The sequence below is a fragment of the Paenibacillus sp. HW567 genome, assembly GCF_000374185.1.
Classification (GTDB): domain Bacteria; phylum Bacillota; class Bacilli; order Paenibacillales; family Paenibacillaceae; genus Paenibacillus_AQ.
Genome location: NZ_KB910518.1, coordinates 4,506,716 through 4,564,386, shown reverse-complemented (window position 1 = coordinate 4,564,386; position 57,671 = coordinate 4,506,716). Strand labels below are relative to the sequence as shown.

The following is a 57,671-nucleotide window of genomic DNA, read 5'->3' as shown; positions in this document are numbered from 1 at the left end:
ACAAAGAGTCACCTTCTTGAGTTTCTCTTTATTGTATCATGACGCGAAATGGAGTGAAAATGTTGCTGTCTGCCGCTGCCCCGCGCACTTATTCGTGCGCAAAAAAAGGTACCTATCCAGTTGGCTGAAAGGTACCCCTAGTTGTGTCGCACCAGGTGCTGTTGCCTGCTGCAACAGGAGGTCTATAACTGCACTTTGTACACTTATTTCGGCCTTCCTGCCACCTAGCTGACCTTTAGTTGTGCTTCATGCAGTTATATTTGTGTGAAACGGCGTATGCGGCGAAAAACCCAAATGATAGCTGCAGGAATGCAATTATCTTATCTGTACGGCGGAAAAAAGCGATTTTAACTGTACGAAATACATTTATCCTCTTGTCCCAGCTTATTCCATCACCTTGAACATGCCGGTCATGCCCGGGGCATCATTCTGGAAGCCGTAGCGCTCATAGAAGGTATCGTTGCCATGAGAGGCGAACAGACCAACGAATGCGCCCGGATAGCAATGGTTCCGGATATCTTCGAGCAATTGCCCGATGATACGATTGCGTAGCCCCTGGCCCTGATATTCCGGCAGAACCGCGACATCCTGAACGTAGAAATCCATGCTCCCGTCTCCGACGTGAATCGGCCTCCTTTTCGCGGGATGGTCTATAATCAATAGTGTCAGTTGGTCGGCGCAGGTGCGGTGTATTTCAGAAAGGTCTTAGGAATGGCACTCTCGAAGCTCAGCAGTTCCCCGGTGGTCGGATGAATGAAAGAGAGCACACGGGCATGCAGGCCCAGCCGGCCTACTGCTTTTGTCTCTGCGCCATACTTCTTGTCGCCGGCAATCGGATGTCCGATGTCTGCCATGTGCACACGGATTTGATTTTTGCGGCCGGTTTCCAGTTGTACCTCAAGCAAAGAGAAATGGCGGTTAGCCTGAATCAGCTTATAATGGGTTACGGCGTGCAGTCCGTCCCCTTCATGGGGGCTGGAATACATCTTGAGTGTCGAGGTTTCCTTCAGCCAGGAGCTGATTGTGCCTTCGGATTTGCGGACTGCGCCTTCCACGAGAGCCACGTAGGTGCGTTCCTTAACAGTGTCTTTCCATGAATTTTGCAGCTTCTGCTGAATCTGTTCGCTCTTGGCGAACATCATCAGGCCGGATGTGTCACGGTCCAAACGATGCACTACAAAAACGCGGCTCTTCGGATTGCTCAGGCGGACATGCTCCATAAGCTGGCGGTAGGCTGTCAGCTCATTGTCTTCCCCTGTGGCGATGGATAATAATCCGGCATCCTTCTGAATAACGATCAGGTCATCATCCTCATGTACGATGGTCAGTCCAATCATTTCTTTGGCAAGGACCGGCTTCTCTTGGTCAATGGTTACGGTCTGCCCGGGCTGGAGCGGGAAATCATGCCGGGTCACCACTTTGCCGTTCACGGATACCTGTCCCCGGGAGAGGATGGATTTGACCGCATTGCGGCCCCGGCTTGTGAGCGTCTTCAGCAAAAAAGCCAGCAGCTCGGCGGGTTCAGCCACCGTATAGGTTTTGACAGGTGCCGGTGTCTTGGCGGATGTTCCTGGTTTGCCGGGTCTATGATTAGGTTTTCTTGTTCCTGATTTAGGCTGCGCTGCGGAGGCTATTCCGGGCTTTGCGCCCCGTTTGGTGCCCTCTTTGGGATTTCGTCTTGTGTTCATGGAAGCATTCTCCGTCCTTTAATAATGTACTCCTCAATATACCATGAGTGGTGAAGAAATACTACGGAGGCTAACGCGGGGAAAGCCGGGAGAGGACTATACATAAAAAGCATTAGCCGGGGCCGTTTCATCAGGGAGATCACCATAAAGTGTTGCTTCGGGCGGCGGTTTTTATGTAAGCTAAAGATAGAAAGTTTTTAAGGAGTTTTGATAGAGATGAAGATGCAAGTACCTACTATGGAACAGGCGCAGGCTGAACTGCAAAAATATTATGGTTATCCCGACTTCCGGGAGGGCCAGAAGAAAATAGTGATGAATTTGCTGGAGGGCCGCGATACGCTGGGCATTATGCCGACCGGAGGCGGGAAGTCCATCTGCTATCAGGTTCCGGCCCTGCTGCTGCCGGGGCTTACGCTGGTCATTTCACCGTTGATTTCCCTGATGAAGGACCAGGTGGATGCGCTGACTACGGCCGGAATTCCCGCTGCCTATATCAACAGCACATTAAGCGGAAAAGAAGTCAATGAGCGGATTCGGGCGGCGCGTCGGGGCGAGCTGAAGCTGCTGTATGTAGCGCCGGAGCGGCTGGAGCTGGACTGGTTCCGCCTGGAAATGGCAGGTCTGTCCATCTCCTGCGTCGCTGTGGATGAAGCGCACTGCGTCTCCCAGTGGGGACATGATTTCCGCACCAGCTATCTGGCGGTGTCGCCCTTTGTGGAGGAGCTGCCGGAGCGGCCGATACTCGCCGCCTTTACCGCAACGGCTACGCCGGAGGTTATGGAGGATATGGTCCGGCTGCTGCGGCTCCGCCAGCCCGGCGTCTTCGTGACCGGCCTGGGCCGGGATAATCTGGCCATGTCGGTGCTGCGCGGCGAGAACAAACGCGAGTTCGTTATGGACTACACGGCGCAGCATTCCCATGAGCCGGGGATTGTCTATGCCGCCACCCGCAAGGATGTCGATGATCTGTTCAGCCGTCTGCAGGCTGCGGGAATTGCCGCCGGCCGCTATCATGCGGGGATGAATGACCAGGAGCGGGCAGAGAGCCAGGAGGGCTTCCTCTACGACGATATCCGTGTAATGGTAGCGACGAACGCCTTCGGGATGGGGATCGACAAGTCGAACGTGCGGTATGTGATCCATTACAATATGCCGAAAAATATGGAGGCTTACGTTCAGGAGGCGGGCCGTGCCGGACGGGACGGCGAGCCAAGCCAGTGTATCCTGCTCTTCAGCGCGCAGGATATTATGACGCAGAAGTTCCTGATCGAGCAGAATCCGCAGGATACGGACCGCAAAGCCAATGATTACCGCAAGCTTCAGCAAATGATAGATTACTGCTATACCACCCGTTGTCTGCGCAGCGCACAGCTTGATTATTTCGGCGAGGAGCATGGAGACAAGCCATGCGGCATTTGCAGCTCCTGTACGGATGAACGCGAGCTGGTGGATATGACGGTGGATGCCCAGAAGATCTTCTCCTGCATACACCGCATGCGTGAACGCTATGGAGTGGCGCTGGTATCTTCAGTGCTGAAAGGCTCACGCAACCAGAAGGTGCTTCAGTACGGCTTCGAGAAGCTGCCCACGCATGGGGCGATGTCCAGCCGCACCGAGAAGGAGATCACCGAGAGCATCAATGTGCTGATCTCGGAGGGGTATCTGGCCTTGTCGGAAGGCCAGTATCCCGTGGTGCGGCTCCAGCCGCTGGCGGCCGAGGTGCTGCGCGGCCAGCGCCAGGTGCAGCAGCGCGTGTCGCGCCAGCGCAGCACCGGAGGCGGCTACAGCGGCCGGGACCGCAGCCGCGCGCGCGACCTATCGCCGTCGGCGGTCAACGAGACGGTGTTCGAGCAGCTTCGCCTGATCCGCCGCGAGCTGGCGGGGCGCGAGCATGTGCCGTCCTATATTATTTTCAATGATGCCACGCTGCGCGAGATGAGTGTGGTTTGCCCGCAGACTGAAGCGGAAATGCTGAGAGTCAAAGGGGTTGGCGAATTGAAGTACAAGAAATACGGCAAGGAATTTTTGGAGTTTTTTCAAAATGAAATGTAAAGAAGGTTAGTAGGCATGAAGATCATCCTCGCCACCTTAAATGCCAAATATATTCACACCTCGCTGGCGATCCGTCTCTTGAAGGCGTACAGTGAACACGAGTTTCAGGACATTCATTTGGCAGAATACACCATCAAAGATCCTGTGATGAATATCGTGTCCGACCTGTTCCAGAAGAAACCGGATGTGATCGGCTTCTCCTGCTACATATGGAACATTGAAGAGACTGTCAAGCTGGTCGGGATTCTCAAGCAGGTGATGCCTGAGGTTACGATTGTGCTCGGCGGGCCGGAGGTATCTTATGAGCCGCTGTATTGGATGAGACGGGAGGCGGGCATTGATTTTGTAGTGAATGGCGACGGGGAAGAGACCTTTCACCATTTGCTGCAGGAGCTGCGGGATGAGCGCAAGTTCCATTTCGTCTACGGGGCCGCTTACCGCAAGGGCGAGGAATTGATTGTCAATCCTCCGCGCCCCAAAAGCGATCTGAACACCCTGCCCACGCCGCACCGTTTCCCGGACGACCTGCCGGATCTCGGCAAGCGGATCGTGTATTTCGAGACCAGCCGGGGCTGTCCGTTCAACTGCCAGTTCTGCCTGTCCAGCATCGAGGTGGGCGTACGTTATTACGATATTGAGCGCGTGAAATCCGATTTGCTCTATCTCATTGAAAATGGTGCCAAGGTCATCAAATTTCTTGACCGTACCTTCAACATCAACCGTAATTATGCGATGGAGATGTTCCAGTTCCTGATCGACAACCATCAGGGCTGTGTCTTCCAGTTCGAGATCACGGCGGATATTATGCGTCCCGAGGTGCTTGATTTTCTGGCTGAGAACGCGCCGCCGGGCATCTTCCGCTTTGAAATAGGCGTGCAATCGACCAATGATGAGACGAACGAGCTGGTCAAACGCCGCCAGAACTTCACCAAGCTGTCCCGCACCGTTATGAAAATCAAGGCCAGCGGCAACATCGACCAGCATCTCGATCTGATTGCCGGGCTGCCGCAGGAGGATTACACGACCTTCCGCAAAACCTTCAACGATGTGTTTGCGATGGAGCCGGAAGAGCTGCAGCTCGGCTTTCTCAAAATGCTGCGCGGCACCGGCCTGCGTGCCCAGGCGGCCAAATATGACTACACATATATGGAGCACGCTCCCTACGAGATTTTGAGCAGCCACGTCATGCCATTCTCCGACATTATCCGCCTCAAGCGACTGGAGGATGTACTGGAGAAATACTGGAACAGCCACCGGCTGGATCATTCGGTGAAATACCTCATCCGCCATGTGTTCAAATCGCCGTTCGATTTCTTTCAGGAATTCGGCGATTACTGGGAAGAGCAGGGCTGGCAGAAGATTGGCCATCAGCTCGAGGATTTATTCACCCGGCTGCATGTTTTCCTTACGGACCGCGGAACGGGTTCCATGGATATCGTCACCGGACTGATGAAGCTGGACTACTTCCTGGGCCACAAGTACAAGCCGCGCAAGATCTGGTGGGATATTACGCTGGATAAGTCTGACTGGGCAAAATATATGAAGGAAATCACCGGTCATCCCGAGCGCCTCTCAACCAAGCTGGCGGAGGCTGGACTCAGCGAGCGGGAGCTGCAAAAGTTCACCGTGCTTGAGGTGCTGCCGTTCCAACTGGAGCCGGTGCTGGAGTCCATCAGCGGACTGCGTTTTGATCCGGCGGCAGTGGAGGCTGAAGCGGCCTTAAGCGCCGCGACGGCTGCTTCGGAACGCACGGGTCACACTGCTGAAGCTGCAATCGTAAAAGCCGGCGGCAGTGGAGCGGGCCTTAGTGTACCGGCCAGCCGGGAATCACATCCGGCACGGCCGGCGGACAGTGCTTCCACTGCGGTGGCTGAAGCTCTGCCGAATGCAGGCGAAAGCACACTGCTGATCGTAATGTACCAGCAGGATGAGAGCCAGCGGGCGCAGTATTACACGCTGCCCTTATAGTCAGGCTGGTTGTATGCTGACAGAGAGGAGAGATACAGCATGAATACGGATGTGCGGATCTCATTGTATTTGTATGAGGAGAAGTACAAAGAAGACCTGCTTGCCTTTGAGCTTCCCCCGGAGCAGGAGCAATTTACCGGACTGCCGGGGGAGACTCTGGCTGAAGCATTAACCAATCCCGGCAAGGCTGCGGTTGTCATTGTACAGGGAGAACGGGCGGTAGGTTTTTTTATTCTGCACCGCGGCGAGGAGATTGCTGACTTCTATAGTAATTATTCCGGGGCAATCCTGCTGCGTGCGTTCCTGATCAACTACGCCAGCCAGGGTCAAGGGATTGCCAAGGCCGCGATAGCACTGCTGCCGGACTTCCTGCGGACTCATTTTCCTGCGATGCAGGAGATCGTTCTTGCAGTTAATGAAAGAAATGCCGCTGCCGGAAACCTCTATTCCCGGGCCGGGTTCCGCGATAAGGGGCTTCGCCGCAGCGGACACAAGGGCACGCAGAAGGTGCTGCAATATGCTTTAGACGAAGCCTTCATGGAGACTGGTCTGTGACCCGCAGTGACGAAGCCCTGCGGGATCGGCTAATCGGGATCTTCCACGGCAGCCCGCTGCTGATGGATGTAATCAGGCGGGCGCAGAGCTTAGGAAACTGCCCGTATTATGTTGGGGCGGGGTTTCTGGTGCAGACAGTATGGAACCAGCTTACGGGCCGTGCGCAGGATTATGGGATCAGTGACATAGACGTCGTCTATTATGACGCAGATGATTTGAGCTATGCTGCAGAGGATGCGATGATTGCTAAGGGCCGGGAGCTTTTTAGCGGGCTGACGATTCCGGTGGACCTGAAAAACCAGGCCCGGGTGCACCTGTGGTACGGGGATAAGTTCGGCATAGAGCTTCAGCCTTATGTATCGCTTGAGGCGGCAATTGACAGTTGGCCGACTACAGTGACTTCGCTTGGGGCCAGACTCACTGCTGACGGCGAATGGCAAATTTATACTCCCTTTGGCCTGCAGGATTTATTTGACCTGACCTTGAGGCCTAATAAGGCGCTGATCAGTGAGGAGATTTACATAGCCAAGACGCAGAAATGGCTGAGCAAATGGCCGGAGCTGACGGTTGTTCCTTGGTCGTGAATGTAATAAAATGGATTATGACTCAATAAAATAAAAAAGGAGCTGTGTCTGTAGCACCGCTCCTGCGTACAACCACTGCTGAAGAGCAGCGGGTCGTCCCATCCAGTGTAGTTGGAGTAGACCGTTACCTTGCCGGGGCGGTCTATTTCTTTTTAATATAGCCCAGCAGTGCGAGTATGAACATTCCAAATACGAACATCAGTGAAAGAGCATCTTTTACCTCCATGACCGTCACCTCCTCCAAGGGAGAGACCGGCAGCTCAAGAGCAGTGCTGTACAAGAAAATCATAACATATTAATTCTGTTAAAAAATGGAGCATTAGTAGATTTGTAGCGGAAAAAAACAAAGACAGGCATCCGTCATATTCCGGAGTGCCTGTCTTTGCGTTTGATCTAATGAACGGTGGGCTGCAGCAGCAGTGATTCGGCGGGAAGATGGCGGACAAGCCAATCCAGCACATCGGCTGTAACCTGAGCGCGGTTCACCTCGTTAAGCATTTCATGTCTACCCTCGGGGTACAGCCTGTATTCCATATCCGCGATTCCCCGCTCCCGGTAGATCCGGGCCAGGCGCAGAACGCCTTGGCCGTTCATTCCAACGGGGTCCTTTGCTCCCGCGAACAAATATACAGGCTTAGCCGTGCATACTGTAAGCAGCGTTTCGGCGGAATGGATATCCCGCAGCAGCCGGAAGAAATCACGGAAGAAGCGGGTGGTGCAGATCGCTCCGCAAAAAGGATCGGCAATGAAGCGGTCCACCTCCTCCGGGTCGCTGCTCAGCCAGTCAAAGGCTGTTCTTATTGGAGAGAAGGAACGGTTATTAGGGCCGAATACAATACCGTTCAGCAGGACACTGCGATGGCGTACGCCCTGCAGCTTGTATTGCATCCCTGCCAGCGTTTCTGCCAGTCTCAGCAAGCTGCGCGGTCCATTCGTGCCGCTGAGGATAAAGCCGGCGTACTCTTCATGGCCCTCCTCGCACATCAGCTTCTGAGCCAGAAAAGATCCCATGCTGTGGGCAAGAAGAAAAATCGGCAGACCCTCATGCCGGGAACGGGCAATACCGCCGAGCTGGAGCAGATTGCGCCTCATCCAGTAGAAGCCGTCCTCGCCGGTGTCCCCCAGCAAATCTACCCTGCCTGCCGTTTGGCCGTGGCCCCGGTGGTCATTGGCATACACGGCATAACCCGCGCCGGTAAGCGCCGCCGCAAAACGGGCATATCGGGCAGCCGTCTCACACATGCCATGGGCAATCTGGACAATTCCCCGTACCGTAGCCTCCGGCTCCGGCAGCCATTCATAGACATGAATCGGGACCCCGAGGGGATCGGTCATCTTGAAGCTGTTTTCCCTCATACCGTTCCTCCTAAAAGTTTTGTAAGGAATACTTCTTGGAGATACTGCGTACAAAACTTACTTCGAAAGCATCTGCTTAGTTTTGTAAGGAATACTTCTTGGAGATACTGCGCACAAAACTTGCTTCGAAAGCATACGCGTCACTACTCATTAATTCTATGCCTGCCCCGGCCTGGCTTATGGCAAATACGAGCGTAGTACTGTGGAATGCCCTTCGATTCCGTAGGCTCCCAGGGTGGACGGGAGCAGGTAGCATTCTCCGGCGGAATAAGGCTGGGAGCCGCCTGCCCAGGTCAGATGCCCGCTGCCTTCGCAGACCACGAGAATCGTGAAGCTGTCCGGAGTGGTGGACAAGCTCCATTCTCCGTTCACAACGCCTTTTTCGACAATAAAATAAGGCGAGGCGGCAATTTGCAGCCATTCCCCGGCCACCGCGCCATCGGTTTTCATGGAAGTGGCACCAGCGCCTTCATAGGCGGTTACGTTCAATGAATCTTCGATATGAAGCTCACGCGGCTTGCCGTCCAGACCCGGGCGGTCGTAGTCGTAAATGCGGTATGTAGTGTCGGAGTTCTGCTGAATTTCCGCTACAACCACTCCGGCGCAGAGTGCGTGCACAGTTCCGGCAGGGATATAGAAGGCGTCGCCTGCGGAGACCGTAATTTCCTGCATGCTGTCCATGACCTTTCCGCTGTCCAGCGCTTCGCGCAGGCTTTCGCGGGTCACACCGTCTTTCAGACCGTAGATGATTTTGGCGCCCGGTTTGGCGTCCAGCACATACCACATCTCTGTTTTGCCCAGTTCGCCCTTTGGCAATCCTTCGTAGTCATCTGTAGGGTGCACCTGAACGGACAGATTGTCATTGCAATCGAGCAGCTTGATCAGCAGCGGGAATCTTCCGCCGTCCTTGGGACTGCCCTTGGTGCCGAACCATTCATGCCCGAATTGCTCGCGGATCTGATCCAGTCCTTGTCCGGCCAGCTCGCCGTTCAGCACCGAAGACGTGCCGTTCGGATGATCGGCAATCATCCAGCCTTCCCCGATATGGCCTTCAGGCAGCTCCAGACCGAATTTCTCCAACGCCCGGCCTCCCCAGACACGCTCTTTGAACTCCGGTTGAAATTTTAGAGGATATGGCTTAGTCATCATTGCATCTTCCTTCCCAAATATAAATAATTTGTCGTTCAGTTTACTTGCTGCGTGTCGATTCGAAGAATTCCAGCTTTTCTCCGTCCGGCCCGTCAAAAAAGAAAAAGCGGCTGCCGTTCCCCAGCGTGGAGATTGCAGTCAGGCCGGGGAGGGCCAGCCCGGCAATCCGTCTGTGCTCGTCCTCGATGTCTTTTACCGTGAAGGCCACATGACTGACTCTTCCCTCCTGGGGCAGCCCCTCGAACACCTTTTCAATCAGCTCAATTTCAACACTGGTCTGACCGGGGAAGCTGAGAAAAGCAAGCCGCAGTCCGTCTCCGGGCTGGCCCACAATATCCTGCAGCGTGAGACCGATGACCTCCTGGTAAAAGCTCAGTGAACGCTCCAGCTTGTCCACCTTAATGCCAATGTGCTCCACTTTGCTTACTGTCATTAAAGGTCAGCTCCTTTTTTCTTCTCCACCGCGATTACATAGGGAGCTGTGCTCCGCTGAAGCTGGCGGTACACAATGCTCTGGGCCTTCCCGGACGGCAGCTCCGCGGCCCAGGCCATGACGGCGGCGGCTTCGCGGTCTCCGCCGTCATGGCCGGGATAGAGCACCGCCGTGATGATCCCGCCGGGGCGCAGCAGCGCAAGCGCCGCCTCCAGCGCGGCCAGCGTGCCCTCCGGCTCGGTGATGATGGTCTTGTCGGCATCGCCCGCGGGCAGATAGCCGAGATTGAACATCACCGCCGAGACCGTTCCGCACCAGTCCTGCGGAACGGTTTCCGCCATTGCTGCATGGCTGTGCAGCAGCAGCGTCACGGGAGACAGCGCCGCAGGCGCCTCCTCCCGGGCCAGCCGCAGGCGCTCTTCGGCAAGACTCAGCGCCGCAGGCTGAATGTCAAAGCCGTACACCCCGCCGCGCGGCCCGGCCGCCTTGGCGAGGAACAGGGTGTCCGCACCGGTGCCCACGGTGGCGTCAATGGCGCGGCCGCCTTGCTGCAGGCGCTCGGCGGTCAATTTATGGGCAAAGCTAAGGACCGACATGAAGCCCATTAGCGCTTCCTCCAGTATTTACCCTGCCAGGTGTCCCGGTTAACCAGCTCATCGTCAATAGCGTTCAGCACTTCCCATTTCTTGAGGCTCCACATCGGCCCGACCAGCAGGTCGCGCGGCGCATCGCCGGTCAGCCGGTGCACAATCATCTCCGGCGGCAAAATTTCCAGCGAATCGGCAATCAGCTTCACATACTCGTCCTGCTCCAAAAAACGCAGCAGTCCGGCATCGTACTGCTTGACCATCGGCGTTTTGCGCATCAGGTGCAGCAGGTGGATCTTAATGCCCTGCACATCCATATTGGCAACGGCGGACACTGTCTCCAGCATCATTTCATGGGTTTCCTGCGGAAGCCCGTGAATAATGTGGGTGCAGACCCGGATGCCGTGGCGCCGCAGCTTCTGGACAGCGTCGATATAACACGCCGTATCATGAGCCCGGTTGATCAGCTCCGAAGTGGATTCGTGTACGGTCTGCAGGCCCATCTCCACCCAGAGATACGTACGCTGGTTCAGCTCTGCGAGATATTCGACCACATCATCCGGCAGGCAGTCGGGGCGGGTAGCGATGGACAGGCCGACGACACCCGGCTGCTCCAGAATTACCTCATAATATTCTCTCAGCTCCTGGACCGGAGCGTACGTATTGGTGTAGGCCTGGAAGTAACCGATGTACTTCGCGTTCGGCCATTTCAAATGCTGTCTGTCGCGCACGTTGCCAAACTGAGTGACCAGATCGTCGCGGCGGCTGCCCGCGAAATCACCGGAGCCTCTCGCGCTGCAGAAGGTGCAGCCTCCTTTAGCGATGGACCCGTCCCGGTTCGGGCAGGTAAAACCCGCATCCAGCATTACCTTGAACACCTTGGTGTCCATCTGCTCACGCATTTCGTAGTTCCAGGTATGAAAACGCTTATCCCCCCACAGCAGCGGGGAGGAGTTCTGTAGAAGGTTAGACATGGACTGCTCCTTTCTATTCAACCTTTCCATTGTATCAAAGATCGGCGGCGAACGTAACATTTCCACCCGGATTTCCCACCTGAAAATAGGCCTGAAATAGAACGGTTTCACCTTGCTAATGCTTACACATTATGTTATATTTGAAATGTAAAAAAGCCGCAGCAGCAACTATAATCTCTATTTCTTGAATTCATAATCTCATGTCGCAAGGTCAATAATTTAACCCAAGAGGTGATCATGATGAATTCTCAAACGGCTTATGCCGAAGGAAAAGGCTCCATTGATGTCCAGTTGACTCCCGACGAAGCACTGGCGCTGACAGGCGTGGAATTTAACGGCAACCCTAAGATCAAGACAGAAGCGCAGCGCAAGATCAGAAACGCATTCGAGAAGAAATTTGATTTTGACACTCCTGCACGGTAAGTTACGAACAGCCCTGACAAGTGGACCCCAATTCCAAATACAACAAAGAAGGAATTTTTCGCCGGCTGTTCTTCAGCCAGACGGAGAATTCCTTTTTCCATGAATATAGAGGTTGAATTCGTATTGAAAATCCTTTACTTTTGCGGACAAGTTCGGCACAATATTGCAAGTGACAGTTTGTATCAGAGAAAAGCGGAGGAGTACCTATGCGTTTACGCGGAAGAAAAGGAATACGTGAAAGTCTGGAGGAGCAGACCGACCTGGTCATTCTTGACCCTCGCAGCCTCAAGGGGCGGTGGTCTGAGCTTTTTGGCAACAATCATCCGATTCATGTTGAATTTGGAATGGGCAAGGGACAGTTTATCAGCCAAATGAGCTTTAAATATCCCGATATCAATTTTATCGGCGTTGATATGTATGATGAGCTGATCCGCCGTGCAGCGGAGAAGGCGAGAGCGGTCTGGGAGCCGGCGGGGCAGGATACGCCGCCCAATCTGAAGGTTGCGCTGGCCAATATTGACTACGCTGAGGAAGTTTTTGCACCTGGCGAGCTGGAGCGGATCTATCTGAATTTCAGCGATCCGTGGCCCAAGGCCAAGCATGCGCGAAGAAGACTGACTCACCCGCGGTTTCTCGACAAATACCGCGGGCTGCTCAGCCCGCTTGGCGAAATTCATCTGAAGACGGATTCCCGCAGTCTGTTTGAATTCTCGCTGAATGCTTTTGCCGACTACGGCCTGCAAATGAAGAACATCTCCCTGGATTTGCACCTGGACGGGATCATGAATGAAGAGCATGTCATGACAGAATACGAGACCAAATTTTTTGGCCGCGGCGTCAACATTCACCGCTGCGAGGCCATTGTTGGTGCACAGGCACTGGAGCGGTATCAGGCCTCACGCCTGGATAAATACCGCCTGTAGGCCAAATACATCAAAAGGCATTCCAAGGGCGGACAACCTGGATGCCTTTTGATGTTCTTACCAGCTTTGTTCAAGCATATCAATAATGCTCTGGGCGCTTTGCAGCGGATGGAACCGGGCAATTTCCTTGAGATGGCTTTTTCTCCTGGCCTGTACATCGTCATAGCTGTACAGCAGCCGTTCCATCCATTTGTCGATCACATCCAGTGACGCGATGGGTTCACCGAGTCCGGCTGCCGTAAAGTACCTGCAGTTCTCTTCTTCCTGTCCGGGCAGAGGATGGTGAAAGAGCATGGGGATTCCTTTGGCCAGCCCTTCGCTGCAGGTCATCCCGCCCGGCTTCGTGACGAGGAGATCGGAGATTTCCATCAGCTTGTCGATTTCACGCGTGAAACCGATCAGGGAAATGTTGGGGTGGCTGTAGCGCGGGTCCTCCTGCATCTGCCGCAGCAGCTTCTCATTTGTGCCAAGGCAAAATACAATCTGAACCTTCTCCCGCCAGCCGGCAAGAGCTTCGTTGACGACCTCATCGTTCATCATGCCCCAGCCGCCGCCCATGACCATGACGGTCGGCATGTCCTGCAGGCTGAAATGCTGCAGAATGCCCTCCTTGCCGGGGTGCTCCCAGAAGCTTGGATGCACAGGCATGCCGGTGACCTGAATTCTGGCTGCGGCAACACTCCGGCGGCGCAGCTTGGCCTTGACCTCCGGAGCAGAGACCAGATAACGGTCTACCTCCGGGCTGATCCAGGTGGCGTGGGCATCATAGTCCGTTATGACTGTAATGAGCGGCACCTTGAACGCCGGGTCCAGCCGTTTGAGACGGGAGACTACGGCGCTGGGAATGAAATGGGTGCAGACAATAATGTCCGGCTTTAGCTGCTTCACAATATTTTGTGTATGTGTATAAAATATGCGGTGCAGGGCAAGTGTGGTAAGACGATTAAATGATTTCTGGTGACGGTACACGTAACCCATGAGCCGGGGCTGGGAGGTTACCGTCTTGCGGTAAGCCGATACAATAAGCGGCGCCATCTTGGGATTCAGGAAGCTTCCAAGCTCCAGCACCTTCGTTTGTATATGGGGCGACAATTTGCGCAGGCTGCTCGACAGCGCATAAGCTGCCTGCGTATGCCCAGCGCCAAAACCTTCCGACAGCAAGAGTATTCTTTTTTTGAGCAATGTATATTCCACCTGTTTTCGCAATGATTTCGCTGGTCTTAATTGCATGTGCAGCGGCAGGCATCAGAACCACAAAGCAATTGTGCCTGCAGCGGCGCCGGTGCCAATTACAGCCCCTGCAACAACATCGGACGGATAGTGCAGTCCAAGATAGATCCGGGAGAATCCGACGATGCAGGCGAGCGGCAGCAGGATAACGGTCAGGGCAGGGAAGGCTGCCATATAGGGAACCGTAGAGGCAAAGATAGCTGTAGTATGGCCTGAAGGAAAAGAATGATCCTTAAGCGGATTGCGAAATGTATTTGTTCCCGGAAGTGCCAGATACGGCCGCATGCGCGGGTAGAGCTTCTTGGCGATGGCAACGGGAATATGGCTGATCGTCAAGGACACAAGGGCCTGAAGCCCCGTCGTTCTCCACGGCTGCGGAGACAGCGCCCAGACCAGCATATTTATGCCGATGGCGCTTGTAGCTCCCCCCAGATGGGTAAGATAGAAGAGCCAGAAGTTCAGAAACGGGTTGTGCAGGCTTCCGTTAATCCACTTGAACAGGCGCCGCTCCAAGAGATGTAATCTCATAAATAAATGTCTCATATCTTGTTCCCTCCGATAGTACGGCTGAAGATAACAGGCGCGCAGGCTGCAGCAATTCTGTGTATGCCTTAAAGCTGTCTTTATCATACTTTTTTCAGGCAGTCCATTTCAAGGAAAAGCTCGGTTAAGCTCGGAAATTGCCAGTTTTGACTTGGGACCTCCTTACGCCTTACAATGATTCAAGCAGGCAGAACACGTTTAAAAGGTAACAGAGAAAAATGGAGTCCCTCAAGCGGAAATCCGTACACCCTCTTTTTAACGTGATAAACAAACAGCAAGCCTGCCTCGCCAATAAAAGGGAATGCTCTTGGTCTTACTGTAAGGGATGCAACAAAAGGGTCAGAAAGAACGTTTATCAAGTAAAAGAGAGAAAAAAAGAACACCAAGAGTGAAAAGGGGGCATCAAAAGGTCATGACAGACGCAGTGTTTGTTACGCTCCAAGTGATCTTGGCGGCAATCGCAGTCTATCAGTTTACTTTTTCATTGTTCGGACTGCACAAGCAAAAGAACAAGGCAAAGTTCGCTCCGCAAAAATCATTTGCTGTACTGGTTGCCGCACACAACGAGGAAGAAGTCGTCGGCGCGCTGATGGAGAATTTGAAGCAGCTTAATTATCCGAAGGAACTGTACGATGTATTCGTTATTTGCGACAACTGTACGGACGGTACGGCAAAAATTGTAAGAGAGCATGGCATGAATGCCTGCGTACGAACCAACACCAATCTGCGCGGCAAGGGCTACGCAATCGAATGGATGCTCAAGGAGCTGTGGGCAATGCCGCGGCAATATGACGCTGTGGTAATGTTCGATGCGGACAACCTGGCGCATACCGAATTCCTGACGGAGATGAACAATGATCTCTGCACAGGAGCACGGGTTATTCAAGGCTACATTGACACTAAGAATCCCGAGGATTCCTGGATTACCGCCGCTTACGGCGTATCTTACTGGTACATCAACCGGTTATGGCAGTTGTCGCGCCATAATCTGAATATGGCTAACTTCCTTGGCGGAACCGGCATGTGCTTCGAGACCAACCTGCTGAAGGAAATGGGCTGGGGAGCAACAAGCCTCGTTGAGGATTTGGAATTTACGATGCGCAGCGCATCGAAGGGCGTCTACCCAAGATTCAACTATGACGCCAAGGTTTTTGATGAGAAGCCGCTGACGTTCAAGGCTTCCTCAAGACAGCGGCTGCGCTGGATGCAGGGGCACTTTACAGTTGCCCGCCGTTATTTTTTTCCTTTGCTGTGGCAAAGTATTAAAGAACGCAGCCTGACGAAGTTTGACCTGGCGCTTTACGGGGCCAATGTTTACATCGTGCTGCTGACGTTCCTGATGACTGCCGTGATGTGGATCGACAACTCGCTGATGGGCGGTCCGCATATTGCCAACATCTACGGGCAACTGCCGCTTTGGCTTGGCTATTTCGCAGTTGGGGCCAACATTCTGACATTCCTGCTCGCAATGGCGCTGGAGAAGGTCAAATTCAAGAAGGTATACCTGTATTTGCTGGTCTTTCCAATCTACCTGATTTCTTGGTACCCCATCACGTTCTATGCGTTCTTCACGCAGAACAACAAGCAATGGAGCCATACCAAGCATACGCGTGTCGTAAGGCTTGAGGAAGTGCAGAGCAAACAGGTATCGTAGAACCGGGGCAGTGATATAGAACTGGCTCCAGAAGCCTTTTGAGAAAATATTTGTGGTACTATTGACACTCCTTACCCAAGTGGTGTATAGTATTCAAGTGTGCAAAACATAGGGATTGCAAGCAGAAGCACCGGCTTCTCACCTGACTGGCAAATACGCCGGCTGGTTTTGATCTCAATGCTTTATGGATGTTATAATTCATGAACGTTGATCAAACGGGGTGTCGGGAGTTACCGGCACCCCTTTTTTAATGGAGAACCGCAAGTAATTATTGCCCAAGTAGATCCGGAGGTGGAGAGTTATCAGTAAGGAACATATGATCAATGATGAAATTCGGGCCAAAGAGGTTCGGTTGGTTGGAGCGGAAGGCGAGCAAATTGGCATTAAGCCGATTCGCGAAGCGTTGCAGATGGCGATTGACCTTAATCTGGATTTAGTCAACGTAGCACCGCAGGCGAAGCCGCCAGTATGCCGCATCATGGATTACGGCAAGTTCCGTTATGAAACACAGAAGAAAGAGAAGGAAGCGCGCAAGAACCAGAAGATCGTAGACATCAAGGAAGTCTGGTTTCGGGCCAACATTGAGGAGCATGATTATCAGACCAAGTTCCGCAATGTAATCAAGTTCCTGGGTGAAGGCGATAAAGTGAAGTGCTCCGTGCGTTTCCGCGGACGTGAGATTACACACGCCAGCATCGGCCAAAAAATCCTGGAACGTGTTAAGAGTGAAGTGGAAGAGATTTCTGTTGTTGAGCGCCAGCCTAAGCTGGAAGGCCGCAGCATGATTATGATCTTGGCTCCCAAAGCCCAATAAATTTGGAGCCACTTGCACAGCAATTTGGCGCCGCATAATATTCAAGGAGGAAACACCATGCCTAAAATGAAAACCCACAGCAGTCTGAAAGGCCGTTTCAAGATTACCGGATCCGGCAAAGTACTGCGTTACAAAGCTCATAAGAACCACTTGCTGTCCCACAAATCGAAACGCGCAAAACGCGTATTGAACGGCAATCCAGTAATGGCCCCTGGGGATGTAAGACGTTTGAAACAAGGACTAGCTAACTTGAAATAGTTTTATCACACATTTTTGGGAGGTTTATTAATATGGCAAGAGTTAAAGGCGGATTTGTAGTTCGTCGTAGACATAAAAAAGTATTGAAGCTGGCAAAGGGTTATTTCGGTTCCAAGCACCGCATTTTCAAAACAGCTAACGAGCAAGTAATGAAGTCGATGGTATACGCATACCGTGACCGTCGTCAGACTAAACGTAACTTCCGCAGACTATGGATCGTTCGTATCAATGCTGCAGCCCGTTTGAACGGTCTTTCCTATAGCAAGCTTGTATTCGGTCTGAAGCTGGCTGGCGTAGAAGTGAACCGCAAAATGCTGGCTGACCTGGCAGTAAACGACATTAACGCATTCAACTCCCTGGCTGTAGTAGCCAAAGAGAAGATCAACGCGTAAAGCTTAGATGTAACCGAAAAGCACCGCCTGCGGGGTATCCCGTGTGACGGTGCTTTTTTGTGGCGTAAATCACTGCCTTGTTATTCCCAATATTTCGTGGTGCTAAGCTGGGAAGCGAGCGTTTTGCTGCTTGTCCTTCTGATCTTGCGCAGCTCAGAGCGCTGATCCGCAGATTCGCTGATAAGCTTCTCTTCATCAGTCTCGGCGACAATCGCCGGAACAGCGGCCGGAGTGCCGTCTTCATGAACGGCAACGAAGGTAAGGAAGGAAGTCGCGGCAACGGCGCGCTCGCCTGTATATAGGTTCTCGGAGATGATTTTAACAAATACCTCTATACTGGTCCGGCCTGTCCAGGAGACGAAGGATTCGAAGCAGACGGAATCTGAGGGTCTGATCGGCAGCAGAAAGTCCACAGAGTCCGCAGAGGCGGTCACCACGTTGGTGCGGCAGTGGCGCATGGCAGAGATGGAGGCGACCTCATCAATAGTGCTCATGAGCTTGCCGCCGAACAGTGTTTTGTGGTTGTTTACATCATTAGGGAACACACGTCCTGTTTTGAAAACACGGGATTCACGGCAGTATTTGGAGGCAGGCGCAGCTTGAGGGTTGTTGTGATTCTTGTCATCCATTAGTCAGTACTCCCTTTTCATACAATATGTAAGCATTCATGATAATAGAAAACCAATCTCCGTGCAATACTATTTATAATGTCCCAGAGCCGTATATGGAAATTCGAGGATTTCTAACATGATTTGAGCATTTTATTAACATGACGTGTCATAGTAAGCGATTTCTTGTGAAAAAATGCAAATAATTATTGACCTGGGGTCATTAATAGACTGGATTTTAGGTTTTTTAGCAGGTATAATTTGAGCTAATGGTATGTCCAAGCAGAACACAGAAGACATCCAATTTCTTAAGGGGGAACTCGATCAATGAAAAAGGTTTATCAGCTTTCTCTTGTTATGTTGCTCGCATTCACTGTCATTCTGGCAGGCTGCGGAAACAACAACAAAACAAACAATGCAGCAAGCACTAACGCTGGAGCAGCAACTAACGCACCGGCCGAAGCAACAGAAGCACCTACTGAAGCTCCTAAAACAGATGTTAAAGTCGGTCTCGTAACCGACGTAGGCGGCGTAAACGACAAATCGTTTAACCAATCCGCTTGGGAAGCTCTGCAGGCTCTTGAAAAAGAATCCGGCGTTGAAATTAAATATCTTCAAAGTAAATCCAATGCTGACTATGAGCCAAACCTTAACCAATTTGTTAAAGGCGGCTACAACCTGACTTGGGGTATCGGTTTTGACCTTGGCGACGCTGTTAAAAAGGTTGCTAGTGAGAACCCTAACGCTAATCTGGCGATCATCGACAGCGTAGTAGAAGCTCCTAACGTTGAATCGGTTACTTTCTCCGAAAATGAAGGCTCCTTCCTGGTTGGTGTGGTTGCCGGTCTGACAACTAAAACCAACAAAGTAGGTTTCATCGGCGGTATGGAAAGCCCGGTTATCAAACGTTTTGAAGTTGGCTTCAAAGCCGGCGTAGAAGCTGTGAACCCTAATGCAAAAGTTACTATTACTTATGCAGGCGCTTATGACAAGCCAGATACTGGTAAATCTTTGGCGGCTACTCTGTATGACGCAGGCAATGACATCATCTTCCCTGCTGCCGGCGCAACAGGCAACGGTGTATTCAACGAAGCTAAATCCCGCAACAAAGCAGGCGGCGCTAAAGTATGGGTAATTGGTGTAGACAAAGACCAATCCCTGGAATTCGGCGACGACGTAACTTTGACTTCCATGATCAAACGCGTTGACGAAGCGGTGAAGAAAGTTTCCCAACAGGTTGTTGACGGAACATTCAAAGGCGGCACTACAACTGTACTGGGTCTGAAAGACAACGGTGTAGGCCTTCCTGAAACATCCAAAGCCAACGTTTCTGCTGAAATTCTTGCCAAAGTTGACGAATACAGCAAAAAAATTGTTGACGGAACAATCAAAGTTCCTACTGAGTAATCCCGATTCACGTTTTCTAGCTGAATTAGTATAAACAAGGACAAGGCCGGTTATTGAGCTGGCCTTGTTCCCTGTTAAAACATCCGTAATAGGTGAACACAGCAGTGCCGTCCTTAAGGGGCGGTACAGCCGTGTCTAAGGCAATATATATTCTGTGATGAGGGTGATTCCATGAGTGCTGCGGCTCCTGTCGTAGAGTTGAAGCAAATCACAAAACGCTTTCCCGGTATCGTCGCGAACGACTCCATAAGTCTGACGCTGCAAAAAGGGGAGATTCATGCGCTGCTTGGTGAGAACGGGGCAGGCAAATCGACCTTGATGAATATCGTATTCGGACTGTACCAGCCCGATGAAGGCAGCATCGAAATCGACGGGAAACCGGTTATTATTGATAATCCCAATAAAGCAATTGAGCTTGGCATTGGGATGGTTCACCAGCATTTCAAGCTTGTAGAGCCTTTTACGGTAACCGAGAATATCGTTCTGGGGATGGAACCGAAAAAAGGTCTTAAAATCGACTATAAATCCGCCGCGGAGCAGGTCCGCAAGCTATCGGAGCAGTATGGCCTTCAAGTCAATCCGAATGCGAAGATTCATGACATTTCGGTCGGCATGCAGCAAAGGGTAGAAATTATGAAGACCTTATACCGCGGAGCGGATATTCTTATATTCGACGAGCCTACCGCTGTGCTTACGCCGCAGGAAATTACGGAACTTATGGCGATTATGAAGCGGCTCGTTGCAGAGGGCAAGTCCATTATTCTTATAACACATAAGCTTAAAGAAATTATGCAGATTTCTGACCGGGTTACGATTATCCGCCGGGGTAAAGTCATAGATACGGTGAAGACCTCAGATACCAATCCCAATGAGCTGGCTGAAAAAATGGTGGGACGCGGCGTAACCTTCAAGGTGGACAAGCAGGCCCCGCAGATCGGCTCCAGTGTCTTGAAGCTGTCTAATGTCAGCAGCAAGAGCAAGGATGGTGTCGCTATACTTAATGGACTCAGCTTTGAAGTGAAGGCTGGCGAAATTCTGGGCATCGCCGGTGTCGACGGGAATGGACAAAGCGAACTGATTCAGGCCATTACCGGCCTGTGCAAAATTGATTCCGGGTCCATCACAGTATCCGGCAAAGAAATTGCCAATCTGTCTCCTCGTAAAATTTCTGAGATGAACGTATCTCACATTCCAGAGGACCGTCACAAGCATGGTCTGGTACTCGACTTTACGGTAAGTGAAAACATGGTTCTTGAGACGTATTATAAGAGCCCTTATAACCAGAAAGGCTTCCTTAACAAAGAAGTTATTAATCAGCATGCCGAAGAATTAGTTAAACAGTTTGATGTGCGCACTCCTTCTATAGAGAACAAAGCACGTTCCTTATCGGGCGGTAACCAGCAGAAAGCGATTATTGCGCGGGAAATAGACAAAAATCCGACACTCTTGATTGCGGCTCAGCCCACGCGCGGTCTTGATGTGGGAGCGATTGAATTTGTACAGAAGCAACTGATTGAACAGCGTGACCAAGGCAAGGCTGTGCTGCTGATTTCTTTTGAGCTGGATGAAATTATGAATGTGTCCGATCGAATTGCCGTTATTTATGAAGGGCAGATTGTCGGCGAAGTATTTCCGCAGGATACGAATGATCAGGAGCTCGGTCTGATGATGGCGGGAAGCTTGAAGCGGGGAGGCCATGCGGATGAGTAGACTCAAAAAAATCTTTGCGACCGACAGCTATATTGTTCCATTGGTCGCAATTGTAATGGGCTTCCTGGTCGGAGCCATTGTTATGCTGATCGGCGGCTACGACCCTATTGCCGCATACTCCGCACTGTTCAAACGCGTTTTCGGTACCCCGTATGACTTCGGTGAAGCTATACGCGAAATGACGCCGCTGATGTTTACAGGGCTTGCGGTGGCTTTTGCCTTCCGTTCAGGGATGTTCAACATTGGGGCAGACGGACAAGTGCTTATCGGTATGACTGCAGCCTCTGTGGTAGGCATTAAGTTTGCCGGCAGCATCCCGACGTTTGTGCTTGTACCGCTTGCGGTGATCGTTGCCGGCCTCTGTGGCGGCCTCTGGGCAGGGATTGCCGGTTACCTGAAGGCGAAACGCGGAATCAATGAAGTTATTACTACAATTATGCTGAACTGGATTGCGCTTTTCTTGTCCAATTATATTGTACGAACGTTCCTGCTGCTTTCCGGACAGAACCGTTCGGAGGACATCCCGGCTTCGCTCTCGATGACGTTCCTGAACTCAATATTTGATAATGCCCGTCTGCACTGGGGAACAGTCCTGGCGCTTTGCGCAGCCGTGTTCTTCTATGTGTATTTGTGGAAAACCAAACAGGGCTATGAAATGCGTGCGGTTGGCCTGAACCCTCATGCTGCTGAGTATGCAGGGATGAACGTTGGCCGCAACGTTATGAAGGCGATGTTCATTAGTGGTGTTTTTGCCGGGCTTGCGGGAGCTGGAGAGGTGCTTGGCGTATTCCATTACCAATCCGTCTTTGCGGCATCGCCAGGCTACGGCTTTGACGGCATCGCTGTTGCCCTGCTGGGCTTAACGCATCCGCTGGGGGTCATCTTGGCCGCTATCCTGTACGGTACTTTGACTTATGGCTCTGCGGGAATGAGCTTTGGAGCGGATGTTCCTCCCGAACTGATCCGCATTGTCATTGGCTCAATTATTTTCTTCATTGCGGCTCAAGGAATAGTGCGTTGGGTGCTTAAACCGTTCTACCTCAAGCGCAAGAAAGAGAAGGTGTTATAGATGGACTTAGTAGTATTAGGCCAATTGCTCAATACAACACTTGTTTTTTCCACAGCGCTGATATTTGCTGCCCTCGGGGGCATCTTCTCTGAACGCTCCGGTGTTGTAAATATCGGACTTGAAGGCTTAATGATGTTCGGCGCTTTTGCCGCAGCGGTAGGCGGGTATTATGCTCAGGATGCCGGTATGGGAGCTTGGGCTCCCTGGATTGGCGTGCTGTGTGCGATGGCAGTCGGCATAATTGGCTCGCTGATTCATGCCGTCGCGTCGATTACGTTTAAGGCTGACCAGACGATCAGTGGTACGGTAATTAACTTCCTGGCAGCAGGCAGCACTCTTTATGTGGTAAAATTAATCTTCGACGGAGCCGGTGAAACACCGTTGCTGGATGGCTTCAGCAAGGTAGCGATTCCCGGGCTCTCCAAGATTCCGGTAATCGGCGAAGGGATATTTAATTCCTATCCGACAACCTACTTGGCGATTATACTGGTCATTGTCATTTATTTCGTGCTCTTCAAGACCCCGTTTGGGCTACGCCTGCGCGCTGTCGGCGAACATCCGAGTGCTGCGGATACTCTGGGTGTCAACGTAAAACGAATGAGATATATCGGCGTCATGCTGAGCGGTATGCTCGCTGGTATTGGCGGAGCCACGATTACACTTACAACAACGGGTACTTTTGCACATAATACGATTTCCGGTCAGGGCTTTATCGCCATTGCGGCGATGATCTTCGGGAAATGGAATCCGCTTGGCGCTTTCGGCGCGGCTGTTTTCTTCGGTTTTTCCCAAGCAATCCGCAACTATGTTCAATTGTTCGAATGGTCCAAGAACATTCCTCAAGAATTCATCTTTATGATTCCTTATGTATTGACTATTATCGTTCTGGTCAGTGCGGTTGGCCGTTCTTCGGCTCCTAAGGCATTGGGTGAACCTTACGATCCTAGTAAGCGCTAGTCCTTAGTCTAAAATTTGCAAAAACGCATTTCCGGTCTTTTCGGAAATGCGTTTTTTTGTTGCAGCATATAGTGAAATCAAAAGGGCAAGCGTACAAGCGAAGAGGCATGCCTGCGAATAGACTGTTCTGAGATGAAGTCATTTTAGGAGGGGTAATGATGGTACAGCCGGTAATGAAGAAGCAGGTGATGAAGCTGGTGGGTAAAAACATTGTTGCAGTCAAGAAGGATGGCTCCAAAGTGATGGGCAAGCTGCTCCGCGTTTCGGGGAATCGCCTTATTTTGAAACAGATGAATAGTAAAAAAGTACAAACAAAGGCATTGATTCCGCTGGTGCTGTTTGATTTGCTGGCTATTGGTACGGCTCCTTATGCTCAAGGAGGCTTTGGTTATCCGGGCGTCCCTTATGGTGGTTATGGACCTGGCCCTGTTCCTGGACCTTACGGACCTTACGGGCCTTACGGGCCTGGTCCTGGTGTTCCGCCGATTGGCTTCTTTTAGGCTCTGAATCTGCTGGCCAACTGTTTTTCAAATTCATAGCAATAGTTTTGCGGCTGATAACGGGCTACGCTGTAGCCCAATTTTTGATAAAAGGAAATGCCCGGGACATTCCCGGAATCCACCGATACTTTGGCTCTCAGGCATCCGCGTGATAGTGCAAACCGTTCCGCCCGGTCCATGAGTAAATTCCCCCAGCGTTTTCGCCTTGCAGATGGGGTAACAGCCAGCATATCTATATACAGCAAATCACCGTGCAGCATGAAGTGGACAAACCCGAGCGGATCGCTCTCATAATCGGGACAAGCTACAAGAGTAACCCCTTGCCCCAGCCGCCGGGGCAGATCTTTTCGGACCTGGTTGATCACGGTCTGCGGAAGATGCGACAATGGCACCAGTTGCTTTTCAATTAAATCAAGAATGACGGTGTCATCCTGCTTGGGTCTGCGGTAACGAATCATAAAAGCGCCCCCTCCACGCATTGTCGTACATCATATGCCCGCAGTGGTGTGGGCGTTCCGGTAAAAATAGAACATGTTTTTGTGACAGTCTCGGAAAAGAGGGTATTGACTAACCGTGTGAGGAATCATATAATGTGTCTAAACATTTTATCGAACATACATGCATCGGCAATGATGAGGACGAAGTTTTAAGGGCTCTTTTGCTCAGAGAGTGAGAGGAATTGCTGCAACCTCCACCAGAATCCCTTATATACGAGCTCACCTCGGAGCTGTTTTCCTGAAAGGTCCATCGGCAAGAGTGGTGGAATTATTAGGGGGAATCGTTTGGTCCGCGTTAGGGACTTCAGGTTACAAAGATTTGGGCCCTGCCTACATCGATGGATTTTTGTTACCTGATAAGGCATTGCATCGTGAGATGTAATGCAAACATGGGTGGTACCACGGAAGATCAACCTTTCGTCCCTCACGCGCTTGTCTTCTGCGCGTGGGAGGCGAAAGGTTTTTTTGTTGTAAGAACCTTAATTGTTGTATAAAAGACGGTCTGTCATTTGCATAATGAATGTTAACTATCGAAGGGAGGAATACTGATGAGCGCGCAAATACCTGAAGTGCGGTCTACAGAGCAGTTACGTGAGAAATGGAAGAAGCCGGAGGTGATTACCGGTTCCGAAGTCCTGCTGCGCAGTCTGGTGCTGGAAGGTGTAGATACGGTATTCGGATATCCCGGTGGAGCGGTATTGTACATCTATGACGCTCTTCATGGCTTCGACGATTTCAAGCATATTCTGACACGGCATGAGCAAGGCGCCATTCATGCGGCTGACGGCTACGCCAGAGCAAGCGGCAAAGCGGGCGTGTGCATCGCAACCTCGGGCCCGGGGGCAACAAACCTGGTAACGGGCATCGCCACCGCTTTCATGGATTCCGTTCCGCTGGTTGTAATCACCGGGAACGTGTTTTCCAGCCTGATCGGTACCGATGCGTTTCAGGAAGCGGATATTACAGGGATAACGATGCCGATTACGAAGCATAGCTATCTTGTACGCGATGTTGAAGACCTGCCGCGCATTATTCATGAAGCCTTCCATATCGCGAATACTGGACGCAAGGGTCCAGTGCTCATAGATATTCCAAAGGATGTATCGGCGGCACAAACCTTGTTCGCACCGGCACAGCAGCAAGGCGTCAATCTTCGCGGCTACAATCCGCGCACCGTGCCGAACAAGCTACAGCTCGACAAGCTGGTTCGTGCCATTGCCGAAGCGGAGCGTCCAATCATTCTTGCGGGCGGGGGCGTCATTTATTCAGGAGCTCATGAAGCGATGCACGAATTCGTGAAGCGCACTGAAATTCCAATCACCACAACCTTGCTGGGACTGGGCTGTTATCCGAGCGCGGATGAGCTGTGGATGGGAATGCCCGGCATGCACGGGACCTATACCGCCAACAATGCGATCCAGCAATGTGATCTGCTGATTAATATCGGCGCCCGGTTCGACGACCGTGTGACCGGCAAGCTGGACGGCTTCGCGCCAAAAGCCAAAATTGTCCACATTGATATTGATCCGGCGGAAATCGGTAAAAATGTATCGCCTGATATTCCGATTGTTGGCGATGTGAAGACGGTACTTGAAATGCTGATTCCTGATGTGAGCCGGGCTGGCAATGCCGATGCATGGAGAAGCCGGATTGCAGAGTGGAAGCGGAATTACCCGCTGCGTTACAATGATTCGGAGACTGAGCTGAAGCCGCAATGGGTTATTCAAATGATCAATGACACCACTAAGGGTGAGGCGATTGTTACTACGGATGTAGGCCAGCATCAGATGTGGACTGCGCAATATTATCAGTTCAATCATCCCCGCTCATGGATTACTTCCGGGGGACTCGGAACCATGGGTTTTGGATTCCCTTCGGCCATCGGAGCGCAAATGGCGAAGCCGGAGCGGCTGGTTGTATCCATCAACGGAGACGGAGGCATCCAGATGTGTTCCCAGGAGCTTGCCATCTGTGCGATCAACAACATACCAGTCAAAATTGTTGTCATCAACAACCAGGTTTTGGGTATGGTCCGGCAGTGGCAGAATCTCATTTATGAGAAGCGCTACAGCTACACCGATCTCGGAGGCAGCCCGGATTTTGTCAAGCTGGCTGAGGCTTATGGGGTAAAAGGACTGCGGGCAACGAATAAAGAAGAAGCTGGCGCAGCGTGGAAAGAAGCACTGGAAACGCCGGGACCCGTTCTGGTAGAATTCGTTGTTCCCAAAGACGAAAATGTCTACCCGATGGTAACTCAAGGGTCAACCATTGATCAAATGCTAATGGGGGATGAATGACAGTGATGAGGCATACGATTTCAGTGCTTGTGAATGACCAGCCGGGTGTGCTGCAGCGGGTTTCCGGCCTGTTCGGCCGCCGGGGCTTCAATATTGAGAGCATTACCGTCGGTCAGTCCGAGGAGGCCGGGCTGTCCCGTATGGTAATCGTTACGCTGGGCGACCAGCATACGCTGGAGCAGATTGAGAAGCAGCTCTACAAGCTGATTGATGTAATCAAGGTCGTGGATCTCGGCTCCAAGCCAATGGTTGCGCGGGAGCTGGCTTTGATCAAAGTCAAAGCTGAACCGGCGGAACGGCCGGAAATTATGGGTGTTGTGGAAACCTTCCGCGCGTCAGTCGTGGATATCGGCTCAACCAGCCTTCTGGTGCAGGTGGTTGGAGATACTCAGAAGATTGATGCGATGATTGAACTGCTCAAGCCATACGGCATTAAAGAGCTCTCACGCACAGGGGTTACGGCAATGATTCGCGGCAACGCCTAATCGTTATATTTTACGGCTTTAACGGATTGCTGCTGGTTTGCATTAATTTGATAAGATCATGGCATGGTAATTCCCGCGAAAGAGCGGGGGCTTGAGGAGCAGCCCGAATCCCAATACATGCTTGCCGGCTCTCTTGAAGCACCCGCTCTTTACGATGGGTCCCAAATTAAAGGAGGATATTGACAATGGCAGTGACAACGTACTATGAACAGGATGCAGAACTCAGTGTATTAAAAGGAAAGACAATTGCAGTAATCGGGTACGGCAGCCAAGGGCATGCCCAGGCACAGAACCTGCGTGACAGCGGTCTTCAAGTTGTCATCGGCCTTCGTGAAGGCAAATCGTTCGAAACCGCCAAGAATGACGGCTTTGAAGTATTGCCTGTAGCCGAAGCAGTATCCCGTGCAGATGTAGTGCAAATTCTGATGCCGGACGAAACACAGGCATCCGTATATAAAAATGAGATCGAACCGAACCTCAAAAAAGGCGCGGCGCTGATGTTCTCCCACGGCTTCAACGTGCATTTTGGACAAATCGTTGCCCCTAAGGATGCGGACGTGCTGCTGGTAGCCCCTAAATCTCCGGGTCACATGGTTCGCCGTACTTATGTTGAAGGCTTCGGCGTTCCCGGCCTGATCGCAATCGAACAGGATGCAACCGGCAATGCTCAAGCTATCGGTCTTGCTTATGCCAAAGGCATTGGCTGTACCCGCGCAGGGGTTATTGAAACCTCGTTCCGTGAAGAAACTGAAACTGATCTGTTCGGCGAGCAGGCCGTGCTTTGCGGTGGTGTATCCGCGCTGATCAAAGCCGGCTTCGAGACACTTACAGAAGCAGGTTATGCTCCTGAGATGGCATACTTCGAGTGCTTGCATGAAATGAAGCTGATTGTTGACCTGATCTATGAAGGAGGACTTGCAACAATGCGCGACTCCATCAGTAACACTGCGGAGTACGGTGATTATGTAACTGGACCGCGTATCATTACTGATGAAACCAAAAAAGCAATGAAGGCAGTCCTCAGCGATATTCAACAAGGTAAATTTGCTCGTGACTTTATCCTTGAGAATCAATCGGGCCGTGCCTTCCTGACTGCTACACGCCGTAATGAAGCCGCTCATCCGGTTGAAGTAGTGGGCAGCCAACTGCGTGAAATGATGCATTGGATCAAAAAATAGTCTCATATCCTTGAGAGAATGAATGTATTATAGTGTGATTCTCAGATGCGGCCCTAATTTTGCGGGCCGCATTTGAGGGTTTAGGGACAATCTTTTCAGGAGGTGCTCAGCTTGCGGAAAATATATGTGTTCGACACGACGTTGCGTGACGGAGAGCAGTCGCCGGGTGTGAATCTGAACACACGCGAGAAGGTAGAAATCGCATACCAGCTCGAGAAGCTGGGAATTGACCGGATGGAAGCAGGATTTCCTGCGGCTTCGCCGGGGGATTTGGCTGCGGTAAATGCAGTAGCTAGAGCCGTGAAGAACGTCACGCTGATCGGTCTTTCCCGTTCAAGAGAGAGTGATATCGACGCGGTGCGTGAAGCGCTGAAGGGGGCGCAGGACCCTTGCATTCATCTGTTCCTGGCGACTTCACCGATTCACCGGCAGCATAAGCTGCGGATGGAAAAGGCCGAAGTGCTGGAAACCGCGCAGGCAGCGATCCGCTATGCCAAGAAGTATTTCTCTAAGCTGGAATTCTCACTTGAGGATGCCGGCCGTACAGAACGTGATTTCATGGCCGAAATGGTGGCGATGGCAATCCGTGAAGGCGCAAATGTAGTCAATATCCCGGATACTGTGGGCTACCTGAACCCTGCGGAATATGGAGCGATCTTCAAGTTCCTCAAAGACACCGTACCAGACATTGAGAAGGTGCAGCTTAGCGCACACTGTCATAATGACTTGGGTATGGCTACCGCCAATACGCTTGCCGCGATTCAGAATGGTGCTGATCAGATTGAAGGTACAATCAATGGCATCGGCGAACGTGCCGGCAATACCGCTATCGAAGAGGTAGCGATGGCTCTGGAGACGCGCAGTGAATTTTTTGGTGCGAAAACCTCGCTGGTATTGTCTGAAATCTCCCGTACCAGCCGTCTGGTCAGCAAGCTGACCGGGATGGTCGTCCCCGGCAACAAGGCGATTGTTGGGGCAAATGCTTTTGCCCATGAGTCGGGGATTCACCAGGATGGAATGCTGAAGGAGAAAACGACCTACGAGATCATGACACCGGAAACGATTGGACTTAAGGAGAGCAAGCTGGTGCTCGGCAAGCATTCCGGCCGCCATGCGTTCCGCGACAAGCTCAGTGATCTGGGTTATGAACTTGCCGAGGACGAATTGAATGTTGCTTTTGCAAAATTCAAGGATCTGGCGGATAAGAAGAAGGAAGTCTCCGATGAGGATATACTGGCACTGCTGGAAGCGCGTTTGATTGATACGCCGGAAATTTTCAGTCTGCAGACGATTTATGTGACATATGGCAATGAAGCTACGCCAACGGCTAAGGTAATTATTCAGGGGCAGGAGCCGCAGCCGATTGTTGCGGTTGCCGAAGGCAATGGCTCAGTGGATGCGATCTACAACGCTATTGACCAGGCAACCGGCGAGGAAGTTACGCTGGGAGATTATTCGATCAAGGCGGTAAGCCGGGGCAAAGACGCACAGGGCGAGGTTCATGTCGTATTGTCTCAGGGAGGGGTTGCCGCACAGGGACGTGGTCTCAGCACCGATATTCTGGAGGCAAGCGCAAGAGCCTACCTGGATGCGCTGAACAAGCTGCTGGAGAAGCGTAAATCCTTTGCACAGCACGATCACGCGAGCCTGTAAAGCCCTTCTTTACTAAAACTAAAAAATCCATAGAAGCTGTCCAGACTGTAGAGTCAATCTACGGTTTGGGCAGCTTTTTTCATGTCTGTTCAGAAATTGTTCATTCGGTGAGAGTACAGTTACAGTTGCTGGTACAAATATTTGAACTAAAGAAAGGGAGGCATATTGTAAAACGATGTTGAAAAAGAGATTAGCAGTCATACTTAGTTTACTCATACTAATCGTACAAGGTGCTTATGGGTTTGGCTTCAACACAGAGGTTAATGCAGCACCCACACAGATCACTGATCATATCATTACCAGTGTAACCATGGCCGTTTATGATAACGGTGTTCCCGTAACGGATGTGGTCTACAAGCAGGGAGCCGAGGTTAAACTGAGCTATGACTGGGCGCTCCCGGATGACACGTATCATGGCGGAGCTACATATAGCTTTGATCTGCCCAATAACTTTGTGCTCGCCAGTGACATCATGAATACTCCGCTCAAGTCGGACGGCATTACACTGGGCCATTTTGATGTGCTGAAGGGCAGTCCCAACAAGGTTGTGATGACCTTTGGCGATGACAATGACACTGACACATTTTTTGGAGTGCATGGATCTTTTACCATCAGCACGAAATTCGATAAAGCCAGCTTTACGGAAACGACAGTGCAGCATATCGTATTCCCGATTGACGGAGGCAACCAGACAGTAACGCTTCAATTTATTCCTGATGTCCCCTCGACAATTGGCAAAAGCGGCAAAGCAGTCGGCTCCAACGCGAACAACCTCAACGCCAAGCAAATAGCTTGGACCGTGGACGTGAATAAGGTTCTGTCGAATGTCTATGGCGCGAGTGTAACCGATACGATTCCGGCAGGGCTGACATTAGTGAGTCCGCTGGATGTAAAGGTATATGAGCTTAATGTGAAGCTGGACGGATCAGTCACCCAGGGGGCGGAAATCGCTTCTTCCCGTTATGTGGCTGGAACCTCGGGGGGGAAGCTGAACGTTGCTTTTAATGATTCCCCTATCACTGGAGCTTACCGGATTCAATATACTACGAATATCACCGATACCACCAAGACAAGCTTCACCAATAATGCGTCCTTCAGCGGCACCGGGCTGGCGTCAACGACGGCGTCGGCAACAGTTAACGTCAGCAACGGTACGCCTTTGAAGAAAGTTTCCAGTGACTACAAATCCGCAACACAGGTTACGTATTGGGAGATTAATTATAACTACAATGAGGCAACCGTCGCTCAGGCTGATGCCGTGCTGAAGGATTATTTCAACGACACTCAAGAGCTGGTAGCAGGCTCTCTGCAGGTGTTCCCGGTGAGCTTCGTGAGTAACTCTGCAGGCGTTGCAGATCCCACTGCGGTGAGCAATTATACGCTGGATCTACCTTCAGTTCCGGTTAGCGGCAAGAACGGTTTTGAACTGAAGTTCAACGGCGATATCAGCAGCGCCTATAAAATTAAATACCAGACGAAAGCCATCAATCGTGTATTGAACAATGAGACGATTAGCAACTCGGTTACATCGGGCACGGCAAGCACTTCAGCAACACGCGATATCAGTCAGGTGATCATCAATAAAAGTGTTGCTGACTATAACTATGCCTTGAAAACTGTAAAGTGGTCCGTGTCCATCAATGGCGACAGCTACCCGATGAATGAGGTAGTCGTTAAGGATGTCTTTACCCATAAGGGATTAAAGATTGTTCCAGGCACTATTGTCGTTAAGAAGGGCGGAAGCACGATTACTTCGGGCTTCACGATTGAGAATCAGAACGAGTCCACCGGGTTTGACGTGAAATTCGACTCGCAGATTACCGGACCTTACACCATAACATACGAGACCTACTTCGATAACAAATGGCTTGACTACAATTGGTTGACTACGGCAGCCCAGTTTGAGAATAAAGCTGCAATTGAATGGAAAGATCCCGGCTCGACCACTGTGAATACGAAGACCGATACGGCCACCTTTAATCCGAACCCTTCGGAAAAGGCTAACGGATTCAAGAGCGGTGCGTACAATGCGGTGAGCAAGGAAATTACCTGGACGATCGGGATCAATTACAACCGCAACCCGCTTGCCAGCGCAAAAGTAACAGATACCCTCACTGACCAGCAGAAATACATTCCGGGTTCGGTAGAGGTCTATGAACTGAATGTCGGCAAAGACGGGAATTCCACCAAAAGCTCCACCAAGCTTGCACTTGGTACAGACTATACCGTAACGTATACCGACAGCAGCAAGCTGCTCGAAGTACAGTTCAAAAATGCAATCAGCAAGGCCTACTATGTTATTTTCAAAACAAGCCTGCAAGGGGAGCTAGTCGATAGTCCGACAATTTACAATACTGCGAACCTGTACAGCGAAGGCGACAAGGAATCTCAGAATTTGACTGCCTCGCTGACTATACCAAAGGCTAATGAATTCGTCTCGAAAAGCGGAACACAGAGCAATACTAAGATTAAATGGTCCGTTAACATCAACTACAGCCTGTCGTATGTAGAAAAAGCTGTTCTGACGGATGATCCAAGCGACAATCAAATTTTGGTGGCTGATTCGTTCAAGCTATATCCGACTACAGTCAATGCGGCTGGCGACATCACCAAAGTAACAACCCCCCTGAGCAAGGGAACGGACTACGATCTCGTAATCAGCACCAATGAGGATACGGGCAAACAGCAGTTTGTGCTTAGCTTCAAGACACCTATTGAGAAAGCCTACATTTTGGAGTACGAATCACTGATTGTAGCCAATAATAATGATAAAGTGTCCAACAGTGTGAAATTGAGCGGAGAGAACTCTGCTACGATTACCAAGCAAAGCTCTAAGGATATTATCGTTGCCCTCTCTACAGCGGACGGGGTGGGAGAAGGCACCAGAAAAACATTGAACGTTGTAAAAGAGGATGCGGCAGATCATTCACTGCTTAGCGGGGCAACCTTTGCGCTCTACCGGAAATCCGGTTCTACCGAAGTGCTCTTTAGTACACTTACAACGGATGCAGCAGGACAAGCTGTGTTTAAAAACCTGTGGCCGGGAAGCTATGTACTGCAGGAGATAGCCGCTCCTACCGGATATGTTGTTAATTCTGCCAAAATACCTGTGACGTTTGGCTCGACAGCAGCAACAACCTTGACTGTGCCTAACCAAAAGCTTGCAACGGCAACGCCGACAGCATCACCGACTCCAACAGCAACACCGATGGCATCACCAACAATGACACCACCAACACCAACACCGACAGTAGCACCAACAGCGACATTAGCACCATCGGCAACACCGACGGTAACACCAACAGCGGTACCTACAGCAACACCAATAGTGGTACCTACAGCAACACCAACAGCGGTACCAACAGCGGTACCAACGGCAACACCAACAGCGGTACCAACAGCGACACCAACAACAGTACCAACAGAGGTACCAACAGCGACACCAACAACAGTACCAACAGCAACACCAACACCAACAGCGACACCAACGCCGACTCCAGTGCCTGATTATTCTACACCGGCACCGGTGACTTCGACGATACCAGGGGTCATTGTTACGCCTGCACCATCAGCAACAGCGACGCCAACGACGACCATTACGCCAAGCACATCGCCGTCTGCATCACCAACCGCAACGCCGGTACAGACGCCAACGGCAACCAGTACGCCGGCCGCTCCGCAGGCTACATCGGCTACTACGCTTCAGGATATTCCGATCGAAGGTGAGATCCCGCTTGGCGGTATTCCAAGCATCGGTAATGATCCTGCTCATGGTAAGGTAACTATTACGCCGGATGGCAAATGGAAGTATACTCCGGAGCCGGGATATACGGGAAAAGACAAATTTACAATTATCGTGACGGATGAGGACGGGAATGAGGAAGAGGTAGTCATTGAAGTGGATGTCGATGAAGTGCCGAAAGGTACGGTAACCGATACTACGGACGATGGTTTGCCCGGCAAGCTTCCCCAGACCGGAGAAGAGAGCCCTCTCCCGCTGTACTTAACAGGCGGCGGACTTATTATTCTGGGAGCTATTCTGGCGAGAAGATTTAAATCACGCGATAAGCAGGAGTAGCCGTGTGCAAAATATTAAGATGAACTTAAAAAAAATCATGTAGAAGCAGCAGATCACCAATATTAAAAAATGCCAAAGACATTCCGTGCAGTTCGGGTGTCTTTGGCATTTATTTTTTTATTCATGAATATCTTATAGGCTCTTCATGTTATAGGCTTTCCAATTCTCATACCAGGTTCTAATATTAGCCGGCAGCTCAATGCTGAGCTCCTGGTTTAGGAGTTCCGTGAGAATATGATATTGGTCTTCAACCGCCGAACGCTCTCCAATGCTGTCGTATACCTTCATAAGGCCCAAGTACCCCTGCTCAAAATAAGGCTGTAGCTGCACGATCCGCTGGTACACGGTTACCGCTTCGGCAATTTTTCCGCTGTCCACATAGAATTCTGCGATCCCCATCGCATGATGGAGCCAAATGGTCCGCAGGCGCTGGCGTTCACTCTCCGCCCACAGATAATCGTAATCGCTTAAATAGTCTCCGGAGTAGAAATCAAATAAACGCTGATGATCCTCATAGTTCATCGGGTTTATCGCATTCTGGGCAAGGATGCTTTTCTCCCATTCGGAGCTGTCGATGAGCAGGTTTCCCGTCTCAAGGGTGTACCCCTCGCCGCCGCTGACATTGCTGATCTGCAGCTCAATCTCTGCTTGCTTCAGACACTGACGTACCTGGTACACAGTTGTATATAGGTGTGTTGAGGCTTTTTTGAGGTTGGTATTCGGCCAGAGCAGCTCAATTAAGCTGTCCTTACTGACAAAACGGTTGCGGTTATGAAATAAATACGCGAATAATTCCTGAGCCTTGGAGGTACGCCAGCGGATAGCCGGCAGCGGCTGGCCGCCGCGCTCAAAGCGCAGGGACTGAAAGCAGCGGATCATAATCTCATTCGCAGGTTTCATGGTGAGACGCTGCTCCTGACTCAATCGTTCTTCCAGCCGCTGAATGGTCTTGAGCAGCCGGTCCCGCCGCGCCGGCTTTAGAACATAGTCAAGGGCGTATAGCTCGAAGGCCTCCACGGCATAGCTATTATAGGCGGTAACGAATACAATGCTTGCCCGGGGGTACTCACGTTGCATGATCTCCGCCGCCTGTATCCCATTCATTTCGGGCATATCAATGTCCAGAAAAATAACATCAGGCGCCAGGCTTGCCGCTGCAGTGACAGCTTCGGCCGGATCGGTATAAGTGGCAATTACTTCTACTGTTGACCATTCTTCCAGCATCAGTTTCAATTTCATGAGAGCAAGCCGTTCATCATCCACAAGCATCGCTTGAATCATTATAATCTCACCATTTCTTTAAGGATTAATGTTAGCTAATTTCGACATAAACTTTTGTTTTCCTTCTATCGTGGTGGAACCTGCTGTAGGATATAGGGGGAGAGGGCTTTTTGGCCGGCTCAAAAATTTATTATATTCTCTGCAGGGGATGTCTGCTATCCGGCGTCTAACGTTATGAAGCTGAAGGAGGGGAGAACAACTTGGAAGAGACAGAATGGATATCTGTTGTGCTGAACGGAGAGCATCAGGCCTTTGGGCATTTGGTGGCACGTTATCAAGGCATGGTGTACCGGGTATGCATTAAAATTACAGGAGAAGCCGAGTCAGCCAAGGATATGGCCCAGGAGGTTTTTATCAAAGCTTACAAGGCGCTCCCTTCCTTCAGAGGGCAATCTTCGTTCTCTACCTGGCTGTACCGGATCGCTTACCGGACGTGTCTGGACTGGAAACGGGCCAATGACAGGGAATGGCGGCACCGCAGTACGGCAGATTATACCGAGAACGACTGGGTGACATCGCAAACGCCTGAGCATGCCCTGCTTCGCAAGGAAGCATCCGAGGCGCTTGGCGAGAATCTAAATAATCTCACGGAGCCGTACCGGTCGGTCGTGCAGATGTATTATTTTCAGCGTCACTCTTATCAGGAAATTGCCGACCAGAAAGGTGTATCAGTAAAAACGGTGGAATCACAGCTTTATCGGGCCAGGCAGATGATGCGCAAAAGCGGGGAGGATTGGCGATGAATTGTGCAACAGTAAAAGAATGGATGCCGCACTATATTGACGGTTTGTTGTCTCCCGAGGTGGAGCTGAGAATCCGCCTGCACATCGAGTCTTGCCAGGACTGCGCGCAGTGGCTGGAGGAAGCCAGAGAAATGGCGGCATTATGGAATGAAATGGAGATAGATCAGAAGCCTGGGCTCGCACAGGACTATCCTGATATTACTGCGGGTGTGATGGCTCATATTGAGCAGCTTGAGACGGGACGCCGGGAACGTGCGGTTAGAGCCACAATGGCTAGACGCCGCACAGCTCCGAGAACCTCATGGGTACACTATGGAGTCGCGGTTGGTCTGACTCTCATCCTGCTGCAGCTTGGTGTGTTCAAAGATATGGCATACGGAATTACCGAGATTAACGGGCATATGTCTACTTCAGTCAGCGCCTGGCTGGACCATAGCGGAGCGAAAAAGTAAAAGTACTTTCAAATAGGAGGATATTATATGATTAAGAAAAGACGCTGGCTTACCTTTTTTCTGGCCATTATTCCAGGACTTGGCCATATGTATCTGGGGTTCAAAAAAATGGGACTTGAGTATATGCTGGGAGCATCGCTCTGTATTATATTGATTCCTTCCATGCCTGCGGTATTTCCATTTGTGCTGGCAGCGTTGTGGTTCTATCAATTATTTGATGCCCTGCAGAAAGCAGCCTGGATGAAATTATCTGCCGAAGAGCACGAACGGATGATGTTCCATCCGGACAGCTTCGGAGCGCCGTGGAGCATGGGGATACCCTCGGCTCCGGCTTATCCGAATGAGGAAGTGAGTCCGGTCTGGGTTGGTTTCGGCTGTGTAGGTGCGGGAATTCTGCTGCTTATTGTTACCACCTTCCCGGGGCTCTGGGAGCTGCTTACCGAAATGAATATCGGCTCCATTCTGCTGGCACTGGCCTTGATTGGCTACGGGCTGAGAATGCTGAAGAAAAATTCAAAAGTATAGAGAAATGGGGAATTATCCATGGGGAGATGGAAAATCGGCAGCTTTACCGCAGCTTTGGGCTGCATCGCACTGGGCGTCATTATTGTACTGGCCCAGTTTGATGTAATTACCTACCAGGCGCTGAATTATATTTGGCCCGCGCTGCTTATTCTTTTTGGAGTGGAAATGCTGCTGAGGCTCTTCATCAAATCGGATGCCAAAACCCGTGTAAGCGGCTGGGCCATCGTTCTGATTATTGTACTGGTTATTGCCAGTGGAGCCCAGTCGGCTGTGGCCGGCGGCTCGCTAAGCGGACTTTTCGGCAAGACACAGCTTGTTCCCGTTAATGGAACAGTAGACGTGAAGACGGAGATCAAGAAAGTAAGAATTGAACTGCCGGCCGGAAAGGTCAAAATTGAAGGGGTGGAAGGCAGCTCGCTAGAGTATGAAGGCAAGCTGGAACTGCCGGGAAGCTCGGAGAGAGAAGCCACAGATGCACTTGCGCAGAAATGGAAAGTGACGCCTCAGGGAGATACGCTGATCATGGAGCTACAGGGAGACATGGGCTGGCTTGCCGGTATCCGTATTGGATTCAATTTCAAGGACCCTTATCTGAATGTCAGCCTTCCCCGGAATCTGGAAGTCGAGGTCCATACGAGCGACGGTTCCATAGAAGCGGGAAAGCTGCAATCCGGTATTGAAGTTGACACCAGCAACGGAAAGCTGGACATTCACGATGTGGCCGGCGGTGTAAATGCGCATACCAGCAACGGCGCACTGACCGTACAGAATTTACAGGGTGAAGTGAAGCTAGTCAGCTCCAACGGTGCCCTTAATCTGAGTAATATCGACGGCCCGGTTACAGCCAAGAGCAGCAACGGCAGAATCACAATCAACTCGCCGATTACAGGCGATTGGGATTGTTCTTCCAGCAATGGCAAGATTATTGTAGGCGTTCCGGCAGCAACGGATGCCAAGATCACTGCCGATACCAGCAACGGCTCGCTGAAGGGCAATGTCAACTGGGACGGAAGTGGAGACGACAGCAGTCACGGAACGGTAGTCCTTGGCAGTGGAACACATAACGTTACATTGTCCAGCAGCAACGGATCTGTAACTGTGGACACAGCGCAATAATCAAGAGCAGTACCCCCAGCAAATAATGTGCCGGGGGTACTGCTCTTTTTTTGACTATAGCTGCCTACTAGAGGCGTGGGTTTGGCACTCGGCTTCGCCGGGCTTTACGCTGATCTTACCAGGCGTAGGCATTCGGGGCTGCGCCGCCCGGTCCGGGGAAGATTTCATCCAGGCGCTTCAGCACGGATTCGTCGAGAACGACCTCAAGGCTGCGCAGCGCGCTTTCGAACTGCTCCAGCGTGCGCGGTCCGATAATCGGCGCGGTCACGGCCGGGTTCGCCAGCAGCCAGGCGAGGGCGACATTATCCTGCGGCTCGCCAAGCTCAAGGCAGAGCTCAGCAAATGCCTCAAGCTGGCTCTTATACTTCTCTACGCGCTCAGCATTGCCGCCGCTGCGGCTGCCTTCGATTTTCTTGAGCGCGTTGCGGCCAAGCAGTCCTCCGTCGAGCGGACTCCAGGGAATAACCCCAAGCCCGAGATTCTGGGAAGCAGGCAGCACCTCCAGCTCAGGCAGACGGCAGGTCAGACTGTATTTATGCTGCTCCGATACGAGTCCAAGGAACCCGCGGGCTTTGGCCTCCTGCTGCGCGACGGCGATATCCCAGCCGGCGAAGTTGCTGGACCCGACATAGCCGATCTTGCCTTGGCTGACGGCAAGCTCAAAGGCGCCCCACAGCTCGTCCCAGGAGACGCTGCGGTCTACATGGTGCATCTGATACAGCTCGATATGGTCGGTCTGCAGCCGCTGCAGCGAGCCCTCCAGATGGCGGCGGATGATATAGGAGGAGAGGCCGCGCTCGTCATTGGGGCCGTCAAGCTTATCGCTCATGGCACCGTAGACCTTGGTGGCCAGCACAACCTTTTCCCGCCGTCCGCCGCCTTGCTTGAACCAGCGGCCGATAATCGTCTCCGTGAGCCCGGAGTGTTCTCCCCAGCCGTAGATGTTAGCGGTATCAAAAAAATTGATTCCAGCCTCCAGCGCAGTGTCCATAATGCGGAAGGCTTCTTTCTCGTCTGTAATCGGGCCGAAATTCATCGTACCCAGACAGAGACGGCTGACCTTCATACCGGATTTGCCAAGCTTTGCGTATTGCACCTCACAATCACTCCTCTAATTGTAATGGTCTTTCCTTTAATTAACTATTGCATACTAATTGTAAACAACTGAAGAAACAAGAGCAAATCAGCGGAGGCGGTTTCGCTCTAAGGGCTTGACGAACCTGAGGCAAATGGAGCCAATAACGACAATTGATTGACAAGATAGGACGGGGTATAGGGCATATCGTTGCGAAGCCAGAAAACAATTGTACCGATGAAGGCGGTAGAACTGTACCAAGCAAGGATATCCGCCGGAACATTGGCATGCGATTGACCGGACGGGGAGCTTTGGCTCAGCACTTCCTTCTTGATAAAATCAATGATCAGAAGAACGAGGCGTTCAGTAAATACCGGCAGCCGTCTTGAACCGAGCAGAGCTTTATAGAGGTTTGAACGCTCCGCAATTCTTTCGAGGATTTGAACTAATATGGCCCAATGCCTTTCTTTGGACGGGGAATGATCTGGAGTTTTGTCCAGAAGGGCGGTGAAGTCGCTGATCATTTCATCTGCCATCTTTTCCAGCATGTCAGGGATGTCCTTGTAATGAAGATAGAAGGTGACACGATTGATGGTAGCGCGTTCTGCGATACGATTGACCGTGATTTTTTCCATATCCGTTTCTTGCAGCAGCTCGACAAAAGCATCCTGAATTAATTTACGTGTGCGCAATACGCGCGGGTCTGTTCTTGGCAAAGGTTTTGACATGGGAACCTAATCCTTCCAAATTAAAATGTACACTACAAATTCCACCAAAGTGTCGTTTAAGTTTCTGATAAACCACGAATTGTTGATTCCTGTAAACTAATAAACATTTCGCAAAATACTGTTGATTGCACTGCCGGAGTGAAGATCTTATAATCCTTTACATTAGTTAACTATACAACACTCTGTTTATTAAATGGAATGTGAAATGTGAAAGGATTGAGTAAAATGAGTGCAGCAGCAGGTTTTGACAGCAGTTCTATTAAGAAAGGACCCTTATTGTTTGTTCTGATATTGGGGGCGTTCATCGCCGTTCTGAATCAGACCATCATGAGCGTTGCCCTCCCGGTATTGATGGGGGAATTCTCCATTCAGGCGTCCACGGCTCAATGGCTGACTACAGGCTACATGCTGGTTAACGGAGTGCTTATTCCGATTACGGCTTATCTTATGCAGCGCTTTACAACCCGCGAGCTGTTTCAGGCTTCGATGGTTGTTTTCCTCGGAGGTACGGCTCTTTCAGCATTTGCTGACTCCTTTGAGCTTCTGCTGGCAGGACGGATGATTCAAGCGGTAGGTGCGGGGGTTATTATGCCGCTGCTGATGAATGTCATTCTGACCATTTTCCCCCGGGAAAAAAGGGGTGTCGCAATGGGGATCGTCGGTTTGGCGATTATTTTTGCTCCGGCTATCGGTCCTACGGTCGCAGGTTATGTCATGGAGCATTATAGCTGGCGCACAATGTTCGAAGGAATGATTCCGGTTGTCGTTGTAGTTATCGCTATTGCCCAGTTCTATCTGAAAAATGTTACTGAGCGTATCTTTCCCAAACTGGACATCATGGGCGTTATTCTCTCAACCATCGGATTTGGCACTTTACTGTATGGCTTCAGCAGAGCCGGGAGCAAGGGTTGGTCAAGCGCGGAAGTGATAGTGTCACTTGCGGTAGGCGTTATCGCCCTGACCCTATTCACGCTGCAGCAGTTGCGCTCCAAAAGCCCGCTTCTCGACCTTAGAGCATTCCAATATAACATGTTCACCTTGACGACCATTATTAATATCGCAGTTACGATGGTGATGTATGCAGATATGATGCTGCTTCCGCTGTATTTGCAGAATGTCAGAGGCTACACGGCTTTAGAATCCGGGGTGCTCATGCTGCCCGGTGCGCTGTTGATGGGTCTTATGATGCCGGTGGCGGGCAAGCTTTTCGACCGGTTTGGCGCAAAATGGCTGTCTGTCATCGGTATGGCGATTACGATTGTAACGACACTAGGGTTCGTCAACCTCTCGGATTCAACGAGCTATACGTATTTGCTATTGATGTCTACAGGACGCCGGCTTGGAATGGCCCTGTTTCTGATGCCGATCACAACCACAGGCCTCAATCAGCTTCCTGCCAGCCTGAATGCGCACGGAACGGCCATTTCCAACACCATCAAGCAAGTAGCCGGTGCCATTGGCACATCTTTGCTGGTCACTGTGATGACATCCAGTACAAAAAGCCATATGCAGGATATGCTGGCCTCCGGCGCAGCCGCGAACTCTACTAAAGAGAGTCTGATCATGCATGCAACCATCCAGGGAATTAATGATGCGTATCTTGTGATTGTCGGTATTGGGATAGTGGGCTTGCTGCTCGCATTCTTTATCAAAAACGCAGCCCCGGCTGGGGAAGAGGAGGCTTCGGCAGCTATGAGCAAGAATACGCAAGTTAGTGAGGCTAATTCGTACTAAGCCTGATTCAGTATCAGAAGAGCCGTGGGGGATGATCTCCTTGACGGCTCTTTTTCTATTCGGAACCATTCACCTTCTGATTCAATCGCTATCAGCTTATAGTTAAAAGCTATCACTTCAATAGAATCTATATCTTTGTCCTTTGGGCCCGGTTATGATACAACAATATACAGAAGAACTATGTCTGCGAGTCTGCAGAACATCAGAGGAGTGACAGGAATGAGCGAGGTCAAAAAAATCGCCGTAATTGCCGGGGACGGTATCGGACCTGAAGTTGTGGCAGAAACGCTGAAAGTATTGAAAAAAACGGAAGAGCTGTTCGGCTACGCCTTTGAAACGGAGGAGGCGCTGTTTGGCGGAATCGCTATTGATGAACGGGGAACACCGCTGCCGGAGGATACGCTGGATATCTGCCGCAGTGCAGATGCTGTACTGCTTGGGGCGGTTGGCGGACCGAAATGGGACAACAATCCGAAGGAGCTGCGTCCGGAAACCGGGCTGCTCGGTATCCGCAAGGCGCTGGGTCTGTTCTCCAACCTGCGTCCGGCCAATGTTTTTGACTGCCTGAAGGATGCATCAACGCTGAAGCCGGAAGTGCTCGAGGGCACAGACCTTATGGTTGTGCGCGAATTGACCGGCGGCATTTATTTCGGAGATAAGCTGCGCCGCCAGGGTGAGTTCGGTGAAGAAGCAGTGGATACTTGCGTATATAATATAGCGGAAGTTGAGCGCATTGTGCGTCAGGCCTTTGAAATTGCCGGCAAGCGCCGCAACAAGCTGGCAAGTGTCGATAAAGCAAATGTTCTGGAAACCTCCCGTCTCTGGCGTGAGGTAGTGAACCGGATTGCCCCTGAATATCCGCAGGTTGAGCTGGAGCATGTGCTCGTAGACAACTGTGCCATGCAATTGCTGCGCCGTCCGTCGAGCTTTGATGTCATTGTTACCGAGAACATGTTCGGCGACATTCTGAGTGATGAAGCGGCGATGCTCACCGGATCAATCGGCATGCTCGCATCAGCTTCGCTGGGAGAAGGCAGCTACGGCCTGTATGAGCCGGTGCACGGCTCTGCGCCTGACATCGCCGGACAAGGCCTGGCCAACCCGATCGCTACGATTCTGTCGCTTGCCCTGATGTTCCGTCTGACCTTCGGCTACGAAGCTGCTGCCGCTGCCATTGAGGCCGCTGTGGCTGAGGTGCTGGATGCCGGACACCGCACAAGCGATATTGCCGTAGACAAGAGTAAGGCCATCAGCACATCGGAGATGGGCGATCTCATTGTAGCCGCGATCCGCAAAGCCTAAAATTTAACCACAACAATCCTCCTTTGAAGCAGAAAAACAAAAAACTTCACAAAAAGTTGCTTATTTATAATAATTATAAAAAAGTAATGAGTGTAATATTGACTTTATTTTTGTACGATGATACCATTTGGTCATAAGCAAGACAGCAACCAATTCATCCAAATCAAGAAAAGCATATTGCGCCGGAAGTGAATTCTGACAATTGTTTTTCTTACATAATTAAAGGAGGATTTAAGCAATGGCAGAACGTTTGGTAGGTAAACCCGCCCCAGATTTCACAATGGAAACCGTAACGGGCGACGGCAAAGATTTCGGTAAGGTGAGCTTGTCCGACTATCGCGGCAAATGGCTTGTATTCTTCTTTTATCCGCTTGACTTTACATTCGTATGTCCTACGGAAATTACAGCGCTAAGCGATGCAGCATCTGAATTCACCGCACTTGATACAGAGATTCTGGGCGTAAGCATTGACTCGGTTCACAGCCACAAGGCATGGATCACTACACCTAAGGATTCGAATGGTCTGGGAGCGATCAACTTCCCGCTGGCATCTGATATTACGAAGAAGGTAGCCAGCGATTACGGCATCCTGATTGAAGAAGAAGGCGTGGCACTTCGCGGATTGTTCATCATTGATCCTGACGGTGAACTGAAATATCAAGTGGTTAACCACAACGATGTGGGCCGCAGCGTGGAAGAAACACTGCGTGTACTGCAAGCCTTGCAATCAGGCGGACTGTGCGCTATGAACTGGAAACCGGGTGACAAGAACCTGTAAGTCCGGCGACTCATAAGCCGCGATCCTTGATATACTAAGAGAACCTCCTTGCGGAATTTATTTCCGGCAAGGGGGTTTTTTGCACCAAAACACCCATAGCCAGCGGAAAATCTGTTGGCGGGTAGGCATGTATAGCTTAAGGAGAGGCATCTCCGCTGCCATTTTGTAATATAATAATAAGAAGACAATGTAAATTACCGAGGAGGGTGAACAAAAATGAGCTTTTGCTGTGGAGCGAGTATGGTTGGAACGAAGGGAACCCTAAAGCATTATCGCACGCAAGTCCATAATGTTCCCCTGCTTTTTTGTCCGGTCTGCCACCGGGTAGAGGTGCATTATAAGGTCGAAAATGAATATGAAATCCTTGCGGAATATGCGCATGGCGACGGCGTGACGGATGTTGACTTTCAGGACTACGTGATGGAAGAAGAGGAAGCGATATTCGAGAATGTCATCAATGTGGAGAGTGAAGATCCGCTGAGTATTGTGCGCAGCCAGATTGATATGGCACTGGACCTGCTGGCCGTAGCCAAACAGATCGAGGATACTAAATGGGAACGTGAGCTGAAGAAACGTCTGGCCGTAATGAGTCAGCGGCGTAATCGCCTGCAGCCAAAAGCTTGAGACTTGCCGGGCTAATCGGCGGCGTGTCTGAAGTGTTACATCATAGGAGCCTTCGCAGCCGCGGGGGCTCTTTTCAATTTGAGTGTGTTTTCGGAAGCGTTTCTGCAACGAGAAGTCGCTTTACCTCGGTAAAATGTGTGTCTTTAGAATCATTTTATGGATATTTTTGTGATTCGACAGTTTCTCTTGTTGCGTTGTCTTCTTCTCTTGGATATGATTGGAATATAGTTGAAACGGTTGGATAAAATAATACGATTTCCGAATGTTCTGGCGGCTTCGTCATATACTCAAATACATAGTAATTTGATGTCGCTTAGCGTCTTCGTCAATTGCAGTAAAGGGGGAACTTCGTATCGTGATAAGCCAATATCAGGAAAGCCTGCTTTTGCCGGCAAGAACGTTTCAATCTGGACCGATGAACACTACATATGAGGATGTACTGGAACACATTGACAGTGGGATTATGCTTTTTGATGAAGAGGGTATTCTTACATTTATGAACAAGCAGATGTACAGCATACTTGAACTGAACCGTCATTCTGTCCTGGGCTGCACTATGGTTCATTTGTTATCCAATATTCAGTTAAGCCGTTTTAAGAAGAAGCAATTGCTCCGTGGATACCATGAAATGATAAAGCTGGGCAATCCAGGCTATGAGTTTGTAGATGAATACGGGCGTTATTGGAAGGTGTCTTTATGCAGCGGAGAGCAGATGAAGGGTGGCGCCTTGTTCACCTTCAAAGAAATTTCTGACTACAAGCTCATTGAGCAAACGGCCTACCAGAATGACAGCTTGGCCATGCTCGGGAAATTATCCGCCTCAATCGCCCATGAGATTCGTAATCCGCTCACCGCGATTCGGGGATTTATTCAATTGCTGCATCCCCATCTTCATCAGTTGGGCAAAGAGGAGTATGCAAAGATTATACTCGCCGAGATTGACCGGGCGAATGATATTATTCATGAGTTTCTGACCTCCTCCAAGCCTTCGGTACCGCAGGTTGCGATGATTCCGGTAGCGGCGCTGCTCAAAGAGGTGGTTCTCCTGACAGAAAGCGAAGCCTTGATGAAGGGCTGCGAGATCAGTCTCCATCCGCTTCATGGGGACATGATTATATCCGGCGACATCAAACAAATGAAGCAGGTCGTTCTTAACATGATAAGAAATGCAATGGAAGCGATTACTGAAAAGGTCGATGACTCGGTCGGCAAAATCGAAGTCGGAGCACGGAGAGAAGGCGCCGAGGTTCGTATTTTTATTTCCGACAACGGCAAAGGCATGGATATTTGCACCTTGGACAGGTTGTTTAATCCTTTTTTCACGACGAAGGAGAATGGGACAGGGCTGGGGTTATCCGTCAGCGAAAAGATCATCAAGAATCATGGGGGCTACATTTCTGTCAGCAGCAGGGTTAACGAAGGCACACGATTTGTGATTTCCCTGCCGCTGATTCAGTAATTCTTGACACATTGAGATATAATAAAGTTCAAAAGAGGCTGATTCCTGCGATGCGCGTCTGGTGCGGGAGATCAGCCTTGCTGCGTTATTGCGGGTGGAGCAAGTAATGACAACAGCCTGGGAGGGGTTTCTATCAACATTGAGTGGAGCAGCGGCAGCCCGTCTTTCGGACTTAGGGGAGATGTGCTATGTATTATTGTGGCAGAAGCTGAGAGTGAAGCTGGAAGCCTTGCCGGGGAATGGAAGAAAAGTGTGGGCCAACTAGCTAAAACTGGACTTTTTAACGGCAATCTGAATCAAATTTACGTATTACCAGTAGAGTCAGAAGAGCAGACCGAATTTCCTGTCGTCATTCTTGCGGGAAGCGGAAGCGGGCGGCTGGGAACGGAGGAGCTTCGCTTGCTGGCCGTTCAAATTGCCCACGCTGCCCACAAGCTGAAGGCAGACAAATTAATCATCCAAGTTGCGGACAGGTTGAATTTGTTGTCGGCTGAAGGGACTGAAGAGACCGCGCAAGCACTCACGGAGGGGCTCGTTCTGGGTGCGTACCGGCGAACACACTATAAGCGGGGGCAGCTTCTCTACACTGGCCTGGAAACCGTTGTACTTCATATGGAGCGAACAGCAGCAGCGGCTGAGACAGCAGACTGGAACCAAGGGATCATGCGTGGACTGACGTTTGGCGAAGCCACGAATTTGGCCCGTAACCTCACCAATCTTCCCGGCAATCAGCTCACGCCTTCAGCGCTTGCCGCCGCAGCTATTGAGATTGCTGAGCGTCATGGATTTCCGGCGGAGGTGCTGGACGAGCGGGAAATTGAACAAAAGGGTATGGGCGGCTTGCTGGCTGTCGGCAAAGGGAGTATTCATCCCCCAAGGATGATCGTGATTCGTTATCAGGGAACGGGCCAGTGGGAGAACGTTACCGGAATTGTTGGCAAAGGGATAACCTTCGATACAGGCGGGATTTCTCTGAAAAGAGCGCCGGGCATGGAGAACATGATCAGTGATATGGGCGGTGCGGCGGCTGTGCTTGGAGTCATGGAGGCTCTGGGCACCTTGCGGCCGCGGATCAATGTCGTGATGGTGATTCCTTCCGCCGAAAATATGCCTGCTGCCAATGCCTTCAAGCCTGGAGATATTGTCACCTCGTTAAGCGGCAGAACCATAGAAATATTGAATACCGATGCCGAAGGCCGGATTGTGCTTGGTGATGCGCTTACTTATGCCCTGGATTGGGGGGCCGAACGAATTATTGATGTGGCAACGCTGACAGCCGCTGTGTTGTCTACTCTGGGGGATATAGCAACCGGAGCTGTTACCAACAATGAGCTGTTTATGGAGACGTTCATGGCGGCCTCCAGGCGCTCTGGAGAGAGAGTATGGCAGTTGCCGGTATATCCTGAGTTTCACGAGATGCTGAGAAGCGAGGTAGCGGATATCCGCAATACTGCGGGGAGATACGGCGGTGCTACAACGGCAGGGCTGTTCATTGGTGAATTCGCTGAAGGGCTGCCCTGGATTCACCTGGACATCGCCGGAACGGCATTTCTCTCCAAGGAACGCGGAGTTAATCCCAAGGGAGCAACAGGTGTGATGGTGCGTACGCTTTTGCAATATTTACTGCAGCTAGATTCCGGTGAAGTAGCTGAGCACTGAGCATTTACAAGGGTACTACAGCAAAAGCCGCAAGGCATCCGGTTTCTCCGGGCCTTGCGGCTTTTGTAAAAATATAAAAATTCATCTGCTTCACGTATTAGCTGTTCTTTCTGGCCCGTATTTGAGAAGTGACGGACTGAATGCCGTTCATCAACTTGTTACGTGCATTCTTGTTTCTCAGTAAGTAGGCCGCTCCCAACACTGCTGTAGTTAATAACGTCCGTTTGGTGTTCACGTGCATCTCCTCCTCGGAAGGTCTGGTTGTAAGTTGCTTATAACTAACATACCCGCATCCCAAGGTTCTTAAACGAATTTAACTCACATACCGGCAGTTCAGGCTTTGGCCGAATGCTTGGCATCTCCTGAGCTTCCGCAGCAGGAAAGCGGGGAATCATGCGATGCTGCTGTACAGTTTTTGCTTTTGTCGCAGCCGGCGCAGGCCCCTTCTTTGCCTTTTTGCACATGACGGTAGAGCATCCAGCCGGAGTATCCGAATATCAGCGCGATAATCAAAATATTTATAATCATTGCAGTGCCCCGCTTTCTCAGAAAATGTTGACCTCATCAGACTTACGACCATCCCAATAAACTGCCGCCTTGAAAGACTACCAATGCAACGCAATAAGCCAGCACTACAGAGTATCCGATCGAGAAAAAGGTCCATTTCCAGGAGGCGGTTTCCTTCTTAATAACCCCTACAGTAGCCAGACAAGGAGTATAGAGCAGGATAAAGACCATGAAGCTGATTGAACTGAGCGGAGTGAAGACCTGAGCGATCTGGCCCTCCAGTCCCGCGGTATCCGGTGCATGATAGATAATATTCATAGTGGACACTACAACCTCTTTGGCGAGAAAGCCGGGCACCAGCGTTGAGCCGGCCTGCCAGGTTCCGAATCCAAGGGGATGAAGCAGGGGAGCAATCATACCGCCGAATTTTGCCAAAAAGCTGTTATCCATCTCCACGCCAAGTCCGGAAGGACCGGCATAGGTCATCAGCCAAATAATAACGGAACCGGCAAGAATAATCGTCCCTGCCTTGCGCAGGAAGCCTTTGCCTTTTTCCCAAGTGCTGCGGCCCAGTGTTTTAAGCTGCGGCATCCGGTAAGGAGGCAGCTCGATGATGAAGACAGAGGACTCGTTCTTGAACAGATGCTTGGAGAATAATTTGCACAAAAGCAGTGCGAATACAACACCCAGAACATACATCGCCAGAACGGCGGTGGCCTGCTGGGCAGGGAAAAAGACAGCCGCAAACAGCAAGTAGACCGGAAGCCGGGCGGAGCAGGACATGAGCGGCAAGAGAAGCGTTGTCAGCATCCGGTCTTTAGGCTGTTCAATACTGCGCGCGGCCATAATTGCCGGCACGTTGCAGCCAAAGCCGATAATGAAAGGAATAAACGCTTTACCATTAAGGCCCATACGCTCCATAGTGCTGTCCATCAGCAGGCAGACACGTGCCATGTACCCGGAATCCTCCAGAAAGGAGATCATCAGGAAAAGAATGAAGATCTGCGGAACGAACACTAACACTCCGCCTACACCGCTGATAATTCCGTCAACGATAAGGGCATGTGTGAAGCCTGATGCCCCTATCGTCTCAAGCAGGGAGTTGGCCCCATCGCTGATAGGTCCGGAAATCCACCCATCCAAAATGTCCGATAAGGGACCGCCCACCCAGTCAAAGGTTGTCTTGAACATTGCGTACATGAAGACGATGAACAGCGGCAGTCCGAGGAAACGGTGAGTCAGAATCGAGTCTAGTCTTTCCGTCAAATTATGCGGCTTCTGCGCTGTAGTATCCATTGCCGCCGCACACAAGGAGCGGATGTAGTCCATACGGACGGAACGAATCCATTGAGGGAGCGTAAGCGCCAGCTTTTTGCTCTGCAGCTCTTCTTGGCAGCTATCGCAGATAGCCATTAAGCGGGCTGTATCCATGCTCTTCTTCAGCAGCTCAAGTACGACCGGATTTTGCTCCATCAGTTGCAGGGCGACCCAGCGAAGATGAGGCAGTCCCGGGATAGGCTTCAGTTCCTTTTCAATGGAAGAGATGGCTTGCTCAGCCAGCTCGCCGTAGTCCAGTCTGAAGGTTACCGGAGGAATTGCCGAGGTTTTCTCAAGAACGCTGAGCACCTGTCCGCTGCCTTTGCCGGTTCTGGCAACCAGCGGCAGTACAGTAATGCCGAGGCGGGACTGCAGCATTTCATAGTTGACGGAAATCCCGCGCGCTTTGGCGACGTCGATCATATTCAGCCCTAGAATAGTAGGTTTGCCGTATTCCAGCAGTTGCAGTGTGAGCAGCAGATTGCGTTCAAGCTGTGAAGCATCAACAATATTAATGAGAGCTTCCGGGGATTCCTCAATGAGATATTGCGTGGCGACGCCTTCGTCACGGGAGAGTGGGTGAAGAGAATAAATTCCGGGCAGGTCGATCAGCTTGCCTGCTCCGTTCTTCAGGCTTCCGACTTTCTTCTCTACGGTTACTCCCGCCCAGTTGCCTACATATTCATAGGAAGAAGTCAGTGTATTAAAAAGCGATGTCTTGCCAGTATTTGGATTTCCTACAAGTGCTATTGAACTCATGAAACGTTCACCTCAATCATGGAAGCTTCCTTCCGGCGGATGGCGAACAATTGACCGTTGCATTCCAGAGTAACGGGACCAAGAAAAGGGCCTTTTCCTTTCAAACGGACCATGACGCCTTCAGACACCCCAAGATCAGCCAGACGGCGCCGCAAGATGGGGTTCATTCCTTCTATTCTATGGATGGAGCCAGTTGAGCCCGGTTGTAAGCGCAATAGGGAGCAGGATGTTGAAGCCATGTTAATCCCTCCGAGAGAGACTGATAATCAATCTCAATTGTTTTCTTGTAATGTAGCATTTTACTGTCAATTTTTCCGTGATCTTTGTCATTGTGCCGCTATCATGAAAAGATATATGGAAAGGAGCTGAAATTTTCTTTACAATTTATTCTTTGCTAAGTATGATTGAACGATAATGGCTGCATAGTAAGTCCATGCCAGCGGCAATAATGAGGGATATAATTGAAGGGAGAACACAATTGTGAAGAGTAATGCTAGCAAAATTGTCGATTGCACCATTCGCGATGGGGGACTGGTGAACAACTGGGATTTCAGTGTTGAATTTGTACAGAATTTGTATGCCGGTCTGAATGAAGCCGGTGTTGATTATATGGAGATTGGTTATAAAAATTCACCCAAACTGCTCAAAGGAGCGGAAGGAGCCGGCCCGTGGCGTTTCCTGAACGATGATTTCCTGAGAAAGGTTATTCCGCAGAAGGGTCACACGAAGCTGTCTGCACTCGTAGATATTGGCCGTGTGGATGAGAATGATATCCTGCCCCGCAGTGAGAGCATGCTGGACCTGATTCGCGTAGCCTGCTACAGCAAGGATGTGGACAAGGCGCTGCAACTGGTACAGACCTTCCACGATCTAGGATATGAGACAACGATTAATATTATGGCTTTGTCGAATGTTATGGAGAACGAATTGCTGGAAGCCTTTGACCAGATCCGCGAGAGTGTTGTTGACGTTGTGTATATCGTAGATTCTTATGGCAGTCTGGATCACAAAGACGTTCATTATCTGGTTGAAAAGTTCAAAACGCATTTGCCAAATAAACGGTTGGGCGTACATACCCACAATAACCTGCAATTGGCCTTCTCCAATACACTTGTTGCTGCCGAGAAGGGTGTAGAGCTGCTGGATGCTTCCTGTTACGGTATGGGGCGCGCAGCCGGCAACTGCCCTACCGAGCTGTTGGTGACCCATTTGAAGAACACCAATTATTCGCTGCGGCCTGTGCTTGATATCGTAGAGCGGCTGATGATTCCTCTGCGTGAGAAGGAAGAATGGGGGTATATTATTCCTTATATGATTACTGGCACGCTCGATGAGCACCCGCGCTCCGCGATGGCGCTGCGGTCATCGGAAGATAAAGACAAAGCGGTTGATTTTTATGATAAGCTCACAACGCCCGAAGTGAATTTTGGAGATAAATAGAAGGCTTCAAGGAGAAGCACTGAACTCTAAAATAGAGGGAAGTGCTTTTTTTCTGGAATGTAACTTTACGGAGCTATCCAGCCGATATTTATACATAGGACGTAAATATATCCATTGACTTATTATAGATATCATTTTCAGACGCGAGGGACCTATGAGACAAGAAGAGAGAAAGACCATTCATGCGGCGATTATAGGGGCCGTGCTGTTCCTTCTGATTCAAATTTTTCGTGTGCCGCTTAGCAATGTGGAAGATAAGGACTTGCTATCCATGCTGTATCTAATTGCGGGCTGCTGCAATGCCGCTTTTGGCTTTGCGATTTTTGCCCAGGGCTGGCTGTTCTTCGCTGATCGTCTATCCAAGGCAAGACTATACACCTCCGCTCTCTTTTTGGGAGTATGCATCATTGACTTCATACACACACTCAGCTTTGTCGGAATTGTAGAAATATCTTCCTATATTAATACAGAACAATCCATGTGGCTGCTTACATTCTCGCGGCTGGCCAGCGCGCTGGGTATTCTGTTCATCTTCAGCAGGGAAGACCAGCCAATAGCAGCGGCAGGCAAAAAGAATGTATTCAGAATATCATTTGTGCTGACAGTGCTTGCTCTGGCGTTATTTACTTTTGGTCAGACGGCTGCACCGGAGCTGGCGGGTTATTCCTGGGTTAACGCCCTCCAGCATATACTGGATCTGGGTGTGCTGTTTGTATATTTACTCACTATGGGCATTATCCTTTATCCGGGTAAAGTGGAAAAGTCTGCTTCCATGCTCATTATTATTCGAGCGCTGATCTTTTTCGCTCTTGGCCAGTTATTCTTCATGAACCCGCTTAGCATCGGCGATATGGATTATCTCTTTGGCATGCTGAGCACTGGTGTGGCTTATTATCTGCTGCTTACCGGCGTCTACCGGCTGACGATTGAAGAGCCCTTTCACGAAAATCAGCAAGCCGAAGCCCGGATTAATTATCTGGCCTACCATGACGATCTGACCGCTCTTCCGAACAGACGGCGTCTGATGCAGCGAGTAGAAGAAATTGTGATTCAGAGCGGACAGAATAAGGGTCCCAAATTCTCCGCGCTGGCTATAATGAATATTAATCATTTTAAGAATATTAACGACTCGCTCGGCCATTATGCCGGTGATCTTCTGCTTCAGCTAGTATCGCAGCGGATAGGAAACGCGGCAAAAGCGGGTGAAGAGCTGTACAGCATGGGTGCGGATGAATTTGCTTTTCTTATGACAGATGTGACGGGGGTGGAGGATTGCCTGATTCGCGCCGGTGAGCTTCTGAAGTTATTTGAAACGCCGGTGCAACTTGAATCAGGAGAGTATCATATATCACTCAGCCTGGGAATGAGCATTTATCCCGGTGATGGGAATACTGCGGAACAACTCATTCAGAATGCCGATACCGCTGTTCATAATGCCAAAGAGCAGGGGGTGGACATCCGCCGGTATGTCCCTGCTATGCAGATGAAAGTGAAGGAGCGGCTGAAGCTGGAGAATGATTTGCGCCGGGCGCTTGAACGCGATGAATTCTATCTCGTTTATCAGCCGCAGGTACAGCTTGAGACAGAAGAAATCGTCGGCATGGAGGCACTGCTGCGCTGGAATCATCCCAAACGTGGGCTGGTGTCGCCGGTTGATTTCATACCGATTGCCGAAGAGAGCGGCCTGATTGTTCCGATTGGGGAATGGGTGCTCAAAACGGCATGCCTGCAAAATAAATTATGGCAGGACGCCGGTTACCGGCCAATGTGTGTTTCGATCAACCTGTCCATGCGCCAATTTCTGCAGCCGAATCTGGCCGGGAAAATTGGTACCATTCTGAAGGATATCGGGCTGGACCCGGGGTATGTTGACCTGGAAATTACAGAGAGCATGACTCTGGATAAAGAAACCGCCTTTGATCAGCTTAACCGCTTGAAGAAGCTTGGTGTATTCATCAGCATAGATGATTTTGGGACAGGCTACAGCTCCCTGCATTATCTGAAGAATATGCCGATTGACCGGCTGAAGATTGACCGTTCCTTCGTTTCGGAAGTTATGGAGGACAGCAATAACGCGGCGATTGTATCCACTATCACGTCTATGGCACATCATCTGAAGCTGAAGGTAACCGCTGAAGGGGTAGAGAATAAGGACCAACTGCATTTCTTGCGCCAGCAGCATTGCCATGAAGCCCAGGGTTATTTGTTCAGCAAGCCCGTTAAGGCTGCGGACTTCGAAATGTTTTTTCTGAAGCCTTCGCTGGGGTTATTGTCTTAACAGATTTGGTCAATCAATAAGGTTGCAATTTATTCTAAGGAATGCTATAATATTTTTTGTCTTCAATTTCGGTCCGCGGGTGTAGTTCAATGGTAGAACTTCAGCCTTCCAAGCTGATAGCGTGGGTTCGATTCCCATCACCCGCTCCATACTACAAATTTCGAAATCCTTGTTATACAAGGGTTTTTTTATTTGCGTATTTTTCTACATACAGCAGGTAACAATTGAGTTGTGGGGCAGTTTATGGGGAAACCTGCTGTTGTTTTTGATTAAGTGCCTTAACTGTATTCGCTGCCTCCCGGCTAACTTTTCAATAAATTCTTGGAAAATCCCCCCTAGTGATAACCAGGGGGGATTCTAATGTCTATTCTGTTTATTCAATATTGATACTCCATTGTCCGTCTGCTTTTACGGAAAAAATATAAGTTCCGTCAGAATTTACCGTTTTAGCGGTAGACCCGGAGTAGTTTCCGATCTCATTTACGAGTGAAATGCTGTCGTTCACATGAACAATAAAATTTGACTCTCCAACATGCTTGAAACTAAATTTAGTAAGCTTTGCTTGAAGGTTAACAAACACAACATCGTTACCCTTGCCGGTCAGTTTTGTCGGGGCCGATTTGATGTTTGCCGGAACTGTCTGCGTTATTTTGGCTGTCCACGATCCTTCAGATTTGACGTTTAACATGTATTTACCATCACTCGGAATCATTACGAAAGATTTTCCTTTGTATGTACCAATTTCATTGATGAGAGACTTTTCATTCTGTCCAGATTCATCCAGCATATGTACTATAAAATTTGAATCTCCGGTACTCGTAGCATTGATCACAGCAAAACCAGAATGGAGTTCGAAAAATTCAGAGGCCTGATCACCTTTTCCGCTCAAGGTTATTGGTTGTTCAACCGGTGGTTTTGGCGACGGTGAAGGCGGGGAAACGGTAGAATTCGTAGGAGAAGGTTCTCCATAAATTTTTGTTAATTCTTGATATGCTTTTTGAACGCCTTTGCGATCATCTGCTCTGATGTAGTTTGCGAGTTCTATAAATTCATTTCGATTGGCTTCTGATATCCATTTTGTACTGTCTGTGATAGCTTTAAATGCTTGTTCTCTAAGGTCTTCGGTTATATTATCTCCTTTTTCAAGGAATATACTGGCTGTCTTTATGAGGGCGGCAGCCATCTCTTTCTCCGCATCATCCATTGTCTTGATATCTTCAGACGGTTCTGGAGAGGCAGTCGCAGTTGCAGGAGTTGTAGAACTAGGACTCACAAGCGTAACAGAATTCGTATTATTTGATACATTCGTACTCTCACAAGCAGATAACATCGTAGTGGATAAAATAAAAATCGATCCATAAATCAAATATCTTTTTTTCACTTCTTTTCCCCCTAATATGATAAGAAATTCAAATTGATTCTACCAGATTCAGGAATGGTAATCTATGTATTTTAATTAGAATATTATAGAGGTCAGCTATGCACAGCCAACTAAAAAGCCAGATCCTCCGCATGTATGCGGAGACCTGGCTTTTGCTGTACAGCAAATATTGTTTCTTAAACGGTTTTTAGGAACTCGACTATGGTCAGAAGACCCTTGTCGAAATTCTCCAGATTGAAATGCTCATCCGGGGCATGCAGATTCTCGTCATCCAGGCCAAAGCCCATCAGGACAACTGGCGCTTTCAGGATGCGGGCGAAGCTTTCCATGATCGGGATGGAGCCGCCGTCTTTGGTGAAGAGGGCACGGGTGCCGTATATCTTGCCGTAAGCGTCGGCTGCTGTCTGCAGGATAGGATTTGAAGGGTCAATGTTGAAGGCACGCGCCTTCTCCATTTGCTTCACCTGTACCTTGGCTCCAGCCTGGATGTTGGCTTTGAGGTGAGCTTCTACGACGTCAAGGATATGCTGCGGGTCCTGGTCGCCGACCAGGCGGCAGGTAATTTTGGCATGAGCCTCCTTAGGAATGACGGTTTTGCTGCCTTCGCCTTGGAAGCCGCCGTAGACACCGTTCAGTTCAAGGGTTGGCCGGGCGCCAACACGTTCTACGAAGCTGAAACCTTCTTCACCGTACAGTTGATCCAGGCCGAGTGCAGTTCTGATTTTATCCTCATCTACGCCCTGCTTGACAAATTCTTCACGCAGCAGCGGAGAAAGCTCAGGCACGCCATCGTAGAAGCCCTCTACAGCAACGCGGCCCTTGTCATCATGAAGCGAGCTCAGCAAGGAGACAAGTGCATGCAGCGCGTTCGGTACACCGCCGCCGTAAGAGCCGGAATGCAGGTCTGTTAAAGCGGTATTCACGCTGACCTCAAGCGAGCAGAGGCCGCGAAGCCCGGTGCAGATCGCCGGACGTCCGCGTTCCAGCAGGGAAGTATCCGAGACAAGTACGGCATCTGCGGCGAGCTTGTCTTTGTTAGCTTCGAGGAACGGCGGCAAATGGATGCTGCCGATTTCTTCTTCGCCTTCGATGCACAGCTTGAGGTTGACCGGCAATGTGCCCTCTTGCTTGAGGATGGCTTCAATCGCTTTGATGTGCATGAACACCTGGCCTTTATCATCGGTGGCTCCGCGTGCAAACAGCTTGCCGTCCCGGATTTCCGGTTCGAAGGGAGGTGTTGTCCACAAATTCAGCGGATCTACCGGCTGTACATCGTAGTGGCCGTAGACCAGAACGGTCGGCTTGCCGGGGGCGTGAAGATAATCGGCATAGATTACAGGATGGCCGGCGGTAGGGTGAAGCTCGATATTCTCCAGTCCCGCACGTTTCAAGGTGTCCAGCAGCCAGTGCGCGGCGGACAACATATCCTCCTTATGGGCAGACAGGGCAGAAATACTTGGGATGGCAAGCCATTGCTTCAGTTCGGCAAGCTGAGCTTCACGCTCAGCCTGAAAATAAGTTTCGTAAGACATAGTGATATGTACCTCCTTGGAGTTTCGCTGCGCAAAACCGGCTGTAAGGCCTGTATGGGCATAACGGCAACGTGCCGCAGTCTTTTTTGGCAGTGTACTGCCTCCATTATACTGGAGAACTCACTATGGATCAAAATGGAATGTGAAAAGGCCTTACCAGAGAATGGTTGCCGGAGTTACGCCTTGCGGGAAGGTATCTTCCGCTTGTGTTTTGTTTGCGTATAAATCATACCAGGCATCCGCAATAAGCCCGGGATCGGAAGCGGTACCTGGTTTGATAAATGCGCCTATGGCCAGATGTGCCACATAGATTCCTTTGGGAGCCAGATCGGTGTGCAGATTGTTCGCATAGTTGCGGAGTCCGCTGAGTGCAATTCCCATATTGCCCATCATCGGTATCGGATAAATAGAGGAGAGGCCGGTTGTGAATAAAATAGCGCCGCCCTTCTTCTCAAGCATCTCCGGCAATACCTGCTCAACGCTGCGGATGGCACCCACAACAAGGGCTTGAAAAGCATCCATTGCGTTCTCTTCAGTTACCTGAGAAATGGGAGTTGGCGGATAGCTGCCGCTGGTTGGGCTGAATTCGAGCACGTCGATAAAGCCATATTTGTCTTTGATCCCTTGAAAAGCGGAAACAAGCTGCTCCTTACTGTAAAGATCGGCCGGAAATGCAGCCGCGTCGATATCCAGTGCCTTGAGTTCTTCCGCCAACGCATTTAACTTTTCGGCATTACGGGCGATTAGTGCGATTTGAAAGCCGTTTGCGCCGAATTTCTTGGCAATGGAGAGTCCGAGTCCCGGTCCCGCGCCCACGATAGTAATTGTTTTTTTCATCATCTATCAGTTCCCTTCAGGTTGTTGATTACTAACAGTAACCATGGTAGACTTAGTTAGCTTAAGCGGCAAGAAGGCACTATTACTTGCTTAAGTTACATGGAGGTAACTGCCTTGGATAA

Annotated in this window: 56 protein-coding genes and 1 tRNA gene (2 of these 57 running past the window's edge); 35 read left to right on the top strand and 22 right to left on the bottom strand. The window is 50.6% G+C overall.

Annotation, left to right across the window (positions count from 1 at the left end; genetic code table 11):
• From B212_RS0120200 to B212_RS0120190, 3 genes are all read right to left on the bottom strand, one after another.
• Positions 1-2 carry a 2-nt sliver of a hypothetical protein gene (locus tag B212_RS0120200; protein ID WP_019912850.1) on the bottom strand. The gene continues 514 nt to the left of window position 1, outside the view, so only 2 of the gene's 516 nt are visible here; the start codon is cut by the window's left edge — 2 of its three bases fall inside, at positions 1-2; its stop codon lies beyond the left edge, outside the window.
• Between the two features lie 382 nt (positions 3-384).
• On the bottom strand, positions 385-606 hold the full coding sequence (locus B212_RS31995; protein ID WP_019912849.1) for a GNAT family N-acetyltransferase: 222 nt from the start codon (positions 604-606) through the stop codon (positions 385-387).
• 59 nt (positions 607-665) lie between these two features.
• Positions 666-1,688 carry an RluA family pseudouridine synthase gene (locus B212_RS0120190; protein ID WP_019912848.1) on the bottom strand — a complete coding sequence of 341 codons (1,023 nt, stop codon included), beginning with the start codon at positions 1,686-1,688 and terminating at the stop codon, positions 666-668.
• A 216-nt stretch (positions 1,689-1,904) separates the two neighbouring features.
• Between B212_RS0120190 and recQ the strand changes: the two genes are divergently transcribed.
• From recQ to B212_RS0120170, 4 genes are read left to right on the top strand one after another with little or no spacing between them, the layout of a single operon-like run.
• A complete protein-coding gene (gene recQ, locus B212_RS0120185; RefSeq protein ID WP_019912847.1) occupies positions 1,905-3,740 on the top strand; it encodes a DNA helicase RecQ in 1,836 nt (611 codons plus the stop codon).
• A 15-nt stretch (positions 3,741-3,755) separates the two neighbouring features.
• On the top strand, positions 3,756-5,708 hold the full coding sequence (locus B212_RS0120180; protein ID WP_019912846.1) for a B12-binding domain-containing radical SAM protein: 1,953 nt from the start codon (positions 3,756-3,758) through the stop codon (positions 5,706-5,708).
• A gap of 39 nt (positions 5,709-5,747) precedes the next feature.
• On the top strand, positions 5,748-6,263 hold the full coding sequence (locus B212_RS0120175; RefSeq protein ID WP_019912845.1) for a GNAT family N-acetyltransferase: 516 nt from the start codon (positions 5,748-5,750) through the stop codon (positions 6,261-6,263).
• Positions 6,260-6,847, top strand: a complete 588-nt coding sequence (locus tag B212_RS0120170; protein WP_019912844.1) for a nucleotidyltransferase family protein — start codon at positions 6,260-6,262, stop codon at positions 6,845-6,847. The genes B212_RS0120175 and B212_RS0120170 overlap by 4 nt, the downstream gene beginning before the upstream one ends.
• 142 nt (positions 6,848-6,989) lie before the next feature.
• On the opposite strand, the gene B212_RS35460 is transcribed toward B212_RS0120170, so the two are convergent.
• On the bottom strand, positions 6,990-7,046 hold the full coding sequence (locus tag B212_RS35460; protein WP_232231566.1) for a putative holin-like toxin: 57 nt from the start codon (positions 7,044-7,046) through the stop codon (positions 6,990-6,992).
• On the opposite strand from B212_RS35460, the gene B212_RS35755 reads away from it, so the two are divergent.
• Complete coding sequence (locus B212_RS35755) at positions 7,024-7,146, top strand: hypothetical protein (RefSeq protein WP_269637036.1); 123 nt, start codon at positions 7,024-7,026, stop codon at positions 7,144-7,146. The genes B212_RS35460 and B212_RS35755 overlap by 23 nt on opposite strands.
• 94 nt (positions 7,147-7,240) lie before the next feature.
• On the opposite strand, the gene B212_RS0120160 is transcribed toward B212_RS35755, so the two are convergent.
• The 5 genes from B212_RS0120160 to B212_RS0120140 all read right to left on the bottom strand — a co-directional run bounded on the left by B212_RS0120160 (position 7,241) and on the right by B212_RS0120140 (position 11,346).
• The gene (locus tag B212_RS0120160; RefSeq protein WP_019912842.1) at positions 7,241-8,203 is read right to left on the bottom strand and encodes an alpha/beta fold hydrolase; all 963 of its coding nucleotides are present in this window, start codon (positions 8,201-8,203) and stop codon (positions 7,241-7,243) included.
• A gap of 177 nt (positions 8,204-8,380) precedes the next feature.
• Entirely contained in the window at positions 8,381-9,349 is a 969-nt protein-coding gene (locus B212_RS0120155) for a type I phosphomannose isomerase catalytic subunit (protein WP_019912841.1), read from the bottom strand.
• A 43-nt stretch (positions 9,350-9,392) separates the two neighbouring features.
• Positions 9,393-9,785 (bottom strand): VOC family protein, encoded by a 393-nt coding sequence (locus tag B212_RS0120150; RefSeq protein ID WP_019912840.1) that lies wholly within the window; start codon positions 9,783-9,785, stop codon positions 9,393-9,395.
• A complete protein-coding gene (locus tag B212_RS0120145) occupies positions 9,785-10,390 on the bottom strand; it encodes a tRNA (mnm(5)s(2)U34)-methyltransferase (RefSeq protein ID WP_019912839.1) in 606 nt (201 codons plus the stop codon). Before B212_RS0120145 ends, B212_RS0120150 begins: the two co-directional genes overlap by 1 nt.
• The gene (locus tag B212_RS0120140) at positions 10,390-11,346 is read right to left on the bottom strand and encodes a TIGR01212 family radical SAM protein (RefSeq protein WP_019912838.1); all 957 of its coding nucleotides are present in this window, start codon (positions 11,344-11,346) and stop codon (positions 10,390-10,392) included. The genes B212_RS0120145 and B212_RS0120140 overlap by 1 nt, the downstream gene beginning before the upstream one ends.
• 240 nt (positions 11,347-11,586) lie before the next feature.
• On the opposite strand from B212_RS0120140, the gene B212_RS0120130 reads away from it, so the two are divergent.
• Positions 11,587-11,769: a hypothetical protein gene (locus B212_RS0120130; RefSeq protein WP_019912836.1), complete on the top strand. Its 183-nt coding sequence runs from the start codon at positions 11,587-11,589 to the stop codon at positions 11,767-11,769.
• Positions 11,770-11,975: 206 nt separating this feature from the next.
• Positions 11,976-12,692 carry a tRNA (guanosine(46)-N7)-methyltransferase TrmB gene (gene trmB / locus B212_RS0120125; RefSeq protein ID WP_019912835.1) on the top strand — a complete coding sequence of 239 codons (717 nt, stop codon included), beginning with the start codon at positions 11,976-11,978 and terminating at the stop codon, positions 12,690-12,692.
• Positions 12,693-12,749: 57 nt separating this feature from the next.
• Here the strand turns inward: trmB and B212_RS0120120 are convergent, their stop codons facing one another.
• Positions 12,750-13,874, bottom strand: a complete 1,125-nt coding sequence (locus tag B212_RS0120120) for a UDP-N-acetylglucosamine--LPS N-acetylglucosamine transferase (protein ID WP_019912833.1) — start codon at positions 13,872-13,874, stop codon at positions 12,750-12,752.
• Positions 13,875-13,937: 63 nt separating this feature from the next.
• Positions 13,938-14,465: a phosphatase PAP2 family protein gene (locus tag B212_RS0120115; protein ID WP_019912831.1), complete on the bottom strand. Its 528-nt coding sequence runs from the start codon at positions 14,463-14,465 to the stop codon at positions 13,938-13,940.
• 412 nt (positions 14,466-14,877) lie between these two features.
• Here B212_RS0120115 and B212_RS0120110 point away from each other — a divergent pair, with 412 nt between their 5' ends.
• The 4 genes from B212_RS0120110 to rplT all read left to right on the top strand — a co-directional run bounded on the left by B212_RS0120110 (position 14,878) and on the right by rplT (position 17,583).
• Complete coding sequence (locus B212_RS0120110; RefSeq protein WP_019912830.1) at positions 14,878-16,119, top strand: glycosyltransferase family 2 protein; 1,242 nt, start codon at positions 14,878-14,880, stop codon at positions 16,117-16,119.
• A 316-nt stretch (positions 16,120-16,435) separates the two neighbouring features.
• Positions 16,436-16,933 carry a translation initiation factor IF-3 gene (infC, locus tag B212_RS0120105; protein ID WP_019912829.1) on the top strand — a complete coding sequence of 166 codons (498 nt, stop codon included), beginning with the start codon at positions 16,436-16,438 and terminating at the stop codon, positions 16,931-16,933.
• A gap of 57 nt (positions 16,934-16,990) precedes the next feature.
• Positions 16,991-17,191: a 50S ribosomal protein L35 gene (gene rpmI / locus B212_RS0120100; protein ID WP_019912828.1), complete on the top strand. Its 201-nt coding sequence runs from the start codon at positions 16,991-16,993 to the stop codon at positions 17,189-17,191.
• A 32-nt stretch (positions 17,192-17,223) separates the two neighbouring features.
• A complete protein-coding gene (rplT, locus tag B212_RS0120095) occupies positions 17,224-17,583 on the top strand; it encodes a 50S ribosomal protein L20 (protein ID WP_019912827.1) in 360 nt (119 codons plus the stop codon).
• An 80-nt stretch (positions 17,584-17,663) separates the two neighbouring features.
• Here the strand turns inward: rplT and B212_RS0120090 are convergent, their stop codons facing one another.
• Positions 17,664-18,212 (bottom strand): acyl-CoA thioesterase, encoded by a 549-nt coding sequence (locus B212_RS0120090; RefSeq protein WP_019912826.1) that lies wholly within the window; start codon positions 18,210-18,212, stop codon positions 17,664-17,666.
• A 306-nt stretch (positions 18,213-18,518) separates the two neighbouring features.
• Here B212_RS0120090 and B212_RS0120085 point away from each other — a divergent pair, with 306 nt between their 5' ends.
• The 5 genes from B212_RS0120085 (at position 18,519) to B212_RS0120065 (ending at position 23,834) form a co-directional block, all read left to right on the top strand.
• Positions 18,519-19,598, top strand: a complete 1,080-nt coding sequence (locus B212_RS0120085) for a BMP family lipoprotein (RefSeq protein WP_019912825.1) — start codon at positions 18,519-18,521, stop codon at positions 19,596-19,598.
• A 171-nt stretch (positions 19,599-19,769) separates the two neighbouring features.
• Positions 19,770-21,308: an ABC transporter ATP-binding protein gene (locus B212_RS0120080; RefSeq protein ID WP_019912824.1), complete on the top strand. Its 1,539-nt coding sequence runs from the start codon at positions 19,770-19,772 to the stop codon at positions 21,306-21,308.
• Positions 21,301-22,377 carry an ABC transporter permease gene (locus B212_RS0120075; RefSeq protein WP_019912823.1) on the top strand — a complete coding sequence of 359 codons (1,077 nt, stop codon included), beginning with the start codon at positions 21,301-21,303 and terminating at the stop codon, positions 22,375-22,377. Before B212_RS0120080 ends, B212_RS0120075 begins: the two co-directional genes overlap by 8 nt.
• Entirely contained in the window at positions 22,378-23,334 is a 957-nt protein-coding gene (locus tag B212_RS0120070; RefSeq protein WP_019912822.1) for an ABC transporter permease, read from the top strand.
• A 158-nt stretch (positions 23,335-23,492) separates the two neighbouring features.
• Positions 23,493-23,834, top strand: a complete 342-nt coding sequence (locus tag B212_RS0120065; RefSeq protein WP_019912821.1) for a hypothetical protein — start codon at positions 23,493-23,495, stop codon at positions 23,832-23,834.
• Here B212_RS0120065 and B212_RS0120060 read toward each other — a convergent pair.
• Positions 23,831-24,292, bottom strand: coding sequence for a GNAT family N-acetyltransferase (locus B212_RS0120060; RefSeq protein WP_019912820.1), 462 nt, complete (start codon positions 24,290-24,292; stop codon positions 23,831-23,833). The genes B212_RS0120065 and B212_RS0120060 overlap by 4 nt on opposite strands.
• A gap of 587 nt (positions 24,293-24,879) precedes the next feature.
• Here B212_RS0120060 and ilvB point away from each other — a divergent pair.
• The 5 genes from ilvB to B212_RS31990 all read left to right on the top strand — a co-directional run bounded on the left by ilvB (position 24,880) and on the right by B212_RS31990 (position 34,022).
• Positions 24,880-26,628, top strand: coding sequence for a biosynthetic-type acetolactate synthase large subunit (gene ilvB / locus B212_RS0120055; RefSeq protein WP_019912819.1), 1,749 nt, complete (start codon positions 24,880-24,882; stop codon positions 26,626-26,628).
• The gene (ilvN, locus tag B212_RS0120050; protein ID WP_019912818.1) at positions 26,625-27,113 is read left to right on the top strand and encodes an acetolactate synthase small subunit; all 489 of its coding nucleotides are present in this window, start codon (positions 26,625-26,627) and stop codon (positions 27,111-27,113) included. The genes ilvB and ilvN overlap by 4 nt, the downstream gene beginning before the upstream one ends.
• 185 nt (positions 27,114-27,298) lie before the next feature.
• Positions 27,299-28,291 carry a ketol-acid reductoisomerase gene (gene ilvC / locus B212_RS0120045; protein WP_019912816.1) on the top strand — a complete coding sequence of 331 codons (993 nt, stop codon included), beginning with the start codon at positions 27,299-27,301 and terminating at the stop codon, positions 28,289-28,291.
• A gap of 111 nt (positions 28,292-28,402) precedes the next feature.
• Complete coding sequence (locus tag B212_RS0120040) at positions 28,403-29,944, top strand: 2-isopropylmalate synthase (protein ID WP_019912815.1); 1,542 nt, start codon at positions 28,403-28,405, stop codon at positions 29,942-29,944.
• Between the two features lie 175 nt (positions 29,945-30,119).
• Positions 30,120-34,022: a collagen binding domain-containing protein gene (locus B212_RS31990; RefSeq protein ID WP_019912814.1), complete on the top strand. Its 3,903-nt coding sequence runs from the start codon at positions 30,120-30,122 to the stop codon at positions 34,020-34,022.
• A gap of 132 nt (positions 34,023-34,154) precedes the next feature.
• On the opposite strand, the gene B212_RS0120030 is transcribed toward B212_RS31990, so the two are convergent.
• Positions 34,155-35,303 (bottom strand): response regulator, encoded by a 1,149-nt coding sequence (locus B212_RS0120030; protein ID WP_019912813.1) that lies wholly within the window; start codon positions 35,301-35,303, stop codon positions 34,155-34,157.
• 200 nt (positions 35,304-35,503) lie between these two features.
• Between B212_RS0120030 and B212_RS31985 the strand changes: the two genes are divergently transcribed.
• Genes B212_RS31985 through B212_RS0120010 form a run of 4 tightly spaced genes read left to right on the top strand, consistent with a single transcriptional unit; the run spans position 35,504 to position 38,139 of the window.
• Positions 35,504-36,046, top strand: a complete 543-nt coding sequence (locus B212_RS31985) for an RNA polymerase sigma factor (protein WP_019912812.1) — start codon at positions 35,504-35,506, stop codon at positions 36,044-36,046.
• Positions 36,043-36,498, top strand: coding sequence for a zf-HC2 domain-containing protein (locus B212_RS0120020; RefSeq protein WP_019912811.1), 456 nt, complete (start codon positions 36,043-36,045; stop codon positions 36,496-36,498). Before B212_RS31985 ends, B212_RS0120020 begins: the two co-directional genes overlap by 4 nt.
• A 27-nt stretch (positions 36,499-36,525) precedes the next feature.
• A complete protein-coding gene (locus tag B212_RS0120015; RefSeq protein WP_019912810.1) occupies positions 36,526-37,023 on the top strand; it encodes a hypothetical protein in 498 nt (165 codons plus the stop codon).
• Positions 37,024-37,041: 18 nt separating this feature from the next.
• Positions 37,042-38,139 (top strand): DUF4097 family beta strand repeat-containing protein, encoded by a 1,098-nt coding sequence (locus B212_RS0120010; protein WP_019912809.1) that lies wholly within the window; start codon positions 37,042-37,044, stop codon positions 38,137-38,139.
• A gap of 115 nt (positions 38,140-38,254) precedes the next feature.
• Here B212_RS0120010 and B212_RS0120005 read toward each other — a convergent pair whose 3' ends face one another.
• Together B212_RS0120005 and B212_RS0120000 are read right to left on the bottom strand one after the other, a co-directional pair.
• Positions 38,255-39,235, bottom strand: coding sequence for an aldo/keto reductase (locus tag B212_RS0120005; RefSeq protein WP_019912808.1), 981 nt, complete (start codon positions 39,233-39,235; stop codon positions 38,255-38,257).
• Between the two features lie 107 nt (positions 39,236-39,342).
• On the bottom strand, positions 39,343-39,942 hold the full coding sequence (locus tag B212_RS0120000; RefSeq protein ID WP_019912806.1) for a TetR/AcrR family transcriptional regulator: 600 nt from the start codon (positions 39,940-39,942) through the stop codon (positions 39,343-39,345).
• A 225-nt stretch (positions 39,943-40,167) separates the two neighbouring features.
• Here B212_RS0120000 and B212_RS0119995 point away from each other — a divergent pair, with 225 nt between their 5' ends.
• The 6 genes from B212_RS0119995 (at position 40,168) to B212_RS0119970 (ending at position 47,498) form a co-directional block, all read left to right on the top strand.
• Positions 40,168-41,676, top strand: a complete 1,509-nt coding sequence (locus B212_RS0119995; RefSeq protein WP_019912805.1) for a DHA2 family efflux MFS transporter permease subunit — start codon at positions 40,168-40,170, stop codon at positions 41,674-41,676.
• A gap of 219 nt (positions 41,677-41,895) precedes the next feature.
• Positions 41,896-42,978 carry a 3-isopropylmalate dehydrogenase gene (gene leuB / locus B212_RS0119990; RefSeq protein ID WP_019912804.1) on the top strand — a complete coding sequence of 361 codons (1,083 nt, stop codon included), beginning with the start codon at positions 41,896-41,898 and terminating at the stop codon, positions 42,976-42,978.
• 238 nt (positions 42,979-43,216) lie between these two features.
• Positions 43,217-43,756, top strand: coding sequence for a peroxiredoxin (locus B212_RS0119985; protein WP_019912803.1), 540 nt, complete (start codon positions 43,217-43,219; stop codon positions 43,754-43,756).
• Between the two features lie 216 nt (positions 43,757-43,972).
• Positions 43,973-44,380 carry a hypothetical protein gene (locus B212_RS0119980; protein ID WP_028530950.1) on the top strand — a complete coding sequence of 136 codons (408 nt, stop codon included), beginning with the start codon at positions 43,973-43,975 and terminating at the stop codon, positions 44,378-44,380.
• Between the two features lie 355 nt (positions 44,381-44,735).
• A complete protein-coding gene (locus tag B212_RS0119975) occupies positions 44,736-45,839 on the top strand; it encodes an ATP-binding protein (protein ID WP_019912801.1) in 1,104 nt (367 codons plus the stop codon).
• Between the two features lie 183 nt (positions 45,840-46,022).
• Positions 46,023-47,498 (top strand): leucyl aminopeptidase, encoded by a 1,476-nt coding sequence (locus tag B212_RS0119970; RefSeq protein WP_232231493.1) that lies wholly within the window; start codon positions 46,023-46,025, stop codon positions 47,496-47,498.
• A 333-nt stretch (positions 47,499-47,831) separates the two neighbouring features.
• Here the strand turns inward: B212_RS0119970 and B212_RS31980 are convergent, their stop codons facing one another.
• The 3 genes from B212_RS31980 to B212_RS0119950 are packed head-to-tail and all read right to left on the bottom strand — an operon-like array spanning position 47,832 to position 50,248.
• Positions 47,832-48,026, bottom strand: coding sequence for a FeoB-associated Cys-rich membrane protein (locus tag B212_RS31980; protein WP_019912797.1), 195 nt, complete (start codon positions 48,024-48,026; stop codon positions 47,832-47,834).
• Positions 48,027-48,068: 42 nt separating this feature from the next.
• The gene (feoB, locus tag B212_RS0119955) at positions 48,069-50,081 is read right to left on the bottom strand and encodes a ferrous iron transport protein B (RefSeq protein ID WP_019912796.1); all 2,013 of its coding nucleotides are present in this window, start codon (positions 50,079-50,081) and stop codon (positions 48,069-48,071) included.
• The gene (locus B212_RS0119950) at positions 50,078-50,248 is read right to left on the bottom strand and encodes a FeoA family protein (protein WP_019912795.1); all 171 of its coding nucleotides are present in this window, start codon (positions 50,246-50,248) and stop codon (positions 50,078-50,080) included. Before B212_RS0119950 ends, feoB begins: the two co-directional genes overlap by 4 nt.
• A 313-nt stretch (positions 50,249-50,561) precedes the next feature.
• Here B212_RS0119950 and B212_RS0119945 point away from each other — a divergent pair, with 313 nt between their 5' ends.
• The 3 genes from B212_RS0119945 to B212_RS0119935 all read left to right on the top strand — a co-directional run bounded on the left by B212_RS0119945 (position 50,562) and on the right by B212_RS0119935 (position 53,948).
• Positions 50,562-51,521, top strand: a complete 960-nt coding sequence (locus tag B212_RS0119945; protein WP_019912794.1) for a nucleoid-structuring protein H-NS — start codon at positions 50,562-50,564, stop codon at positions 51,519-51,521.
• 154 nt (positions 51,522-51,675) lie between these two features.
• On the top strand, positions 51,676-53,799 hold the full coding sequence (locus B212_RS0119940; protein WP_019912792.1) for a putative bifunctional diguanylate cyclase/phosphodiesterase: 2,124 nt from the start codon (positions 51,676-51,678) through the stop codon (positions 53,797-53,799).
• Positions 53,800-53,874: 75 nt separating this feature from the next.
• Positions 53,875-53,948: transfer RNA gene (locus B212_RS0119935), tRNA-Gly, on the top strand.
• A gap of 224 nt (positions 53,949-54,172) precedes the next feature.
• Here the strand turns inward: B212_RS0119935 and B212_RS33300 are convergent.
• The 3 genes from B212_RS33300 to B212_RS0119920 form a co-directional block, all read right to left on the bottom strand.
• Entirely contained in the window at positions 54,173-55,180 is a 1,008-nt protein-coding gene (locus tag B212_RS33300; protein ID WP_156830168.1) for a hypothetical protein, read from the bottom strand.
• Positions 55,181-55,356: 176 nt separating this feature from the next.
• Complete coding sequence (locus B212_RS0119925; protein WP_019912790.1) at positions 55,357-56,712, bottom strand: dipeptidase; 1,356 nt, start codon at positions 56,710-56,712, stop codon at positions 55,357-55,359.
• Between the two features lie 153 nt (positions 56,713-56,865).
• Positions 56,866-57,552, bottom strand: coding sequence for an SDR family NAD(P)-dependent oxidoreductase (locus tag B212_RS0119920; protein ID WP_019912789.1), 687 nt, complete (start codon positions 57,550-57,552; stop codon positions 56,866-56,868).
• Between the two features lie 111 nt (positions 57,553-57,663).
• Between B212_RS0119920 and B212_RS0119915 the strand changes: the two genes are divergently transcribed.
• Positions 57,664-57,671: the 5' portion of a winged helix-turn-helix transcriptional regulator gene (locus tag B212_RS0119915; RefSeq protein ID WP_019912788.1), read on the top strand. It continues 430 nt past the right edge of the window; only the first 8 of its 438 coding nucleotides appear in the window; it begins with the start codon at positions 57,664-57,666; the stop codon falls past the right edge of the window.

Bases quoted from the DNA above. Each gene is read 5' to 3' on its own strand.
- B212_RS0120060 (WP_019912820.1), bottom strand. From the start codon at position 24,292: ATGATTCGTTACCGCAGACCCAAGCAGGATGACACCGTCATTCTTGAT.
- B212_RS0119940 (WP_019912792.1), top strand. From the start codon at position 51,676: ATGAGACAAGAAGAGAGAAAGACCATTCATGCGGCGATTATAGGGGCC.
- B212_RS0120090 (WP_019912826.1), bottom strand. From the start codon at position 18,212: ATGGATGACAAGAATCACAACAACCCTCAAGCTGCGCCTGCCTCCAAA.
- B212_RS0120115 (WP_019912831.1), bottom strand. From the start codon at position 14,465: ATGAGACATTTATTTATGAGATTACATCTCTTGGAGCGGCGCCTGTTC.
- B212_RS0120085 (WP_019912825.1), top strand. From the start codon at position 18,519: ATGAAAAAGGTTTATCAGCTTTCTCTTGTTATGTTGCTCGCATTCACT.
- B212_RS0120110 (WP_019912830.1), top strand. From the start codon at position 14,878: ATGACAGACGCAGTGTTTGTTACGCTCCAAGTGATCTTGGCGGCAATC.
- B212_RS0120000 (WP_019912806.1), bottom strand. From the start codon at position 39,942: ATGTCAAAACCTTTGCCAAGAACAGACCCGCGCGTATTGCGCACACGT.
- B212_RS35755 (WP_269637036.1), top strand. From the start codon at position 7,024: ATGAACATTCCAAATACGAACATCAGTGAAAGAGCATCTTTTACCTCC.
- B212_RS0120015 (WP_019912810.1), top strand. From the start codon at position 36,526: ATGATTAAGAAAAGACGCTGGCTTACCTTTTTTCTGGCCATTATTCCA.
- B212_RS0119925 (WP_019912790.1), bottom strand. From the start codon at position 56,712: ATGTCTTACGAAACTTATTTTCAGGCTGAGCGTGAAGCTCAGCTTGCC.
- B212_RS0120190 (WP_019912848.1), bottom strand. From the start codon at position 1,688: ATGAACACAAGACGAAATCCCAAAGAGGGCACCAAACGGGGCGCAAAG.
- B212_RS31990 (WP_019912814.1), top strand. From the start codon at position 30,120: ATGTTGAAAAAGAGATTAGCAGTCATACTTAGTTTACTCATACTAATC.
- B212_RS0120180 (WP_019912846.1), top strand. From the start codon at position 3,756: ATGAAGATCATCCTCGCCACCTTAAATGCCAAATATATTCACACCTCG.
- B212_RS0119950 (WP_019912795.1), bottom strand. From the start codon at position 50,248: ATGAACCCCATCTTGCGGCGCCGTCTGGCTGATCTTGGGGTGTCTGAA.
- recQ (WP_019912847.1), top strand. From the start codon at position 1,905: ATGAAGATGCAAGTACCTACTATGGAACAGGCGCAGGCTGAACTGCAA.
- ilvN (WP_019912818.1), top strand. From the start codon at position 26,625: ATGACAGTGATGAGGCATACGATTTCAGTGCTTGTGAATGACCAGCCG.
- B212_RS0120130 (WP_019912836.1), top strand. From the start codon at position 11,587: ATGAATTCTCAAACGGCTTATGCCGAAGGAAAAGGCTCCATTGATGTC.
- B212_RS0119995 (WP_019912805.1), top strand. From the start codon at position 40,168: ATGAGTGCAGCAGCAGGTTTTGACAGCAGTTCTATTAAGAAAGGACCC.
- B212_RS31995 (WP_019912849.1), bottom strand. From the start codon at position 606: ATGGATTTCTACGTTCAGGATGTCGCGGTTCTGCCGGAATATCAGGGC.
- trmB (WP_019912835.1), top strand. From the start codon at position 11,976: ATGCGTTTACGCGGAAGAAAAGGAATACGTGAAAGTCTGGAGGAGCAG.
- B212_RS0119980 (WP_028530950.1), top strand. From the start codon at position 43,973: ATGAGCTTTTGCTGTGGAGCGAGTATGGTTGGAACGAAGGGAACCCTA.
- ilvC (WP_019912816.1), top strand. From the start codon at position 27,299: ATGGCAGTGACAACGTACTATGAACAGGATGCAGAACTCAGTGTATTA.
- B212_RS31980 (WP_019912797.1), bottom strand. From the start codon at position 48,026: ATGATTATAAATATTTTGATTATCGCGCTGATATTCGGATACTCCGGC.
- B212_RS0120080 (WP_019912824.1), top strand. From the start codon at position 19,770: ATGAGTGCTGCGGCTCCTGTCGTAGAGTTGAAGCAAATCACAAAACGC.
- B212_RS0120150 (WP_019912840.1), bottom strand. From the start codon at position 9,785: ATGACAGTAAGCAAAGTGGAGCACATTGGCATTAAGGTGGACAAGCTG.
- rplT (WP_019912827.1), top strand. From the start codon at position 17,224: ATGGCAAGAGTTAAAGGCGGATTTGTAGTTCGTCGTAGACATAAAAAA.
- B212_RS0119985 (WP_019912803.1), top strand. From the start codon at position 43,217: ATGGCAGAACGTTTGGTAGGTAAACCCGCCCCAGATTTCACAATGGAA.
- B212_RS0120070 (WP_019912822.1), top strand. From the start codon at position 22,378: ATGGACTTAGTAGTATTAGGCCAATTGCTCAATACAACACTTGTTTTT.
- B212_RS0120065 (WP_019912821.1), top strand. From the start codon at position 23,493: ATGGTACAGCCGGTAATGAAGAAGCAGGTGATGAAGCTGGTGGGTAAA.
- B212_RS0120175 (WP_019912845.1), top strand. From the start codon at position 5,748: ATGAATACGGATGTGCGGATCTCATTGTATTTGTATGAGGAGAAGTAC.
- B212_RS0120155 (WP_019912841.1), bottom strand. From the start codon at position 9,349: ATGACTAAGCCATATCCTCTAAAATTTCAACCGGAGTTCAAAGAGCGT.
- B212_RS0119920 (WP_019912789.1), bottom strand. From the start codon at position 57,552: ATGATGAAAAAAACAATTACTATCGTGGGCGCGGGACCGGGACTCGGA.
- ilvB (WP_019912819.1), top strand. From the start codon at position 24,880: ATGAGCGCGCAAATACCTGAAGTGCGGTCTACAGAGCAGTTACGTGAG.
- feoB (WP_019912796.1), bottom strand. From the start codon at position 50,081: ATGAGTTCAATAGCACTTGTAGGAAATCCAAATACTGGCAAGACATCG.
- B212_RS0120140 (WP_019912838.1), bottom strand. From the start codon at position 11,346: ATGTCTAACCTTCTACAGAACTCCTCCCCGCTGCTGTGGGGGGATAAG.
- B212_RS0120030 (WP_019912813.1), bottom strand. From the start codon at position 35,303: ATGATTCAAGCGATGCTTGTGGATGATGAACGGCTTGCTCTCATGAAA.
- B212_RS0120010 (WP_019912809.1), top strand. From the start codon at position 37,042: ATGGGGAGATGGAAAATCGGCAGCTTTACCGCAGCTTTGGGCTGCATC.
- infC (WP_019912829.1), top strand. From the start codon at position 16,436: ATGATCAATGATGAAATTCGGGCCAAAGAGGTTCGGTTGGTTGGAGCG.
- rpmI (WP_019912828.1), top strand. From the start codon at position 16,991: ATGCCTAAAATGAAAACCCACAGCAGTCTGAAAGGCCGTTTCAAGATT.
- leuB (WP_019912804.1), top strand. From the start codon at position 41,896: ATGAGCGAGGTCAAAAAAATCGCCGTAATTGCCGGGGACGGTATCGGA.
- B212_RS0120145 (WP_019912839.1), bottom strand. From the start codon at position 10,390: ATGGGCTTCATGTCGGTCCTTAGCTTTGCCCATAAATTGACCGCCGAG.
- B212_RS0120075 (WP_019912823.1), top strand. From the start codon at position 21,301: ATGAGTAGACTCAAAAAAATCTTTGCGACCGACAGCTATATTGTTCCA.
- B212_RS0120020 (WP_019912811.1), top strand. From the start codon at position 36,043: ATGAATTGTGCAACAGTAAAAGAATGGATGCCGCACTATATTGACGGT.
- B212_RS0120160 (WP_019912842.1), bottom strand. From the start codon at position 8,203: ATGAGGGAAAACAGCTTCAAGATGACCGATCCCCTCGGGGTCCCGATT.